The sequence below is a fragment of the Nesterenkonia sp. PF2B19 genome (genome assembly GCF_001758425.2).
In the GTDB taxonomy this organism is placed as follows: domain Bacteria; phylum Actinomycetota; class Actinomycetes; order Actinomycetales; family Micrococcaceae; genus Nesterenkonia; species Nesterenkonia aethiopica.
This window is the reverse complement of sequence record NZ_MDSS02000019.1, coordinates 1-53,901: the sequence shown is the minus strand read 5'-3', so window position 1 is coordinate 53,901 and position 53,901 is coordinate 1. Positions and strand designations below refer to the sequence as shown.

Sequence of the window (53,901 nt, the reverse complement as noted above, 5' to 3'; positions counted from 1 at the left end):
CAGGCGGCTCAGCACCGGGTCCAGGGCGTCCTCGGTCAGGCCCGTCAGCGGCCGCCGGCGGTGGCGGCGGCGAGGACGGCGAGGGCGCCGGCGTCGAGTCGCTGCAGGCAGTGCCGCAGGCTCATGTCCGACTGGGCGCGCACCGCCAGCCCGGTGAAGTCTCCGGGGGAGGGATGCACCAGGTCGGGGCGGGACCGCAGCAGGGCGGCGACGGCGTCGTCGTCGCGCGAGGAGAGGCGCCGGGCCAGGGCGGCGAGTCCGAGGAGCGTCGGCTGCATCCTCAGGACGTCGCGGCGCGGCGTCGACGCCGACGCATCGACTCGAGCAGGTGGACGACCATCAGGGTGAAGCCCAGGGGGAATCCCCAGAGGGCCGTGAAGTACAGGCCGGGGTGCGGCTCGACGTCGGCGAAGTACAGTCCCAGGATCAGCGCCAGCGCCACGGCGGACGCGGCGGTGATGATCACGCCCAGGAGCAGGACGGCCCGCGAGGCCGCAGGGGCGGAGGTGGTGGACATGGTGCCGATTCTATCCCGACCGCGCGCCCCAGGTACTCTGGAAGGCAGTCGAGATGACGCGTGAGCCGGTGTCGCGGGCGCCGGACGGTGCCGAAGCGGCTCGGCGGCACCGGGCAGGACGCCCGGACGCTGACGGGCTTCCGCGCCTCGACCCCAGTGACCCAGACCTATTCGAGGACGAGGTAGAGGAACGTGCCAACCGGGAAAGTGAAGTGGTTCGACGCCGAGAAGGGCTTCGGATTTCTGACCTCCGACGACGGGCAGGAGGTGTTCCTGCACTCCTCGGCGCTGCCCGCCGGCGTCTCGAACGTGAAGACCGGCACCCGCATGGAGTACGGCATCGCCGACGGTCGCCGCGGCAAGCAGGCGCTGTCGGTGCGCATCCTGGACGAAGGTCCTTCGGTGGTGCGCGCCACCCGCAAGCCTGCTGAGGAGATGGCCTCGGTGGTCCAGGATCTGGTCAACCTCCTGGACTCCACCACCGGAGGCCTCCGCAAGGGGCGCTACCCGCAGTCCGCCCAGTCGAAGAAGATCGCCGCGCTGCTCCGGCGCGTGGCCGACGACTTCGACGCCTGATCCGCCCGTCTACCCCATTCCGGAGGTCATCATGCCGAAGAAGGATGCCGTGCTCAGCGAGGCCGTCGACCTCGCCCGCGAGGCCCTGCGCGAGATCGCCCCGGATGAGCAGGTCGGTGAGCATCTCTCCGTCACCGCGGAGGAGGACCGGCTGCACACCCATCGCTTCGCCGCCGACCGCCCCGGCTACCACGGCTGGCAGTGGTACGTGACCGTGGCCCGCGCCCCGCGGGCGAAGAAGGTCACCGTCTGCGAGCTGGGGCTGCTCCCCGGTGATGATGCGCTGCTCGCGCCGGCGTGGGTCCCGTGGGCGGAGCGTATGGACGAGCAGGAGAAGAAGGAGCTCGCCGCCGCGGAGGCGGCGGCCGCCGAATCCGCCGGAGGCTGATGCCCGCAGGCCCGGACGCGTGAGGGGCCCGGACGCCGTGTCGACACGGTGTCCGGCCCCTCACGCGTGGGCAGACCGATCGTCCAGTGATCCCGGCGACCCGGGGGCCTGCAGGGGAAAGCCGGATCGGGCGGGCGAGCCCATCCGGTGGACTCAGCCGGTGAGATGCTCCAGCACGTGGTCGATCGAGCGCAGCAGCTGAGAGACGTCGTCGGGCTCGATGGCCACGAAGGTGGCGATGCGCAGCTGGTTCCGCCCCAGCTTGCGGTAGGGCTCGACGTCGACCACGCCGTTGGCGCGCAGCGTCGCCGCGACCTCGGCGGCGTCCACCGAGTCGTCGAAGTCCACGGTGACGATGACGTTCGAGCGGTCCTCAGGCCGCTGGACGAACGGGGTCGCCAGGCTGTGGGCTTCCGCCCAGGAGTAGACCCGCTGGGCCGAGTCGGCGGTGCGGGTCGCGGCGAATTCCAGGCCGCCGGCGCCGTTGAGCCAGTCGATCTGCTCGGCCAGCGTCACCAGGGTGGCCAGGGCGGGGGTGTTGTAGGTCTGGTCCTTGCGCGAGTTGTCGATCGCGGTGGTCAGGCTCAGGAAGTCCGGGATCCAGCGGTCGGCGGCGATACGCTCGGCCCGCTCCAGGGCTGCGGGGGACATGATCGCCAGCCAGAGCCCTCCGTCGGAGGCGAAGTTCTTCTGTGGGCCGAAATAGTAGGCGTCCGTCTGGGCGACGTCCACGGCCAGCCCTCCGGCCGCCGACGTGCCGTCGACGAGGACCAGCGCGCCCTCGTCGGCGCCGGCGACACGACGCACCGGGGCGGCCACGCCGGTGGAGGTCTCGTTGTGCGGCCAGGCGTAGACGTCGACGCCGGCCTCGGCGGAGGGCTCCGGGCGGGTGCCCGGCTCCGCGGTGAGGATCGAGGAGGCCCCCAGGTGCGGGGCCTTGTCGGTGGCCTTGGCGAACTTGGCGCCGAACTCGCCGAAGGACAGGTGCTGGGCGCGGGTCTCCACGAGGCCGAAGCTCGCCACGTCCCAGAAGGCCGTGGATCCGCCGACGCCGAGGATCACTTCGTACCCCTGAGGCACCTGGAAGAGCTGGGAGACGCCCTCCCGGAGCCGGCCCACCAGGTTCTTCACCGGGGCCTGGCGGTGGGAGGTGCCCAGCAGGTCGCGGCCAGCCGCGGTGAGCGCCGCGATCTGGTCGGGCCGGACCTTCGAGGGTCCGGCGCCGAAGCGGCCGTCGGCGGGGAGCAGCTCGGCGGGGATGGTCACGCGGTCAGCGGACATGGAGGATCTCCTCGACTTCTCGGACGCATGGCGGCTGCGACGCGGCGACTGCGACAGGGGCGGACAGGACCATGTCGTCGACACCTGTGACAGGGGCAGCCACTATGCTGGGGTGGTGTGGGGACGCCGAGCATCACGTTACCAAGTGCGGAGGCCTCCCCTGCGGCCGGGCAGAGGAAAGAGAGTCATCGTTGACGGATCTCATCGACACCACTGAGATGTACCTTCGCACCATCCTGGACCTGGAGGAGGAGGGCATCGTTCCGCTGCGGGCGCGCATCGCCGAGCGGCTCGAGCACTCAGGGCCCACGGTCTCGCAGACGGTGGCCCGGCTGGAGCGGGACGGGCTCCTGGTGCTCGCGGAGGACCGTCATCTGGAGCTGACAGAGGCCGGCCGGGAGCTGGCCGTGCAGGTCATGCGCAAGCACCGTCTGGCCGAGCGTCTCCTCTCCGACGTCATCGGCCTGGACTGGCCCTACATCCATGAGGAGGCCTGCCGCTGGGAGCACGTGATGAGTGAGCGTGTGGAGCGGCGCCTGGTGGAGATCCTCGACGACCCCGTCGAGTCCCCGTACGGGAACCCGATCCCCGGGCTGGAGAAGCTGGGGGTCGCGGGCCGGGCCGCGTCCGCCCAGGGCCTGGTGACGTTGAGGCGTGCCGCGGAGGACCGTGTGGCGGACGGGGAGGCCCCCTCGTCCTGGAGGGTCCAACGCCTGGCAGAGTCCATCCAGGTGGAGCCTGAGGTCCTCGAGCAGCTGCTCGAGGCCGGGCTGCGCCCCGGAGCTGCGGTCGATGTGGGGGAGGTGGACCAGGCCTATGTGACGCTGACGGTGTCTCACGACGACGTGGACGCCCTCGAGGTGGAGATACCCCTCGAGGTCGCTCAGCACATCTTCGTGGTCGCCCGCTGAAGCCTTCTGAGCCCCCGGACGACGACTCTCATCACGAGAGTGTCACGCGCCATGGGGCGAATATGTCACGGACTGTGACCATTCGTCGCCGCCGGCCCAGGAGCTCTTCGGCATCCATCTGACCTGCAGTGATCCTCGGGCCGTGGGGGCGGAGGAGGGGGTGGACGTGTGGTCGAGTCGTGATCTTCGCGGGGGTCGTCGTGACCTGAGCGTGACATTCGCGCCGAACTGTTATAGCGTCGGGGTGTGCCCGGGCGACTGTCCGAATGCCCGGTGCGCCTCAGGTCGGTCTTGCTTCTCTGCCGCCGACCGGAGCCGTTCGACAACTACCGCATGGCAGAGGGCGGGGTACGCGGTCATGCATGGACCTGGAGTTGGAAGCTTCCCGGGCTTCGTGCTCCACGCAGGCAGGCCCCGCCGACACAGGGAGAGGTTTTCATCAAAGTGACTGACAACATGACGATCGTCTCGCGCCGTGACCGGCGCCATCAGGCGTCTCTGGCGCGTGCTGTGGTCCACAACGCCGGCACCTTCGGCCGTGGCGCAGCAGTTGCCGTCGCAGCCACCGGCCTCGTGGTCTCCACGGGTGCCGCCGCCAACGCAGGTGTGGGCTCCGCCTCGGTGAACGACGGCCGTGAGGTCACCACGCTGCAGGTGTCCCAGTCGGACCTGACCGTGGAGCGCGCCAGCAACAACACGGCCGTCACGGTCACCGCGTCGCCGAGCGTCGACCTGACGTTCGACCGCCCGTCGGTGGGCTCGGAGAGCGCTCCGGAGCCGACGCCCGAGCCTGAGGTCGAGACCGAGACCCAGTCCGTCGCGCTGAGCCACACGCTCCACGACTACCTGCCGGGCACCCGCGGCCTGGTCGAGCAGCTCGCTGAGCTGGAGGGCGTCTCCGCCGAAGGTCTCTTCGAGCAGCTCTTCGCCGACGGCACCTTCGTCGACGAGAACGGCGTGCTGGACCACGGCGCCCTCGCGGCCCGCGTCGCCGAGCTGAGCCCGCAGCAGGCTGAGGAGCCCGCGCAGCAGGAGACTCAGGAGCAGGCCCCGCAGCAGGAGGCTCCCCAGCAGGAGACCCAGCAGCAGGAGGCTCCCCAGCAGGAGGAGAGCCAGGAGCAGGCTCAGACCGAGTCGCAGGAGTCCTCTCAGGAGGCGAGCGCCGAGGTCGAGCTGGCGTCCGCTCAGGAGGAGGCGCCGCAGGAGGAGTCCTCCGGTTCGCTCAGCGCCGTCGTCTCCGCCGCCTACTCCGGCATCGGCACCCCCTACGTGTGGGGTGGCAAGGGACCGGGCGGCTGGGACTGCTCGGGCTTCACCGCATGGGCCTACGCCCAGGCCGGCTACAGCATTCCGTCCAGCACGGCGGCTGTGCGCAGCTCCGGCCAGTTCCGCTGGACCGACAACCCGCAGCCGGGTGACATCGTCGTGCAGAACGGCGGCGGCCACATCGCCATCTACGTCGGCAACGGCCAGTTCATCGGTGCCCAGAACCCGAACTCCGGCACGCTGCTCTACAGCTACGAGACCCGCCCGGGCAACTCGCACGTGGGGTACCTGACCCTGCGCTGATCCCCGGACGATCCGCACACGAGCCGCGGCCGCGCCCCGAGTCCTCTCGGAGCGCGGCCGCGGCTCGTTCTGTCTCCTGAGGCCTCCGAGGTCGAACGGCAGGCTCTGCAGGCCCCTGGCGCGCTGACCGGGTGTGATCTGTGTCATGTGGTGCCATCTCGGCGCTTCAGCGTCTATATTGAGGGCTGTACAGGCGCGGAACGGCGCCGCGCGGCGCCGAACCGTACTGCCATGAGAGGTACGGAGGGTTCGCGATGCGCACACTGGTGCTCAACGCCGGCTACGAGCCGCTGAGCGTCGTGTCCTCCCGACGTGCCGCCGTGCTGGTGATGCACGGCAAGGCCAGCATCCTGGCGGAGGACGGCACACCGATCTCGTCGCCCTCCACCCTGATGCCCCGGCCGGCCGTGATCCTGCTGCACCGCTACGTCCGGGTGGTCCGACGTCGTCCCAGCTCGCCCTCGCGCCGTGGCGTGCTGCGCCGGGACCAACGCCGCTGCGCCTACTGCTCACGTCCTGCGGCGACGGTCGACCATGTGATCCCACGATCCCGCGGCGGCGACTCCACCTGGGAGAACCTCGTGGCCTGCTGCGGGCCCTGCAACGTCCGCAAGGGGGACAAGACGCTGGATGAGCTCGGCTGGACGCTCGACACGACCCCTCAGCCGCCGCCGCACCACGCCTGGATGCCTCATGAGCTGGATGCGCCTCATGAGCTGTGGGCCCCCTTCCTCGACCATGCGGCCTGAGTCCGTGTCAGAGCCAGTGCCTGAGCCGGAGCCTCCGGACTCCTCTGCGCCGGGGGACGAGGTGCCCGGCCCGTCCGTGGCGGCGGTGCTGCTGGCGGGCGGACGCGGAAGCCGCCTCGGCGGCGTCGAGAAAGGCCTGCTGACCCGCGACGGCGTCCCGCTGATCACCGGCTGGGCGGAGGCGCTAGGGCGGCGGGACATCCCCGCAGTGGTCGTCGGCACGCCGAGCTGCGCCCTCACCTGCCTCCCGGGGTGCGGCTCACCCGAGAGGACCCGCCGTACTCCGGTCCCGCCGCAGCGGTGTGCGCCGGGGTCCGCGCGCTCGAGGCTGACCCGTGGCCTCGGCATCTGCTGCTGCTCGCCGTCGACACGCTCGATCCCGATGCGTCCTGGACTGGCTGCTCGCCCGGCTTCCGGATGACGGGGCGCTCATCCCCCGCGATGCCGAGGGGAGGGCGCAGATGCTCACCGCCGCGGTGGAGGCGGGCGCCCTGCGGCGTCGTGTGCTCTCCCTGGTGCCCGGGGAGGAGGTGGGGCGCCCGGTGCGCTGGCTGCTCGACGGGATCTCCTCCGGGAACCTGACGCCCGACGGCGGCGCCTCGGCCCCCGGGGAGGAGGGGGCGCCGGGCCCGAGGCTGCCTGACGGGTTGGGGGTCGTCGTCGACACCGCGGCCGACGCCCTGCGTCACGGGGTCGAGGTTCCCCCGGAGCAGGATCCGCGCGACACGGGGCTGTGAGAAGCTGGGGCCATGGCAGAGCGATCCGAGCAGGAGATCACCCGGGAGTCGATCGACCAGTGGGTGCAGGAGCTGTCCCGCGAGCTGGAGATCGAAGGCGTCCCGATCGACGTCGACGCGGTCCTGCGCCTCGCGGGGGTCGCCGCCCACACCGTCGTGCGCCCCGCCGCCCCGGTGACCACCTTCCTCATCGGCTACGTCACCGGCCTCGCGGAGGCCTCCGGGCAGGCCGACTTCGAACGGGCCTCGCGCGCCGCCACCCGCGTGGCGGAGCGGCTGCTGGAGGGACGAGGCGGCGCCGGAGACTGATGAGCCTCACCACGTTGGCCGAGGCGCGTCGCTGCGCCGCGGACGCCGCCGCGCTGCTCCGCGGCCCCGCAGCCCAGGCGCCCATGCATGAATGTCTCGGGGCGATGCTCGCCGAGGACGTCCACGCACCACAGCCCATCCCGCACGCCACCACCTCCGCCATGGACGGCTGGGCCGTCCGCGGCGCCGGTCCGTGGCTCCTCATCCCGGAGGCTCCGGAGCCGCGCACGGGCCGCACCGCGCTCAGCTGCCGATCAGCGCCCGCGCTGCGGGTGGGAGAAGCGGTGGCGGTGGTGACCGGGTCGCCGATACCTCGGGGCACCACCTCCGTGCTGCGCAGCGAGCACGGGAGCCTCCGCCCCGACGCCGGTGCGCCGGGCCGGGAGCTGCTGCACGCCCGCTCGGACACCGTCGACCTGGAGCCGGGCCGTCATCTGCGCCCCGCGGGCTCCGAGGCCGCTGCCGGAGACCTCCTCCTGCGGGCCGGTGCGACCGTGACCCCCGCCGTGGCCGCGATGGCCGCCGTTGCGGGGCATGACACCCTCCGCATCCACCCGAGGCCCCGGGTGCGTCTGATCTGCACGGGGGAGGAGGTCATCACCTCCGGGCTGCCCGGGCCCGGCCAGGTGCGCGACGCCTTCGAGATCTCCGTGCCTGCCGCCGTGGAAGCCATGGGCGGCGCGACGGAGGGCGTGGAGCGGGTGGGGGACGCCGTCGAGGCGCTGATCTCCTCCCTGCAGGAAGGGCTCGCGTCCCGAGCCGACCTGCTGCTGACCACCGGTGGCACCGCACGATCCGAGGCCGATGCGCTGCTGCCTGCCCTGCGGAGCCTCGGGGCCGAGCTGCTGGTGGACGGAGTGGACATGCGCCCCGGTCACCCCACGGTCCTCGCCCGCGTCGGGGGCAGTCTGGTTCTGGGTCTGCCGGGCAACCCACTGGCCGGACACGCGGCCCTGGCCGGCATCGGGCAGGTCATCCTCGACGTGCTCGCCGGCGCCGACCCCCGGGACGCGGTGGGGATGACGAAGACCATCGCCGTCGAGCCGCTGCCCGGCGCTCGCCGCGGTCAGCGGCTGCTTCCGGTGGAGAGGCGCAGCGCCGGCGTCGCGCCTGTGGGGCACGACAGCCCGCACATGATGCGCGGATTCGCCGTCGCCGCCGCCTTCGCGCTCGTCCCTCCTGAGGGGGTCGCCGCAGGGGAGACGGTGGAGGTGCTGCCCCTGGCGTGGCACGCTGGAGGCACACGGTCGACAGGCGGCCCGCGCGGACGAAGGAGCTCATCATGGGACGGCTGACCCAGAGACACCGCATCATGCGGGTGGGTCGCGACGGCGCGGTCCGCAGCCGCGGCGACGTCGTGGCCGTCGAGGAGCCGCTGGAGCTGCGCCTTGGCGGGGAGTCGTTCACGGTGACCATGCGGACCCCCGGGCACGACTTCGAGCTGGCCGCCGGATTCCTCGTCTCCGAAGGTCTGGTGGCCGCTCCGGAGGAGGTGCGGGGCATGCGCTACTGCGCCGGCACCGACCCCGACGGGCTGCAGACCTACAACGTCGTCGACGTCACCCTCGACCCTCGCATCGCCCGGCTGTCCATCGGGCAGCACCGGCAGGTGCTCACCACCTCGGCCTGCGGCATCTGCGGGACCACCAGCATCGACGCCGTCGAGAAGGCGCTGCCCGCCGCCGCTGCGGAGGGCCCCCAGCTGAGCCTCACCGTGGAGGCGCTGCTCTCTCTTCCTGACTCCCTGCGGCAGCAGCAGAGGATCTTCGACCGCACCGGAGGCGTCCACGCCGCCGGGCTCTTCGACGGCGAGGGCGAGCTGCTGTGCCTCCGGGAGGACGTCGGGCGCCACAACGCGGTGGACAAAGTGGTCGGATGGGCGCTGACCGAGGGGCGTCTGCCGCTGACGGGCACCGCCCTGCAGGTCTCGGGCCGGGCGTCCTTCGAGCTCGTCCAGAAGGCCGCGCTGGCGGGCGTGGAGCTGCTCTCCGCCGTCGGGGCGCCGTCGTCGATGGCGGTGGACCTGGCCGAGCGTGCCGGCATCACGCTGGCCGGGTTCTCCCGGGGGGAGACCATCAACATCTACACCCATCCCGAACGTCTCAGCGACCTCATCGCCACGCCGGCCTGACCAGGCGATCCTGCCGCCGAAGACACCCCTGTGAGGGGTGTCACAGGCCGGCTCAGGTCTGTCAGAATGGAGCCATGGGACTCATCAACGGACGCCGCAGCGGCTCCGAGCAGCGCACCGGCGAGGACGCCGAGGCCAAGGTCCACGGTCGCACCGTGGAGATCGAGGACATCGACGAGGATGACCTCACCGTCGGCACACCGAAGAAGACCGCGGCCGGACTGAAGGCGGTCGGCGTCTCCTTCGAACGCGGCTTCGGGCAGGGTGGCGTGAGCCGGACCCTGCGCTCCTATCTCCGCGTCAACCAGCCCGGCGGCGTCGACTGCCCGGGCTGTGCCTGGCCGGAATCGACCACCGGGCACCGGAAGAAGCTCGAGTTCTGTGAGAACGGAGCGAAGGCGCTGGCGGAGGAGAACACCCAGCGCGTGGTCACCCCGCAGTGGTGGGAGGACCACCCGATCGCGGAGCTGGAGCAGCGCTCGGACTACTGGCTCGGCCAGGCCGGCCGCATCACCCACCCGATGATCATCCGACCGGGGGACACCCACTACACCCCGATCAGCTGGGACGAGGCCTTCGAGACCATCGGTGAGCACGTGCGGGCGACCACGCCGGACCGGTGCGCGTTCTACACCTCCGGGCGCACGGCCAACGAGACCGCCTTCATGTACCAGCTCATGGCCCGATCCCTGGGCACCAACAACCTGCCGGACTGCTCCAACATGTGTCACGAGTCCTCCGGCACGGCGCTGACCCCGACCATCGGCGTCGGCAAGGGCACCGTCACTCTCGAGGACGTCGAACATTCCGAGCTGGTCCTGGTGGTCGGGCAGAACCCGGGGTCCAACCACCCCCGCATGCTCGGCGCGCTGACCGAGGCGCGCAAGAACGGCGCGAAGGTCGTGGCGGTCAATCCGCTGCCCGAGGCCGGCCTGTTGAACTTCAAGGACCCGCAGACGCCGCGGGGCCTGGTGGGCCACGGAGACCGGGTCTCCGACGAGTACCTGCAGATCAAGGTCGGCGGTGACCAGGCGCTGTTCCAGGCGCTGGGCCACCTGCTGCTCGCCGCCGAGGAGGAGAACCCCGGCACCGTGCTGGACCAGGAGTTCCTGGACTCCCGCACCCGCGGCTTCGCGGAGTACCGGGCCGCCCGCGGCACCCTGGACTGGGACGAGATCGAGACGGCCACCGGTCTGCTCCGTGCGGAGATCGAGAAGGTCGCCGAGATGCTCATCGCCTCGAAGGCCACGGTGGTCTGCTGGGCCCTGGGACTGACCCAGCAGCCGCATTCGGTGGACACCATCCGCGAGATCATCAACGTGCTGCTCCTCCAGGGGAACTTCGGCAAGCCGGGGGCCGGCGCCTGCCCGGTCCGCGGGCACTCCAATGTGCAGGGGGACCGGACCTTCGGCATCTGGGAGAAGATGCCCGAGGACTTCCTGCAGAGGCTCGACGACGAGTTCGGCATCTCCTCGCCGCGGAAGCACGGGTACGACTCCACCGATGCGATGCAGGCGATGGCCGACGGCGACATCGACGTCTTCGTCTCGCTGGGCGGCAATCTGGCCCGCGCGAACTCCGACACCCGGATGATGGAGGCCGGCATGCGCCGGACGGGCCTGACGGTGCAGATCTCGACCAAGCCGAACCGCTCCCACGTGGTGCACGGCGAGACGGCGCTGATCCTGCCGACTCTGGGCCGCTCCGACCGCGACGACAAGCACCCGGGTGGCGCGCAGTTCCTCTCCGTGGAGAACTCGATGTCGATCATCAGCTCCACCCAGGGACGTCTGGAGCCCGTCTCCGACCAGCTGCTCGCAGAGCCGGTCATCATCTCTCGGATGGCGCGGGCGATGCTCGGCGACGACCACGTCGTCGACTGGAAGGCCATGGCCGAGGACTACGACGTCATCCGCGACCACGCCTCACGCGTGGTGACCGGCACAGAGGACTTCAACCGGCGCATCCGGGACAAGTACGGCTTCGTGCTCCCCAACGCCCCCCGCGACAGCAGGACCTTCGCGACGCCGGACGGCCGGGCGGCGTTCACCGTCTCGGATCTGGAGTACCTCCAGGCGCCCGAGGGGCACCTGGTGCTGCAGACGATGCGCTCCCACGACCAGTACAACACCACCATCTACGGCCTCGACGACCGTTACCGCGGCATCTCCGAAGGGCGCCGGGTGATCCTGATCCATCCCGACGACCTCGCCACGCTGGGCTTCGCCGACCGCGCGCTGGTGGACGTGGTCTCGGTGTTCCGCGGCCGGGAGCTGCGGAGTGCACGCTACCGGCTGGTCTCCTATCCCACGGCGCGCGGCTGCGCGGCGGCCTACTATCCGGAGGCCAACGAGCTGGTGCACCGCGAGCTGGTCGCCCGAGAGTCCAACACGCCCGGATTCAAGGCGATGATGGTGCGTTTCGAGCCCCACGAGGAGAAGGCGGATCAGGAGAAAATGGCCGCCGCCGTCGACTCAGACGTGGTGATGGCGTAGGCTGAGGACCATGCGGGTGCCACGAGGCTCCGGATTCGGACTTTCCGGCGCCCGCTGATGATGTGCAGCAAGACTTGAGACAGTCCGTGGCCTTCATTGAACTCCGCGCCTGCCCGGCCTGGGCGGGGGCGGGAAAAGCATCGTGACATCGGTGCATCGTAGGAAAGTAAAGGGAAACACAATGGCCACTGGCACCGTGAAATGGTTCAACGCTGAGAAGGGCTACGGGTTCATCGCACCCGACGACGGCTCGGACGACGTCTTCGCGCACTTCAGCGCGATCCAGAGCTCCGGGTTCCGCACCCTCGAGGAGAACCAGAAGGTGGAGTTCGAGACGGCTCGCGGCCCCAAGGGCCTGCAGGCTGAGAACATCCGCCCGCTCTGATCCCCAGCTCTCTCCCGCCCGTGACGCGCCTCGCGTGTCGGCGGTGAGCAGGACCTGAACAGCACCGGCCCCTCGGCGTCGCTTCTGGCGATACTGAGGGGCCGGTGTCGTGGTGGCGGGACCTGTCGGCGGGCTGGACCCGCGAGATTTTCCGAGAGAGTTCCAATCCGAATCGTGAAGTGCGACGAACGTCACGTGCAAGCCAAAATCCTGACGTGATGAGCCGAGCCTCGAGGCTTGCCGAGCGTTCGACGCCTGAATGAGGAGACGACCATGCGCACTTCCACCTTCTTCGCTGTTCCTGCACTGGCCCTCGGCGGACTGGCGCTGACTGCGTCACCGGCCATGGCAGACAGTCACGACGACTCGTGGTCCGTCCAGACATCATTGGAGGAGCTGAACTCCAGCGGCACCACCGGCGAGGTGATGATCGACATCCATGGCCAGGAGGCGACGGTCACGATGAACGTCACCGGAGCAGCCGAGGAGTTCATGGACGGGCCCTTCCCGCATGCCCAGCACATCCACATCGGAGCCCAGGGCCTCTGCCCCGGCCCGGATGCTGACACCGACGGCGATGGGGTGGTGAGCACTCCCGAAGGGCATCACTTCTATGGAGACATCGGGACATCCCTGACCACGGAGGGAGACACCAGCCCGGATTCGGGGCTGGCGATCGACCGGTTCCCCGGAGGCTCGGAGTACTCCTATGAGCGGACCTTCGAACTCTCTGACGACACTCTCACCGCCGTCGAGGAGGGCACCGCCGTCGTCGTGGTCCATGGGGTGGACCCGGACCTGATGCCGGAGGAGGCGGCCCAGAAGCAGAGCGAGCTTGACCCCGAGCTTCCGCTGGCGGCGACGCTTCCGGCCGCCTGCGGGACGCTGAGCGCTTCGCAGATGGAGGAGATGCCTGACGGTGGTGCCGACACAGGTGCTCCGGTGCAGGCGGACAACGGCATGAACCTCGCACTCGGCGGCGGAGCGCTCGCATTGGCAGCGCTCGGTGGCGCGTGGGCCGTGCGACGCCACACTGCCCGCGCCTGACCAGCAGGGCTGACGAGATCATGTGGACGGCATGCCGCCCCCGTCGTGCTGGCGCATTCGCCGTCGCGACGGGGGCTGTCCTGTTCCTCTGTGGCTGTGCGGGCGCTCCGGAGCCGGACTACGCCTCGCCGGTCAGCGCTGAGCGCCCGTCGTCTGAGGCTCCTGCTGACGAGGCACCGTCCTCCGACCGACCTGACTCGGGGCTGGACCCAGTGCGTACTGAGAGCGGACCGCCGGTGAGTGTCGCTGAGGAGATGGCACCGGCTGAGCCGACCTCGGTAGAGGTGCCTGCTATCGGCGTCGTCTCTGAGCTTGTGCACCTGGGGCTGCAGGACGACGGCGCCATCGAGGTCCCTCCGTACGGTGGTGGCTCTCCGGCCGGCTGGTACCGGCACGGACCCACGCCAGGTGAGATCGGCCCCGCCGTGATCCTCGGTCATCGCAACGCGTCGGAAGGAGGCCCCGGGATATTCGCTGAGCTTCCGACCATGGAGGTCGGCGACACCATCGCGGTGACCCGGGACGATGGGACTCTCGCGGAGTTCGTCGTGTATCGGACCGACCGTTTCCCCCAGGAGGAGTTCCCCACGCTCGACGTCTACGGAAACACCGTCGGACCTGAACTGCGCCTCATCACGTGTGACGGGCTCAACCGGGACACAGGAGTCCTGGAGGACAACTTCATCGTCTACGCAGAGCTCAAGGACTGAGCCTGCGCCCAGCGATGCAGGAGCATGCGCGGCCCCTCACGACGCGCTCTCACCTGTGCCGTCGATGTGCACCTGGACATCATGTCTGCCTCACCAGATCTGGTGCGGCAGACATGATGTCCCGGTGCAGCCCGGTCAGCGGCTGCGTGCGGCATCGCCGCGCAGCATCACGAACACCGTGACGGCGGCGAAGACGACGATGGCCACCGCGATCGCGCTGGTCAGGTGCACGCCCGAGACGAAGGCCTCCCGGGCGGCGTCCATCAGCGCAGTCCCGGCGGAACCGCTGAGCCGTTCCGAGGCGGCGTGGGCGGCTCCCAGCGTCTGGGAGGCCTGCTCCATCGCGGAGGCGGGCACACCCTCGACGGCGTCGATGCCGCTGCGGTAACCGGCGGCCAGGATGCTGCCCAGCACGGCGACGCCGAGCGCGCCGCCCAGTTCGTAGGCGGTCTCCGAGACCGCTGAGGCGGCGCCGGCCCGGTCCGCGGGCGCGGAGGTGAGCACGGCGTCATTGGTCATGGTCTCCGCCATGCCCACACCCAGGCCGATCAGGAAGAATGCGGCCATCACGAACGCCCAGCCGGCCTCCACCGGTGCCAGGATCAGCACCGCGTAGCCGGCGGCGGCGATCAGGATTCCGCCGACGATCACCGCCCGCAGCGAGGTGGCGCGGGCGATCGGGATCACCAGGAAGCTGGCCGCCACAGAGATGACCAGTCCGGGGACCAACATCAGCGAGGCATGGAGCGGGGACATCCCGTAGCCGAGCTGCAGCAGCTGGGGGAGGAAGAACATCGAGCCGACCATGGCGAACACCAGCATGAAGTTCGCACTCACCCCGGCCCGGAAGCGCGGCATCGCGAACAGACGCAGGTCCAGCAGCGGGTGCTCCAGGCTTCGCTGACGGCGGACGAAGAGCGCCAGCAGGGCGACGCCGACGAGCAGCGCAGCCACGGGCAGCACCTCGAGGTAGCCCTCGACGAGCTTCTTGATGCCGTAGACGGCGGTGATCATGCCTGTCAGGGAGAGCAGCACGCTGAACAGGTCGAGCCGGCCCGGATGGGGGTCTCGGGACTCGGTGACCAGGAACGGCATGGCGATCAGGATCACCACGACCACCGGCAGGTTGATCAGGAACACCGATCCCCAGAAGAAGTGCTCCAGCAGGGCACCGCCGATGATGGGGCCGAGGGCGGCCCCGGCGGAAAACGCGGAGGCCCAGATGGCGATCGCCAGGGTCCGCTGGCGGGGATTCGGGAACAGGTTCCGGATCAGGGACAGCGTCGAGGGCATCAGGGTGGCTCCCGCCAGCCCCAGCAGCGCCCGGGCGGCGATCAGCATCTCGGCGCTGACGCTGAACGCGGCGATGGCAGAAGCCACACCGAAGCCAGCCGTCCCGATCATCAGGAGCCGGCGTCGGCCGATCCGGTCACCCACGGATCCCATGGTGATGAGCAGTCCCGCCAGCATGAACGCGTAGATGTCGACGATCCACAGCAGCTGGCCGCTGGTGGGCGCCAGGTCCTCGCTGAGATGCGGGACGGCGAAGCCGAGCACGGTCATGTCGACGGCGATGAGCACCACGGGGAGCACCAGGGTGGCCAAGCCCAGCCACTGGCGGGCGCCGGCACGCGGTGTCGAGGGGGATGCATAGTGCGGAGTCTGGATGCTCGCGGTCTGAGGCGAGGACATCGTCCCACATACCTTTCGATCGCTGCGCGGGACGGCGGGGCGCAGCGGGATCTTCTTCTGGAAGACGGGCCGCCTGGGGCAGATCGGCGGCATCAGAACGTGGCCGTCCTTCCGGGTCGTGGTGACCCGACGTCGACCATCGTAGCACGAAACATTACAGATGTAATGTTTGCTTCGTCGCCTCACTGTTGACGTTGACGCGACGTCAACCTCTAGCGTGGGACCCATGGACAGCAGAACCCATGAATGGGACATCCAGGAGCTCTGCCGACGGGCCGGAGTGAGCAGCCGTACGCTGCGGCACTACGACGCCGTCGGGCTCCTGGAGCCCACCCGCACCGGACTCGACGGCCGACGGCACTATGACGCCGACGCCGTCGCGCGCCTCCAGCAGATCCTCGTCCTCCGGGACCTGGGGATGCCGCTCCTGGAGATCCGGGAGGCGCTGGCGCAGCCCGGAACGGAGGTCCACAGGCTCGAGCGGCTCGTCGAGCGGCTCCAAGCTGAACAGCACAGGCTCGGCGCGCAGATCCACGCCGTGCGACACACGCTTCAGGCCCGCAGGGACGGGCGCTCCCCGACGATGGAGGTGATGATGGACGGTTTCGACGCACAGCACAAGGAGGAGGTCATCGAGCGCTGGGGTGAGGAGTCCTACCAGCGCAGCATCGCCTGGTGGACCTCCAAGACTTACCAGGAGCAGCTGAAGCTCAGGCGCGAAGCCGAAGACCTCATCGCCCGCTGGCAGCAGGCTGCCGCCGAGGACGGCGACCCCCGCGGCGAGCTCGGTCAGGCGCTGGCCGCCGAGCAGATCCTCTGGCTGCGCCAGATGCCCGGCACCTCCATGGAGTCCGAGGAGCAGGCAGGCCGGCGTCGCTACGTGGAATGCCTGGCCCACATGTACGTGGACGACGAGCGCTTCGCCGCCACCTACGGAGGCCAGCGCGGAGCCAGGTTCGTCCGGGATACGTTGCTCGCCCACCTGGAGGAGCGGCCGCAGCTCTGATCGGAGTGCGGCAGGCGGTCCTCACGGGCAGCGGGTTCTTCGCAAGAGAGGGCACACTGATCCAATCCAGAGTCCGCATGGCGCCGAACCCCTTCGTGACGGCCCGTGCCGAACGGTCGGGTCGCGGCGTCGGGGATGTCCCTCGGCGAGACGCACGACGACGAGGAGATCAGTCATGAAGACTCAGACGAAGTCCACCGCCTCCGCCATCCTGGGGATCGGGGTGATCTCCCTGCTCGGGCTCACCGCCTGCGCCGATGACACGGCTGAGGACGAAGCCCCGGCGGAAGGGCAGGAGGAGATGACTCAGGACGACGGCGCCACGGAGACAGACGAGGACATGGACGACGACGCCGCGGCCCAGGATGACGCGGACATGGAGGAAGGTATGGACCCGGCGGCCGATCTGGTCGGTGCCGCCTGTGGGGACTACGCCGAACAGGTGCCCGATGGGGACGGTTCGGTCGAAGGCATGGCCCAGGACCCGGTGGCCACCGCGGCCTCCAACAACCCGATGCTCACCACGCTGACCGCGGCGGTCTCCGGCGAGCTGAACCCTGACGTAGACCTGGTCGACACCCTCAACGGTGACGAGTTCACGGTCCTGGCCCCTGTCGACGATGCCTTCGCCGACGTGCCGGAAGACGACCTGAACGCGCTGGCTGAGGATGCCGACGCGCTGACCTCGGTGCTCACGTACCACGTGATCCCCGGTCAGCTGAGCCCCGATGAGATCGCCGGTGAGCACGAGACCGTCAACGGCGACACGGTGGAGATCACCGGAGAGGGCGACGAGCTGATGTTCGACGAGGCCGGGTTGGTCTGCGGCGGAGTGCAGACTGCCAACGCCACGGTCTACATGATCGACGGGGTGCTAATGCCTGAGATGGCGGAGCAGTGAGGGCGAATCACCGAGAGATCCTCTGAGGTTTCTCAGCTCCGACGTCGTTGCGGCGCTCGGGCAGGTGGCTCCGCGGGGTGCCTGCCGAGCGCCGTCGTCGTCAGGGGCTCGTGGTGGCCGGATCCTGGTGGCGCTCGCTCCGGGTTCGGTGCGGCAGTTCCTGTCCCTTCTGTGACCTGGCATGATGGTGGCATGACCAATCCTGAACGGACCCGCGGGGGAGAAGGCGTGAACCCGCCTGCTTCCCTGGGCGGTCCTGACCCGTGCGGGGAGCTGCTGGTCCGCACGGCGAGCGGAGACGCTCAGGCGTTCGAAGAGCTCTTCCGGGGCCAAGGCTCCGTGCTCCTGGCCGTCATCCTGCGGATCGTGCGCAGCCGAGCTCTGGCCGAGGAGATCCTCCAGGATGTCTTCGCCGAAGTGTGGGAGGACTGCTCCCGCTTCGACCCCGGCCGGGGCAGCGGCCGCGCCTGGCTCATCACCGTCAGCCGCCGCCGGGCCATCGACAGAGTGCGCTCGGTCAGCGCACAGCGGGAGCGTGACACCGCGCATGGGGAGGGGCAGCTGCGGCAGGAGTCCCCGGACGTGCAGTACGAGGCGCTGGAGAACATCGAGTCGGCCCGTGCGGCCCGGGCTGTGCAGGGACTGCCGGAGGACCAGGCGCGTGCGATCGCCCTCGCCTACTATCACGGCATGACGCATGTCGAGATCGCCGATCATCTCGGTGTCCCTCTGGGAACGGTGAAGACGAGGATCAGAGACGGCATGCGACGGCTGAGGACTTCACTGGGGGTGACCGATGCACACTGATCGAGAGTATCTCGCCGCAGGATATGTGATCGGCGGCCTGAGTGCCGACGAGGCGGCTGAGGCTGAGCGGCTCCTCCACGAGGACGCGGAGTTCGCCCGTGAGGTGGCGGATTTCGAGGAGACTATGGCGTTGGTCGCCGCCGATGACGAGCCGATGGCGCCCTCCGAGGAGGCGGCCCAGGCCATCCTGTCCATCCCCCGGCAGAACATCCTCGCCGCCTCCGGCGAGCCCGTCCGCGGCTCTGCGCCGGAGAGGGGGCCCGTGACAGGCCCCGGCCGCCAAGTCCGGCGAAACCGTCCGGCGCTGTATTTCGCCCTGGCGGCCTCGTTCCTCCTGCTTCTCTGTGCGGTCCTGGGAGGGGTGGCGCTGCGCGCCCAGGCGGAGAACGAGCAGCTGCGCGAGACCGTCGCGGGCCTCGATGCGGAGCAGCAGGAGGTCCAGCGACTCCTGGGAGCTCCGGACCTGGCGGCCCAGCACGTCGAGGTGGGCGACGGCTCCAGCGTGACCGTGTCCTACTCCGTCACCGAGCAGCTGATACTGGTCACTCCGCATGACATGGAGGGCCCTGAAGAAGGCCAGGATCTGCAGATGTGGATCATCGACCAGGACGGAGCACACGACGCCGGACTGATGACCGCCGAAGGGCCTGCCGTCGTGACGGGGCCGTCCTTCTCCGCCGACGCTGCCGTCGGGATCACCGTCGAGCCCGAAGGAGGATCGGAGGAGCCGACATCAGAGCCGCTGGTCGTCGCGGAGCTCTGACAGCCTGACCGACTGAGTCATCGAAGGACGGCGCGTCCCATCCGGTCCGCGATCGGCTCCGAATGCAGGTCATGACATCGCACCAGTGGAGAAGGATCGCCGCGTACAGGCGGCATGCGGCCGCAGGCGTGCTCGCCGCCGCCGTCCTCCTCGGCGTCGCCGACGTGATCGCCCGAGCCTTTCGCCCGGCCGCCTCGCCCCTCGTCGCCCTCGGATCCACTGTCATCGAGTTCGCACCCCCAGCGCTCCAGGAGACGGCGATCGCGGTGCTGGGGCCGTGGAACAAGCCTGTGCTGTTCCTGGTCATGGGGCTGGGCGGCGTGGTGATGGCCGCAGGCATCGGTGCTCTCGGGCGGCGCCTCCCGAGAGTCGCCTCCACGATCTTCCTCGCGGTGGCGGCGCTCCTGTCTGCCGCGGTGGTACGTCGGCCCGAGACCGCCGCGGCGGATCTCATCCCCTCCGCCCTGGCGATCGTCGCGGGTCTGGCGGTCCTGTTCGGGCTCTGGCGGCTCGCGGGGGTGGGGGTCGCTGCAGGATCTGGGCAGGGGCCGGCGCGCCGGAGGGCTGAGAGCGACGCACAGTGGGAGGGGGAGGCGGAACCCGATCCCGTCCGGCGCAGTGCGTCGCGGCGCGCCTTTCTGGGGGCGGCTTCCGGGACTGCTGCTCTGGCGATCGCCTGCTTCGCCCTCGGGCGATCGATCGGTGCCTTCGGCCGGCAGGCGGGGGAGCGGCTTGTCGAACTGGTGCTGCCGCGACCGGCTCGTGGCGCGTCACCGGTGCCTGCGGCGGCCTCGGTCGACGTGGCGGGGGTCCCTCCGTTCATCACACCGAACGATGACTTCTACCGCATCGACACCGCCTTGGTGGTTCCGGAGCTGGAGCCGGGTGAATGGACTCTGCGGATCACCGGCATGGTGGAGGAAGAGGTCAGCATCGACATGAGCGAGCTGCTGGGACTCCCGCTCGAGGAGCATCATGTGACCTTGACCTGTGTCTCCAATCCTGTCGGCGGAGATCTGCTCGGCACTGCCACGTGGCTGGGATATCCGGTGCGGGAGCTGTTGGCTCGGGCGCGGCCCCTGCCCCATGCGGACATGGTGCTCTCCCGGTCTGTGGACGGCTTCACCGCCTCGACTCCGCTGGAGGTGCTCACAGACGAGCGCGCGGCGCTGCTGGCCGTGGGGATGAACGGTGAACCCCTGCCCCGGCAGCACGGCTACCCGGCCCGGCTGGTCGTCCCGGGCCTCTATGGGTATGTCTCGGCCACCAAATGGGTGGTGGAGCTCCATCTGACCCGCTTCGACCGGGACACGGCCTATTGGACCGACCGAGGCTGGGACGCGAGAGGGCCGGTCCTGGTCGCCTCGCGCATCGACGTGCCCGGTCCACTGGCCACGGTGCCCCGCGACGGAGTCGTCGTCGCGGGCACGGCCTGGGCCCAGCATGACGGGATCGCAGCCGTCGAGGTCAAGCTCGACGACGGCGACTGGCAGGCGGCCGAGCTGGCCGCCGAGGTCTCAGTGGACACCTGGCGGCAGTGGCGCCTGTCCTTCGACGGGGTGGAGCCGGGCCGGCATGCCGCGACCGTGCGGGCGGTGACCACCTCCGGGGAGGTGCAGACCGGAGTGCGACGGGACCCGATCCCGAACGCGGCCACGGGGCATCACCGCATCGAGTTCCGGGTCGCATGAGGCCTGGTGCGGCAGCTCCCCGCTCGCACGGCACGGCACGTCCTCGCCGCGATGTACGGTGGTCTCACAGCGGCCTGAGGAGGGAGCCCATGGCGGTCACACTGCGCGACGTCGCCCAGCGCGCCGGAGTCTCGATCAAGACGGTCTCCAATGTGGTGCACAAGCGCCAGTATGTGAAGGACTCCACCCGGGAGGTCGTCCAGGCGGCCATCGACGAGCTCGGATACCGGCCGAACCTGTCGGCGCGGAGCCTGCGCAGCGGCCGGTCCGGGGTCATCGGCCTGGCGCTGCCGGAGGTGCGGCTGCCCTATTTCGCCGAACTGGCGGACTCCGTGATCACCGAGGCCAAGCAGCGCGGTCACACCGTGCTGATCGAGCAGACCGGAGCCGAGCCGGCGGCGGAGCGGGAGCTGCTGCGCAGCCCGCGCCTGCAGCTGACAGACGGCCTGATCTTCTCGCCGCTGGCCCTCTCTCAGTCCGACGTGGGTCTGCTGGAGGTGGACTATCCGTTGGTCACGCTGGGGGAGCGGATCTTCGACGGCCCGTGCGACCACGTGGTGATGGACAATGTCGCGGCAGCCCGCGCCGCCACGGAGCATCTCCTCGAGGCCGGGTGCCGGAGGATCGCCGTCATCGGCGCCCATGAGGGAGAGGATCAGGGGTCGGCCGCCCTGCGGCTTCGGGGCCACCAGGAGGCGCTCGACGCCGCCGGGATGCCGCGCGACGACCGCCTGGTGGGCTATGTGGGCCTGTGGCATCGGCAGGACGGCGCCGACGCCATGCGCAGGCTGCTCGCCTCCGGGGTCGAGGTGGACGGCGTCTTCGGCATGAACGACACGCTCGCGCTGGGAGCTCTGCGCGCCCTGCAGGATGCGGGACTCGCGGTGCCTGAGGATGTGAAGGTCATCGGCTTCGACGACCTCGAGGAGACCCGATACACCTCGCCCACGCTGTCCTCCGTGGACCCGGGGCGCATGGAGATCGCCCGGACGGCGGTGCGGGTGCTGGTGGAGCGGATCGAGGAGCGGCTGGCCGGGGAGGCCCCGGCACCGAGGCGTCAGTACACCACCAGCTATCGGGTGGTCCCGCGAGAGTCCACCGCCGGCTGAGCGCTGTCGCGGGACTGAGGCCGGTCCCTGACCTGGCCGGTGACCTGGGGCTGCGGATCGCCTGTTGACACCCTGCGTGACGCACGCCACAATTGCAGCGTTGGAATAATGTTACAACGTTGGAATCTCGCGTGAGCTTCGAGGGAGAGGGGCGCAGATGAGGCACAGAGTCATCAGGACGGCGGGGGTGATCGCCTGTCTGGCCGCGGCCGCCGGGGGCTTGGCCGGCTGCGGACGGGGAGGTGACCCGGACACGCTGACCTTCATGTTCCGCGGCAGCCCCGCCGAGGAGGAGGCCTACACGGCAGCGATCGAGCAGTTCGAGGAGGACACCGGGGTCACCGTGGACATCATCATGACCACGGCCGACGAATATGCGACCAAGCTCCGTGCCGCGATCGTCGGCGGTCAGATCCCCGACGTCTTCTACTTCGACCCCGGCAGCGTGGAGTCCTATGTCAACTCCGGGGTCATCCAGGACATCTCCGGCTACATCGAGGACTCCGACGTCGTCGACCTCGACGAGATGTGGGCCTACGGCGTCGACTCCTACCGCTTCGACGGTGAGCAGCTCGGCCAGGGGCCGCTCTACGCCCTGCCCAAGGACGTGGGGCCGTTCTCCTTCGGGTACAACGCCACCATGCTGGACGAGGCCGGGATCGAACGGCCTGACCCGGATGATCCCTACACCTGGGACGAATGGCTCGAGGTCCTCGAGGAGGTCACCCAGGACCTCGACGGAGACGGGGGCCCGGATCAGTGGGGGACGGGGCTGAACGTCGTCTGGAACCTGCAGGCCTTCGTGTGGTCCAACGGCGGAGACTGGCTCGACGAGGACGCCGCCGAGGTCACCGTCGACACCCCGGAGTTCGCCGAGGCGCTGCAGTTCTTCGCCGACCTCGACACCGTCCACGGCGTCACCCCCTCCATCGCGGAGGCTCAGACGCTGGACACCTACCAGCGGTGGATGCAGGGGCAGATCGCCTTCTTTCCGATCGCTCCCTGGGACGTGCCCATCTATCAGGACCTCGACTTCGAGTGGGACCTGATGCCGTACCCGGTCGGGCGCACCGGGGAGTCCGCCAGCTGGATCGGCACCCTGGGCATCGGGGTCTCCGCAGCCACCGAGAACCCCGAGGCCGCCGCCGAGCTGGTCGCTTACCTCTCCGGCGACCCGGACACCCAGCGGCACCTGGTGGAGGCCGGCATCCAGATCCCCAACCTGGTGGACATGGCCTATGAGTATGCCGAGGACGACTCCACGCCGCCGCAGAACAAGGAGGAGTTCCTCCGAGTGGTGGAGGACTACGGCCGGGCCCTGCCGCCGACTTTCACCTACAACCCGCAGTGGTACGACGAGCTCTACACCAACATCCAGCCCGTCCTCGAAGGGCGCATGACCGCCGAGGAGTACCTGGCCCAGGCCGAACCGAGGATGCAGGACTTCCTCGACATGGCCAACGAGCAGGCCGAGATGAGCAGGGGGACCGAATGACCGCCACCATCGCACCGCCGCAGCCCCCTGGGCCGCCGCCCGCCCCGCCGCGGCCCTCCCGCCGCGACCGCTCCGCCAGAGCCTGCAGCAACAGGCTGCACCGCAGCGAGCATCGCACGGCCGCGCTGTTCATCGCCCTGCCCGTGCTGGGCTTCGCGCTGTTCGTGCTCTACCCGATCGGCTTCGCCGTCGTCACCTCTTTCACGGCCTGGAACGGCATCACCTCGCCGGTGTTCACCGGGCTCGACAATTACGTGCGGATGATCGGTGACCAGTACTTCTGGAAGTCCCTGGGCAACACCGTCTACATGATGATGGCCATCCCGGTGGGGCTGCTGCTCTCCCTGGTGCTGGCCCTGGCCATGAATCGGCGGATGCGCGGCACCACGTTCTTCCGCACCATCTACTACATCCCGGTGATCTCATCCATCGCCGCCATCGCCATCCTGTGGCAGTGGGCCTACAACGGTGACTTCGGTCTGATCAACCAGGCCCTGGGCATGGTGGGCATCGACGGCCCCAACTGGCTGCAGAACCCCGCGACCTCCAAGCTGGCGATCATGATCATGGCCGTCTGGAAGGGCCTGGGCTTCTCCATGCTGCTCTACCTCGCGGCCCTGCAGTCCGTGCCGCGGCAGCTCTATGAGGCCGCCGCGATCGACGGCGCCTCCACGCTCCAGCAGTTCTGGGCCATCACCGTGCCGATGCTGCGCCCGGTGACCTTCTTCCTGGTGGTCACCAACATCATCGGCGGGGCGCAGATCTTCGTGGAGGTCAACATCATGACCCCCGACGGCGGCCCTGAGTTCTCCACCGCCACGATCGTCTGGTACATCTGGCGCCAAGCCTTCGAGTACCTCAACATGGGCTACGCCACTGCGATCTCGCTCATGCTCGGGCTTCTGGTGTTCGTCGTGACGGCGCTCCAGTTCGCATGAACCGTCGGAACCACTTCTCCATCGATTGAGGCGACCACGATGAGCACACCTGCACCTCAGAGCCCTCCACGTGCCGCCGTCGCTGCGGCCGCCGCCCCCGCCACGGCGGCCGGGCCGAAGCCCGTGCCGGCGACCCGGCGCAGCACCGGCCGGCGTGCCCCGGCCGGCCCGCCGCTGACCCGACGGCAGAAGATCGGCAACTGGATCGTCGGGGCCATCGTCTCGCTGGGCGGGATCACCATGATCGCCCCGCTGGTCTGGATGTTCTCCACCTCGCTGAAGACCCGTGAGGCGGTGTTCGCCCTGCCCCCGGAGTGGATCCCCTCCCCGGCCCAATGGGAGAACTACCTGCGCGTCTGGGACGCCGGCCCCCTGCTGTCCGGCATCATGAACAGCGCGGTCGTCGCCGTCAGCGTGACCGTCGTCGGGGGAGCGGCCTCCGCGGTGGCGGCCTACGCCTTCGCGAAGATGCGCCTGCCCTTCAAGGGGGTCATCTTCCTCAGCCTGCTGGCCGCCATCATGATCCCGTTCCCCACGCTGATGATCCCGCAGTTCCAGATGTTCGCCTTCGCCGGACTCGTGGACACGCTGTGGCCGCTGATCCTGCCGGCGATCTTCGGCAACATCATCATGGTGTTCTTCCTGCGCCAGTACCTGGACTCGGTGCCGGACGCCATCATCGAGGCGGCGAAGATCGACGGTGCCGGGCACTTCCAGATCTTCTGGCGGCTGATCTTCCCGATCATCCGCCCGGCGATCGCCGCCCAGTTCATCCTGTGGTTCATGGCCGTCTGGAACGACTATCTGGCCCCCATCATCTACCTGAACTCGCCGGAGGTGCAGACCCTGCAGCTGGTGATCGCGCGGTTCAACGCCACCTATGCGAGCCAGACGGACTACCCGCTGATCATGGCGGCCTCCTGCATCGCGCTGGTGCCGGTGCTGACGGTGTTCGTCATCTTCCAGCGGCAGATCATCGAGTCCATCGCCCTGACCGGGAGCAAGGGATGAGCCCGGGGCAGGAGCAGCTCGGCTGGGCGCCCCGGGTGATGGAGGTCCTGGGTGTGCTCACCCGACTGCTCGCCGTCCAGGCCCTCTGGGTGCTGGGGGCGGCCGCCGGGGCGCTGGTGCTGGGGGTGCTGCCGGCCTCCGTGGCGGCGGCGCGTGTGCTCCGGGACGCTCCGCGGGGGCTGTGGCGCGGCTTCTGGGGCACCTGGTGGGCCGAGTTGCGCAGAGCCCATCTGGTGGCCGGTCTGCCGCTGCTGCTGGCGCTCGCCGCCGTGCTGAACCTGCTGCTGGTGGTTCCGCTGGTCACCGGTCCGGCGGGGCCGGTGCTGTTGGTGGCCACCACGGTGTTCGGGGTGGCCGGGCTGCTCTCTACGGTGTGCGCCGTCGTCGTGGCGGCCCGGATCCCCGACGCCGGGGCGGTCGCTGCGCTGCGGCTGGCGGTGCTGATGCCCTGGATCAGTCCTGGGAAGGCGCTGCTGCTGGGGGTGATCTGCACTGCGGCGGTCCTGCTCGCCGTCACCGCACCGCCGGTGGCGCTGCTGCTCGGCCTCAGCGCGACGCTGATGGTCTCGACGGCGGTGCTGGAGCCGGTGCTGGAACCGGTGCTGGAATCTGTGCTGGATCCGGCGTCGGGTCTGCCTCCGGGGACGGAATCGGCGTCGGCGCAGGATGACGAGCAGATCCCCCTCCGCAGCAGCCCGCGCCGGGTCTCTCTGAGGGCTCCGGCCCCTGTGTGAGGGGCCTGTCCGAAGCGCCCGTTCCCGGCACCCGGCCGCACCGGCGCGGACTTTTCATCGCCGCAGGCCTTGACACGATTCAGCAAACGTCAGAAGGTGGCATCAGTCACCATTTCATCGATGTAATACATGACGGGGGATCCACCCGTCCATCTGAGACCCCTGAAGAGAGGACCCCATGGCACACGCCAGCATCCGCATCGACCCCGACGCCGTCGTCGCACCCCTGGACCGCCGCATCTTCGGCGGATTCGTGGAGCACCTGGGGCGCCACGTCTACGACGGCATCTACGAGCCCGGCCACGCTGCGGCGGACGAGCTCGGCTTCCGCAAGGACGTCACCGCCCTGGTCAAGGAGCTGGGGGTCAGCACCATCCGGTACCCCGGCGGCAACTTCGTCTCCGGCTACCGCTGGGAGGACGGCGTCGGGCCCCGTGAGCAGCGCCCGGTCCGCCGTGACCTGGCCTGGCACGCGCTGGAGACCAACCAGGTGGGCCTCAACGAGTTCGCCACGTGGCTGCAGCAGCTGGACAGCGAGCTCATGCTCGCGGTCAACCTCGGCACCCGCGGCATCCAGGAGGCCCTGGACCTGCTGGAATACACCAACCACCCCTCGGGCACCGCGCTGAGCGACCTGCGCGCCGAGCACGGCTACCCGGACCCGTGGAACGTGACCATGTGGTGCCTGGGCAATGAGATGGACGGCCCCTGGCAGACCGGGTTCATGACCGCTGACGACTACGGCAAGCTCGCCGCACGGACGGGGCAGGCCATGAAGGCCGCCCAGCGCGACCTGCAGCTGGTGGCCTGCGGCTCCTCCGGCTCCTCCATGCCGACCTTCGGCGAGTGGGAGCGCACCGTGCTGGAGCACGCCTACGACCATGTGGACTTCGTCTCCGCCCACGCCTACTACCAGGAGCGTGGCGGGGACCTGGACTCCTACCTGGCCTCGGCGGCCGACATGCGGTACTTCATCGACACTGTGGTGGCCACCGCCGACCATGTGAAGCACCGCCGCAAGTCGGACAAGACCATCATGATCTCCTTCGACGAGTGGAACATCTGGTACCTGGACGAGCACCAGGCCTCCGACGAGGTCAACGACGAGTGGCGCATCGCCCCGCGTCAGCTGGAGGACGTCTACTCGGTGGCCGACGCCGTCGTCTTCGGCTCCCTGCTGATGACCCTGCTGGAGCGCCATGACCGCGTCCGCTCCGCCTCGCTGGCGCAGCTGGTCAACGTGATCGCCCCCATCATGACCGAGCCGGGCGGCCCCGCCTGGAAGCAGACCACGTTCTTCCCCTTCTCCGTGACCTCCCGCCTGGCGCAGGGCCAGGTGCTGCGCCCCGAGGTCCACGCCCAGTCGGTGGAGTCGACGGTCTACGGGGCCAACTCGGCGGTGGACTGCGTGGCCACCGACGGCGAGGACGGCTCAGCGATCTTCCTGCTCAACCGCAGCCGGGAGGCCGTGGAGGTCACCGTGGACGTCTCCGCCCTGGAGCGCGGCACCATCGCGGAGGCCGTCACCCTCTGGGACGAGGACGTCTATGCCAAGAACACGATGGAGCAGCCGGACCGGGTGGGTCTGCGCGACGCCCAGGCCTCGCTGGCCGACGGTGCACTGACCATCCGCCTGGAGCCGATCTCCTGGACGCAGTCGGCCTCGCATGACCCGAGCGTCCGGCATGAGGTCCCCGGCGAGCACGCTGCTCGCCGGGGACCTCGCCGTGCATGACCCCGCCCTGGTCGCCGGTGACGCCGTGCCCGGCGGCGGCGCCGGGGACGGCACCTGGACGGTCATCTGCACGGGAGCCCCTGAGATCGCCGACGGCTGCCTGCAGGTGCGGCGCAGCCTCGACGGCGTCCGCTGGGAGGCCGCCGGCACCGTATGGGAACGCAAGCCCGAGTGGCTCCGAGAGGCAGTGCCGGGGGTGCGGAATCTGTGGGCTCCGGAGCTGATCCGCCGTGCGGGGACGTGGTACCTCTACTATGCGGCCTCCACGTTCGGGGAGAACCGGTCGGTCATCGCCCTGGCCACCAATGCCACCCTGGACCCCCAGGACCCCGACTATGCGTGGGTGGACCGAGGACCGGTGATCGCCTCCGGCCCGGAGGACGACTTCAACGCCATCGACCCCGGCGTGGTGCTGGACGACGCCGGGACCCCCTGGATGAGCTTCGGCTCCTTCTGGTCCGGGATCCGCATGGTCCGGCTGCACTGGCCCGACGGCCTGCGGGACCCTGACGACGACGGCGCCCCGCGGCATCTGGCGGACCGGCGCCGAAGCCCCAACGCGATCGAGGCGCCGTACATCGTCGCCCGAGACGGCGCCTTCTGGCTCTTCGCCTCGCAGGACTTCTGCTGCCGCGGGGTGGACTCCACCTACAGCATCATCGTCGGCCGGGCGGAGCAGGTCACGGGACCTTATGTGGACCGCGACGGCGTGCCCATGATGGACGGCGGCGGCACGCCGCTGCGGGCCACCGACGGGGTGCGCATCGGCCCCGGCGGACAGGCGGTCTCCGGGGACTGGTTGGCCCTGCACCACTACCGCGGCGACGACGACGGCCGGTTCCGCCTGGAGATCCTGCCGCTGGACTGGTCCACCGGATGGCCGGAGACCGCCTGGAAGGACGAGCAATGAGATCGCATCCGTGCGCAGGAGACAGATGAGCAGCGAGACGAGGACAGCACAGATGACCGACATGACCGCCGCCTGGGGACGCTCCGTGCACGGTGTGCACCTGGCCCCGGAGAGCTGGCTGGGCCGGTGGGAACACACCAACCGGACGGCGACCCTGCCGCACTGCATCGAGCAGCTGGAGGTCCACGGGGCCCTGAACAACCTGCGCCGGGTCACCGGTGAGCACCAGGGTCCCCGGGTCGGGTTCCTGTTCTCCGACTCTGACGTGTACAAGGTGCTGGAGGCGGTCGGCTGGGAGACGCAGCGGGCGGCCGAGCGAGGTCGGCCGCTGGACGTGGAGCTGCGGACCTTCACCGTCGAGGCGGTCGCCCTGCTGTCCCGGGCGCAGCGGGAGGACGGCTATCTGAACTCCTTCTGCCAGACCGACGGGCGCGTCCCGTGGGAGAACATGCGCTGGCACCACGAGCTCTACTGTCTCGGCCATCTGGCGCAGGCGGCGGTGGCCTGGGCACACGTGGAACCGGCGGGCCCAGAGATCGCCGCCGATGCGGAGCTGCTCGCCGCCCGCACCGAGCTGATCGCGCTGACCGAGCGGTTCGTGGAGCTGGTGGTGCGGCGCTGGCGCGCGGGAGAGCACATCGTCTGTGGACACGCCGAGGCGGAGTCAGCCCTGGTGGATCTGTACCGCGTCCTCGGGGCCCCCGAGTATTTGGAGCTCGCCGCGGCCATGGTGGAGGCTCGCGGCCATGACACGCTCGGCCCCGACGGGTTCGGTGCCGCCTACTTCCAGGACCATGTTCCGGTCCGTCAGGCGCCGGAGGCCGCGGGGCATGCCGTGCGTCAGCTCTACCTGCTGGCAGGTGCGGCCGACGTCGCCGTCGAGACCCAGGACGACCAGCTGCTGGCCGCGGTGGTGCGGCTCTGGGAGTCCGCCCACCGGACCAAGGCGCATGTGACCGGCGGAATGGGGTCCCGCCACCGGGACGAGTCCTTCGGCGATCCCTATGAGGTCCCGCCCGACCGTGGCTATGCGGAGACCTGCGCGGCGATCGCCGACTGGATGCTCAGCTGGCGCCTGCTGCTGGCCACCGGCGAGGCCCGGTACGGTCGGGCGATGGACCGCGCCCTGTACAACGCGATCCGCGCGGCCGTGGACGAGGACGGCACGCGGTTCTTCTACTCCTGTCCGCTGCAGATGCGCACCCATCGGACCGGGGTGCACGAGCAGGCCCCCAGCGGGCGTGCCGCCTGGTACGACTGCGCGTGCTGCCCGCCCAACCTCGCTCGGCTGCTGGCCTCACTGCGTCATGCCGCCGCGGCCCATACCGACGACGGCGCCCTCGCGCTGCTCATGGCGGTCTCCGGTGAGATCCCCGTGGCGGCCGAGGGCTCCTCCGGGGTGCTGACCGTGGAGTCCGGGCTGCCCTGGACCGGGACGCTGCGACTGCGCTTCACTGCGGAGACTCGTGCGGGCTCGGGCGCTGACGCGGACTCGGGCGCGGAGGGGAGTGCGGGCGCGGAGGGGAGTGCGGGTGACGGATGCCCGGTGCCGGTGCGGGTCCGGATCCCCGACGGGGCCCAGCTGGGTGATGGAGCGGGGCCGACTGGTCCTGCTGCGCTTCCCCACGGCGCGGCGGTGCGGGACGGCTGGCTGCACCTCCCGGTGGGTCTGACGGCGCTGGAGGTGGAGTTCGAGCTGCCGGTGGTGGTCCGGCGTGCGCACCACCGGGCCGACGCGCTGCGCGGACAGCGGGTGATCACGCGCGGACCGGTGGTCTACGCGCTGGAGTCCGTCGATCTGCCGGAGCGCATCCTCGCCCTGGGAGCTGAGCTGGAGGACGTCGAGCTGGAGGACGTCGAGCTGGAGGACGTCGAGCTGGAGGACGTCGAGCTGGAAGGTGTGGAGCGTGATGGCGCGAGCGGACCAGAGGTGCGCGGCGAGGTCTTGGGTGCGCCCGCCGTCGTCGTCCCGCTGCGGGTCCGCCGCGACGCGGGGGACGATGACGCGCGGGACGATGACGCACAGGACGCGCTCTATCCCCCTCACGGCGACGCCGGTCAGCCGGGGGAGCGGTTCACCGCTCCGTTGGTGCCCTTCGGCCTGTGGGGCAACCGCGGCGGCGGCGCCATGCGGGTCTGGATCCCCGCGTCAGAGTCCCGCTGAGCCGCGGAGCATCCGCTGTGAACTCCGGCACGGCGAGGAATCAGCCCGCCGCCGTCGTGGTTGTCTGCCGGTGGAACGACCCGCCCCGGTGAAAGGACCGTGCAGATGACCACCGCCGTCCAGGAGAAGCTCTTGTCGCCCCTCACGCTCGGCGCCCTGGAGCTGCGCCACCGCCTCGTGATGGCTCCGCTCACCCGCCTGCGGGCCGATGAGGACGGCGTCCCCACCGACCTGCAGGTGGAGCACTACGCACAGCGCGCCTCCCTGGGCATGATCATCACCGAGGGCACCTGGCCCGTGCGGGAGGGGCGCACCTGGGTGGGGCAGCCCGGCATCGAGACCCAGGCGCACATCGACGGCTGGCGGAAGGTCACCGACGCCGTCCATGAGGCGGGTGGGACCATCGTGCTGCAGATCATGCACGGCGGGCGCATCTCCCACCCGCTGCTCAGCGGCACCGGACGGGTCGTCGCTCCCAGTGCGATCGCCGCGCCCGGGGAGATCCGCACCCCGGAGGGCAAGGCGGAGCACCCGGTGCCGCATGCGCTGGAGAACCAGGAGATCCCCGGCATCGTGGAGGCCTTCGTCCAGGGCGCTCAGCACGCGAGGGCGGCCGGCTTCGACGGGGTCCAGATCCACGGGGCCAACGGCTACCTCCTCCACCAGTTCACCTCCCCGACCTCCAACCAGCGGGAGGACGACTACGGCGGCAGCCCGCAGAACCGGGCCCGGCTCTCCGTGGAGGTCACCCGCGCCGTGGCGGAGGCGATCGGCGCCGACCGCACCAGCATCCGTCTGTCCCCGCAGCATGACATCCAGGGGGCGCTGGAGACCGACGACGCCGACGCGCTGACCACCTACACCGCGCTCGCCGAGGGACTGGCGCCCCTGGGTCTGGCCTTCGTCGACGTCCTCAGCGCCGACCGCGCCGGCGCCCTCGTGCAGACCCTCCGACGCGTCGCAGGTGCCCCGCTGGTCGGCAACAGCGGATTCGGGGTGGTCACCACCCGTGAGGAGGCGCTGCGGCTGGCCGCGGAGGGGACCGTCGACGCCGTCGCCGTCGGTCGCGCGGCCATCGCGAACCCCGACCTGTTCCGCCGCTGGGAGGAGGACCTCGGGGAGAACGAGACCCGCCCCGAGAGCTTCTACGTCGGCGGTGCCCGCGGCTACACCGACTACCCCGCCTGGCAGGGCTGACCCGCCTCGCGTCGGGCCCGCTGAGCCGGGGCCGATGCCGGAGACCGGGCCGTGTCGGCCGTATTCCGGCTAGCAACCACCAGCTCGTGCCTGGCGCCGAGGCGGCCAGCTGTTGACGGGGACACCCTGCTCAGCGGTGTGATGGAGTCATGCCGATCACCGAGTTCCTCCAGAAGCCGCTCCCGGCGCTGCGCCTGGCAGCCCGGACCGTCACCGTCCGCGACTGGTCGGAGGTGGGGGAGGCGGTCGGCGCCGCATTCGACCACATTGCGGGCATCATCGGCGACACACCAGGGACCCTGCATGCGCCCGTAGCCAGCTACTCCTGGACGGCGGACGGGCTGCGCATCGTGGTCGGCTACGTCTACGAGGGGGAGGCGTGCGGCGGTGTGGAGATCGCGGAGCTGCCCGAGGAGAGCCACGCGCTGTGCACCGCCCACTATGGCCCGGTCAGCGGCATCGCGGAGAGCTGGCAGGCCCTGCATGCCGAGCTGGAGGCCCGGGGGCTGCGCCCGGGCGGCCCCAGTCGTGAGCTCTACCTGCGCGCCGAGTCCGAGGACCAGCACGACTGGGTGACCGAGCTGCAGCAGCCCGTCATCCCGGCCGACTGATCCCCGGATGTTGACTCTGACACTGTGTCAGACGATGTGATGGACCCATGCTGTCCATCGGAGCCTTCGCCCAGGTCGGTCAGGTCACCCACCGCATGCTGCGGCATTGGGACCAGGCCGGACTGCTGGTGCCCGCCCACGTGGAGCCGACCACCGGCTACCGGTCCTACGATCCGGAGCAGCTGGACCGGCTCCACCGCATCGTGGCGCTGCGCCAGCTCGGCTTCGGCATCGACGAGATCTCCGCTCTGCTGGAGGACGGCGTCGACGTCGCCCAGCTGGCGCGGATGCTCGGCCGTCGTCGTCACGAGCTGGAGCGGGAGCACCGGATCGCGTCTGAACGGCTCACCGACGTCGAGCGACGGCTCCATCTGATCGAAGAGGAGAATGCCATGCCTGCTGTGGAGATCGTCACCAAGTCCCTGCCGGCCCTGAGGCTGGCCGCCCGCACCGCCGTCGTGCGGGACCAACCGGAGGTGGCCGGCGTCGTGGGCCCTGCCTTCGACGCCGTGGCCGCGGTCATCGGTCATATCCCGGGAGCCCTGGAGACCCCTGTGGCCAGCTACAGCCTGGACGAGCGCGGGCTGCACGTCATCGTCGGCTACGCCTATGACGGCGAGCCGCGGGACGGTGTGGAGATCGTCTCGCTGCCGGCGGTGGAGAAGGCGTTCTGCAGCACGCATCTGGGGGAGATCTCCGGGATCGCGTCCAGCTGGCAGGCGCTGCACACCGAGGTCGTCGCCCGCGGCGCCGAGCCGGCGGGTCCCTGTCGGGAGCTCTACCTGCGGGCCGACGAGTCGGGGCGGAGCGACGAGTTCGTCGTCGAGCTGCAGCAGCCTGTCACGCCTGCTGGCTGATGCTCAGCAGTCCCGATGACACACTGTGGGGCGCGTCACAGGATTCTGCAAGACTGGCGGTATGACCTTGTTGTTCGCTCCGCCCGCCCCTGGCCGCACGCCGGATCCCAGCCTCGCGCATCGTCGCGCCCTCGTCACCGCCACGCTCACCGACGGCGACGGCGCCCCGCTGGCAGACCGGGACGTCACGGTCCGTCAGCGCAGCCAGGCCTTCGGCTTCGGCTGCATCGGCTTCGAGCTGGTGGACCACATCATCGGAGAGTCCCAGGACCCCGGATATGACGCGGCGCTGGCCGATCAGTGGCTGGCCGTGTTCAACCGGGCCACCCTCCCGTTCTACCTGGGCATGTTCGAACCGGAGCGGGGCCGCCCGCGCACCGACCGCCTGCTCGCCGCGGCCCGCTGGTTCGCCGAGCAGAGGGTGAAGGTCAAGGGCCACCCGCTGGTGTGGCACACCGTCTGCGCCCCCTGGCTGCTGGACCTGGAGGTCGAGGAGATCGAGCGGGCCCTGCGGGGACGGATCCGCCGTGAGGTGGAGGCCTTCTCTGGCTCATCGACACCTGGGACGCCATCAACGAGGTGGTGATCATGCCGGTGTTCACCGCCGAGGACAACGGCGTCACCCGGCTGGCCCGCCAGCGGGGCCGCATCGAGATGATGCGGCTGGCCTTCGAGGAGGCGCGCGCCGCAGACCCCGCAGCTACCCTGCTGCTCAACGACTTCGACATGTCCACGGCCTATGAGTGCCTCATCGAAGGCGCGCTGGAGGCCGGGATCCGCATCGACGCGCTGGGCCTGCAGTCCCACATGCATCAGGGGGCCTGGGGCGAAGAGAAGACCCTGGAGGTGCTCGACCGGTTCTCCCGCTACGGGATCCCGCTGCACTTCACCGAGACCACGATCCTCTCCGGCGATCTCATGCCCGGACACATCCGGGACCTCAACGACTGGCAGGTGGATCACTGGCCCACCACGGAGGAGGGGGAGCACCGCCAGGCCGAGGACCTCGAACGGCACTACCGGACCCTGTACTCCCATCCCTCCGTGGAGTCCATCACCTACTGGGGCCTGCCCGACCGTGGCATGTGGCTCGGCGCCCCCGGCGGGCTGCTGCGCCCCGACGGCTCGCCCAAACCCGCCTATCACCGGCTCCGCCAGCTCGTCACCGAAGAGTGGCGCACCCCGGAGACCACGGTCCGCACCGACGACGACGGTCGCCTGCGCCTCGACGCGTTCCTGGGTGAGCATGAGCTCACCGTCGGGGGCGTGAGCGCGGTCCTCGACGTCGACGCGCCAGGAGAGGTGACCGCCGACGTCGTGGTGGGCTGAGGCCGCAGGGCGGTGGGCTCAGGGGCCGGCGGCAGGGCCTCGGCGTGCGTGCCGAGCTGCCTTGGCGCGGTTGCCGCAGCGTTCCATCGAGCACCACTGGCGCCGTCGCCCGCGTGAGCGGTCGAGATAGCGCAGGCCGCAGCGAGTGTGCGCGCAGATCTTGACCCAGGGGAGCTCGCCTGCGGCGATGACCTCGATGGCGGCCTGAGCCAGTGCGCCCAGCGCCGCCGCCGTCCCTGATCCCGCCGCGGTCCCTGATCCCGCCACCACCACGGTGGTCGGTTCATCGAGACGCAGTTCGCGCAGCGGAGCATGGTGCGCGTGCTCGTTGACCAGCAGCACGTGCTCACGAGTGGGTGTGCGGCCCGGGGCGAGCACAGCGTCGATTGCGTCCCGCAGCGTCAGGGCCGCCTGGTGCTCGGCCGGCGTCGGCGGCTGCGAGGTCGAGTTCGCCCACCCCTCGATCCCCGCCGTACTGAACCACCCGGCGAGGCTCTCCGCGTCAGGCAGGGTCTCGCGAGGGGTCGTGGCCCGATCGCGCAGGGTGTTGACGAAGTCCAGGGCGGATGAGCCGCCGTAGAACAGCCAGTCTCGAACCTCGGCGCCAGGTGTCATGGGGCCATCCTATTGACTAACCGTCTGAACGGGTTAGTGTGAGGTCATGACGCATCTCACGGACCTCCCGTCACTGCGCATGCACTGGCAGGAGCATGGTCAGCAGTCCGACGAGCCGGCAGCGCTCCTCCTCCACGGCTGGCCGCAGACCTCTGCCTGCTGGGACGAGTTGGCCCCACTGCTGGCCGACGGCAGGCGCCTCATCGCACCGGACCTACGTGGCTACGGCCTCACCGACAAGCCCACCGAGGGATACACCAAACGGCGTATGGCCGCCGACGTCGTCGAACTGCTCGACCACCTCGGCCTGGAGCGGGTGCATCTGGTGGGGCACGACCGTGGCGCGCGGGTGGGCCATCGGTTCGCGGTGGACCATCCCGAGAGGCTGCACACTCTGACCGTCCTGGACGTCGCGCCCACTCATGCCATGTTCAGCGGGACCACGCGCACAGCCGCCGGCTACTTCCACTGGCTGTTCCACATGCAGGACGACCTTCCCGAGCTGCTGACCTCCGGCCGGGAGGAGGAGTACCTGCGGTACTTCTTCCAGCGGTGGACGCTCCGGCGGGATCGGGTCGAGCCCCGGATCCCTGAGTACGTGCAGGCGTTCCGTCGGCCCGGTGCCATGCGTGCCGGGTTCGACGACTATCGGGCGACCTGGGAGGACATCGCTCTCGACGAGGAGGATCTTCGAGCGGGCCGCCGCGTCACCGTGCCGACCCTGGCGCTGTGGGGTGCCCAGGGGCTGGCCTCCCAGGTGGCTGTCGATGAGCTGTGGCGCCCCTACATCGGCACAGGCCCCCAGGGTGAAGGGCTGCTCGAGGCTCGGCGGATGGAGAACTGTGGGCACTTCATCCCGGAGGAGCAGCCGGAACAGCTGGCCGCCGAGCTCACGGGGTTCTGGGGCAGACACTCTCGGCGGGAGACGCCGGCGGGGCTCAGCTGAGGTCCTTGGCGAAGTACAGCTCGGCGGAGGCGCTGTCGTTGTAGGGGTCGACCCGCCGGTATCCGGCGTGCTCGTAGAAGGCGATCGCCTCGCTGAGCGCGCTGTGAGTGTCCAGCAGCACCCTGCGGTGCCCGGCGGTTCGGGCCAGCTCCTCGAGCCGCCGGACCAGCCGGGAGGCGAGGCCGGCGCCGCGCCGCTGTGGATCAACCCAGAGGCGCTTGATCTCCGCGGCGCCGTCGATGATCGCCCCGGCACGGCCGACGGCGGGACGGATGCCGCCGTAGGCCACCGGCCGGTCCTCGCACACCGCCACCAGATATCGCGAACCCGGCTCCGGGACGTCCAGAGGGCCGGGGGTGAAGCCGAACCGCTCGTGCAGCTCTGTCACATAGGCCTGCTGGGCCTGCCGAGCCAGCGGGTCGTCCACCGTGACCTCATGGAGCTCGACCGGGGAGAGGTGCTTCTTGAACCCCACGTGGGAGGGGGCGTATCCCAGGCGCTCATAGAAGCGGTGCGCGTCCTGCCGCACGACGTCGGAGGTCAGCTGGGCCAGTCCGCAGCCCCGGGCGAGGCCGCGATCCTCAGCGTGGCGCATCATCTTCTCCCCGATGCCCTGGCCGCGGAGGCGCCGATCCACTCGGACCGCCTCGACATGCAGCCGGGTCACACCCTGGCGGGCGATACCCGGGATGAACGTCAGCTGCATGACGCCGATGACCTCGCCGTCGAGCTCCGCGACGATCAGCTCATCGTTCTCACTGGCGACGACGGCGTCGAAGCCCCGCTCATGCGCCGGAGAGTACGTGCCCGTGCGCTCGGCGGCGACGGCGTCGTCCCGGATCAGCTCGACGATGCGGGGCAGGTCCTCCCGCGTGGCGTCACGGAAGCGCGGTGCGAGGCTGGGTGCAGGAGTCATCACGTGACGACGATAGGCCGTCGACGTCGAGCCGGCAACGGCTGGGCCGGCGAGCTGCGGCTGAGGCCAGTGCTACCGTGAGCCATCACCTGCTCAGAGACCGGAGGAGGATGTCCATGGCACTGATCGCTGTCACAGGAGCGACCGGATACATCGGTGGTCGAGTTGTGCCCCAGCTGCTCGCGGCCGGTCATACGGTGCGGGTGCTCACCCGTCGAGCGGAATCCTTGAGGGACGTGCCCTGGCGTGACGAGGTGGAGGTCGTCCAGGGCGATCTCTCCGAGGCGGAGGCGGCCCGGAGGCTGTGTGCCGATGCTGAGGTGGTCTACTTCTTGGTCCACTCCATGACCGGCGGAAAGGACTTCGCCGCCACGGACAAGCGGTGCGCCGAATCCGTGGGGGAGGCCGCAGCGCTGGCGCGCGTCCGGCTGGTGGTCTACCTCTCGGGCCTGCACCCGGACGGTGAGCTCAGTCCCCACCTGCGGTCTCGGGTCGAGGTCGGCGAGATCCTGGAAGCCAGCGGAGTCCCGACCCTCACGCTGCAGGCGGGGCTCGTCATCGGTTCCGGCTCGGCCAGCTTCGAGATGATCCGGCACCTGACCGACGTGCTGCCCGTGATGCCTTCGCCTCGCTGGGTGATGAACCGGATCCAGCCCATCGCGGTCCGTGACGCGCTGCACTATCTGACCTGTGCCGCAGACGTCGAGCTGTCGGCCAGCCGACGGTGTGACATCGGTGGTCCCGATGTGCACACCTACGCCGAGCTGATGAAGACCTACGCTCGCGCCGCCGGGCTGCGTGAGCCCACCGTGCTGCCGCTGCCGGTGCTGACCCCCTGGTTGGCGGCGCAGTGGGTCAACCTCGTCACACCCATCCCACGGTCCCTGGCGATCCCATTGGTGCAGTCGCTCCAGCACGACTGCGTGGTCCAGGAGCGGGGGATCGACGAGCTCATCCCACCCCCGGAGGCCGGGCTCACCCGGTATCGGGTCGCCGTGGACCTCGCGCTGGAGAAGATGACCGCCGACCGGGTGGAGACCACGTGGGCGGCCGCACATCCGTTGGAGGCGCCGTCCGAGCCGCTGCCGTCGGACCCGGAGTGGTCAGGTCGCACCGTGCTGCGTGATGAACGGGCGGTCCGCACCACAGCCTCACCACAGAAGGTCTTCGCCGTGGTGCAGGGGATAGGCGGCGAGAAGGGGTACTTCTCGTTGTCGAAGGCGTGGCGCCTGCGCGGCATTGCCGACAAGCTCATCGGGGGCGTGGGGCTGGGCCGAGGGCGTCGCAGCAGGGAGACTCTGCAGCTCGGCGACGTGGTCGACTGGTGGCGGGTGGAGCGGCTGGATCCGGGGAGTCTGCTGCGCCTGCGTGCGGAGATGAAGGTCCCCGGCCAGGCGTGGCTGGAGTTCGCCGTCGACGCAGACGGCGACGGCGGATCCCGGTACACGCAGCGCGCGATCTTCTTCCCCTCCGGACTGGCCGGACGCCTCTACTGGCTGGCGCTGACACCCTTCCATGCGGTGATCTTCCGGACCATGGCGGCGCGGCTCACTGCTGAGGCGGAGGCTCGGTCGCGCACAGAGCGTCGAGAAACCTGATCACGACCTCTCGCTCGTCAGGGGAGAGCGCCGCCGCAGCGTGGAACCGCCCGGCATGGCTGCGTCCGACAGATTCGCGGGCGACGCGCTGCGTCTGCTCGGTGACCGCGATGGCGGTGCTGCGCCGATCCTCCGGGTGGGGCAGGCGGCGGATGTGATCGTGAGCGGCCAGGCGGTCCAGCATCTTCGTCACCGACGCCGTGGAGACGCCCAGGTGGCGGGCGAGGTCGCTCGGCGTGGCGAGCCGGTCGTGCCGTTGGGCGGCGATGAGGTAGCGCAGGGCCCGCATGTCGGTCTCCCCGAGCTTCATGTACTTCCGCGAGGCTTCGCTCATCCTGCGTTCCACCGTGCGCCAGCGGCGCATCGCGTCCAGCACCGCGACGATCTGATCCATCTCCTCCTCGTCGACGTGCGCGTGGGGCACGATCTCCCCCGCGGGGTCCATCACGCGGGGGTCGATCATGGAGGGGTCCTTGGGGTGGTCGGCGGGGTCGGCGGTGTGCATCATGGAGATACCTCGGTTATTATTAGCCAAGTTAGATACTAACCAGGCTAGATGATTGGGGTGGCGTATGGATGACCGTCTATCGGAGCACGTCGTGCTCGTCGCGCCTGACGGGCGGCCCCTGGGCACGGCTCTGAAGAGCGCAGTGCATACGGCGCACACGCCGCTGCACAGGGGCTTCTCCTGCCATCTCACGAATCCTCTCGGTCAGGTGCTGGTCACACGACGGTCGCTGACCAAACGTACCTGGCCCGGAGTGTGGACCAACTCCTTCTGCGGCCACCCCGCCCCGGGGGAGAGCCTGGAGGAGGCCGTGGTGCGCCACGCCCGTCACGAGCTGACCATCGAGGTGACGGACGTGACGCCGGTGCTGCCCGACTTCTCCTATCGTGCCGTGGACGCCTCCGGTGTGGTGGAGCACGAGATCTGCCCCGTCGTCACAGCCGCCCTGGACGGAGACCCGGTGCCGAATCCGGACGAGGTCCTCGACTGGAGATGGACCTCCACCGATCGGCTGCGCGCCGCCGTCGACGCCGCGCCGTGGGCCTTCAGCCCGTGGTTGGTCCTGCAGGTGCCTGCGATGGCGCTCTATGGGGGAGCTGGCGAGTCCCCGCACACCCCAGAGGGCTCTCCATGAGCGCAGACTCCGGGCTGAGCGGACTGACCCTGTACACGCAGGCGGCGCAGAGCGCGGCCTCGCGTGTCATCGACGAGTACTCCACGTCCTTCGGCACTGCGACACGACTGTTGCCGCCCGGCACCCGTGCCGCCATCCGCAGCATCTACTCGCTGGTCCGCGTGGCCGATGAGATCGTCGACGGCACCGCCGAAGAAGCCGGGCTCGACGCCGACAGCAGACGCGAGGTGCTCGACACCCTGGAAACCGAGACGATCTCCGCCATGGGCACCGGCTTCAGCAGCAACCTCATCGTGCACGCCTTCGCCTCCGCGGCCCGTGCAGCCGACGTCGAGAAGGCCCTGGTGCAGGCCTTCTTCCGGTCCATGCGCCGCGACCTGGAGCCGGTCCACTCGCTCAGCGAGGAGCAGTACCGGCGCTATGTCCACGGCTCGGCGGAAGCGGTCGGCCTCATGTGCCTGCGGGTCTTCCTGCAGGACACCGCCCCGACCACGGATCAGATGGCCCAGCTTGAGACAGGTGCGGCCCGGCTGGGTGCCGCCTTCCAGAAGATCAACTTCCTCCGAGATCTGCACGAGGACGCCGAACAGCTCGGCAGGGCCTACTTCCCCGGCGCCGTGCCGGGTGAGCTCAGCGAGGCCCGCAAGATCGAGATCCTGGCAGACATCGAGGCCGACCTCGGGGCGGCCCGTCGCGCGATCCCCCTGCTGCCCCCAGGGGCGCGTCGTGCCACCGATCTTGCCACGCGGCTCTTCGAAGAGGTCTCCGCCCGGCTTCGGCACACATCCGTGGCTGAGCTGCAGCGGCGGCGGGTCTCCGTGCCGCGGCGAGTCAGGATGCAGCTGCTTCTGCAGGCCCTGCTCCCGGTGGTGCGGGGAGGACGCAGGTGAGCCCGGCCCGCGGCCAGCGGGGTTCGCGGACGCGCACCGCCGTCGTCATCGGCGGAGGATTCGCCGGTCTGGCCACCGCAGCCCTGGTGGCGCGCGACGGTCTGGACGTGACGCTGGTCGAGGCGCATGCCGAGCTCGGAGGACGAGCCGGGCAATGGCATCACGAGGGCTTCCGCTTCGAGACCGGCCCCTCGTGGTTTCTGATGCCCGAGATCTTCGACCGATTCTTCGCGCAGCTGGGGACCTCCACCGCGGAGCAGCTCGAACTGCTCCCGTTGGACCCCGCGTACAGGGTCTTCTTCGAGGACGACCCGAATCCCTTCGACCTGCCGGCCGATGACTCGCTGCAGGCGCTGCAGGCCTTGGAAACGACTCCTGGACGTCTGCCCGAGTACCTGAGCTCGGCCGCACGGACCAGTCACCTGGCCACGGAGCGCCTGCTCTACTCCAGCTACCAGCGTCCCTCAGACTTCCTGGACCCGGCGTTGCTCGGCCGGCTGCCGACTCTGCTGCGGATGCTCACCGAGCCGCTCGAGTCGTTCATCGCCCGTCATACCGACGACCTCCGGGTGCGACAGATCCTGGGCTACCCCGCGGTGTTCCTCGGAACCTCGCCGCGCTCCGCACCGAGCCTCTACCACCTGATGAGCCATCTCGACATCAACCAGCAGGTGCTGCACCCCCGTGGCGGGTTCAGCGCGGTGGTGCGAGCGGTGGCGAGTCTCGCCGAGGGCGAGGGGGCCCGGCTGCGGACCGGTTGCCGGGCGCGGCGCATCACGGCCTCCCGGGGGCGTGTCACGGGAGTCCACATCGGCCGATCCGACGGGCGGCATGAATTCCTCCCCGCGGACGTCGTGGTCTCCACGGCCGACATGCATCACACCGAGACCGCCCTGCTGCCTCCGGAGCACCGCACCCGGTCGGCCAGGTCCTGGCGACACCGGGATCCGGGGCCGGGAGCGGTGCTGGCCCTGCTCGGTGTGCGGGGCGCCCTGCCCGAGCTGGCCCATCACTCGTTGTTCTTCACCCGGGACTGGCAGAAGGGGTTCGACGAGATCTCCGGTGCACGACCGGCGGGAGGGCCGCCGCGTTCGCTCTACGTGTGCCGCCCCAGCGCCACCGACGACGTCGCTCCGCCCGGCCACGAGAACCTCTTCGTGCTGGTGCCCACGCGGGCAGACCCGGCCCTGGGCGCCGGAGGCGTCGACGGTGCCGGAGACCTTCCCGTGGAGCAGATGGTCGATGAGTCCATCCGGCAGATCGCGGACTGGGCCGGAATCGACGACCTCGCCTCCCGCATCGTGGTGCGACGCTCCATCGGACCGGCGGACTTCGTGCGCGACTTCGGAGCCTGGCGCGGCGGAGCGCTGGGTCCCGCCCACACGCTGCGGCAGAGCGCCTTCCTCCGGGGCCCGTCCGCTCTCGGAGGTTGAAGGGCCTCTTCTACGGAGGAGCGACGACCATGCCTGGCATCGGCGTGCCGATGTGCCTGATCAGCGCTGAGCTCGTGCGCAGCTCCCTGCGGGGTGGGCGCCCGGCTCGCCCGGAGGCGCTCACCGGGGGTGTCCATGCCTGAGACGCTGATGAGCATGGCCTACCTGATCGCTCTGCTGGTCTCCTGGGGCTGCATACTCCTGGTGGATGCCCGCTTCAGGCTCTTCCTCTTTCGGAGCCCCCTGCGGGCCGGAGCCGTGCTGGCTCTCGGAACGGTGTTCTTCCTGGCCTGGGACCTGGCCGGGATCGCCCTGGGCGTGTTCCTCCACGGGCCCGCCCCCTTCATGACCGGCGTCATGCTGGCTCCCGAGCTGCCACTGGAGGAGCTCATCTTTCTGCTGTTCCTGTGCCACCTGGCCATGGTGGTCACCCTGGGGTCTCAGCAGCTGCTGACCGGGAGGGGGCGCGCATGACCGAGTGGACGTATCTTCTGCTGTGCCTGGTGTTCCTGGGGGTCGCCGTCGCGGTTGCGTCAGCGGCCGCCGGAGTGCGGTCCCGGCGGGGGCGCCCTGCGGCCGACGGCACGGGTCGGCTCATGCCGGCGGCCGCGCTCGGCGGACTCGTGCTGGTGCTGCTGACGGCGGTCTTCGACAACCTCATGATCGCTGTCGGGCTGTTCAGCTATGCGGAGGAGAGCATCTCTGGACTGCGCCTCGGGCTGGCGCCGATCGAAGACTTCGCCTATCCGGTGGCCGCCGTGATCCTGCTGCCTGCGCTCTGGACCCTGCTGGGGCCGCGCCGTACCCAGAGGGAGGCCGCATGACAGCCGACCTGCTGCGCGCCTCCCGCCCGCTGAGCTGGATCAACACGGCATACCCCTTCGCCGCGGCGTGGCTGCTCGCCGGCGGAGGCCTCGATCCCGCGCTGATCATCGGCACGGTGTTCTTCCTGGTCCCGTACAACCTCGCGCTCTACGGCATCAACGACGTCTACGACCACGCCTCAGATCTGGCCAATCCGCGCAAGGGCGGAGCGGAGGGGGCCCTGCTGGACGTCCGCCGCCATCGGCCCCTGCTGGTGATCAGTGCGGCACTGGTGCTGCCGTTCGTCGTCGTGCTGGTGATCCTGGGCGGCCCCAGCTCCTGGATGGTGCTGGGCGTGAGTCTGGTGGCGCTGGTGGCGTACTCGGCTCCGCCGCTGCGCACCAAAGAGGTCCCGGTGCTCGACTCGCTGACCTCCAGCCTGCACTTCGTCACGCCAGCCGCCTACGGGCTTGCGCTGGCCGGTGCGGACATCGACGCCGTGGTGGTGTGCGCTCTGGGGGCCTTCCTGCTCTGGGGGATGGCCAGCCACGCCTTCGGTGCGGTCCAGGACATCGGGCCGGACCGGGCCGCGGGCATCAGTTCGATCGGTACGGTCTTCGGCGCCCGTCGGACGGTCAGGTTCGCCCTGGCGCTCTGGGCCGCCGCCGGAGTGATCGTCATCGGGACGGGATGGCCCGGGGCGCTCGCCGGGCTGCTGGTGCTGCCCTACATCGCCCTGGCCCTGCCCTACCGGTCGATCGGCGACGCCGAGGCTGCCCAGGCGCATCGGGGGTGGCGGCATTTCCTCCGGCTGAACTATGCCGTCGGAGCCGCACTGACCATCCTGCTCATCCAGGCCACATGACCGCCACATCTACTCCATCAGCATGACACGTCCTGAGACGTCTGAGACATCCGAGAGAAGGAGCATCATCATGTCTGACACGCCCGCGAAGTCCCCGCAGCCGGTGGAGACCTCGTCTGCCGCGATCCGTCCCGGGGAGGTCCCCTTCGCCACCGACGCCTCGGCGGACGGGGCACCGCATGTGACCGCCGCCCAGGACTACGACGCCGTCCTGCTCGCCGGATTCGGCGGCCCAGAAGGCCAGGAGGACGTCATCCCGTTCCTGCGCAACGTGACCCGCGGACGGGGCATCCCGGATGAGCGGCTGGAGGAGGTGGCCACGCACTACCGGCATTTCGGCGGGGTGAGCCCCATCAATGAGCACAACCGCCAGCTGCGCCAGGCCATCGAGGAGGAGATGCGTGCTCGCGGCCTGCCGCTGCCCGTCTACTGGGGAAACCGCAACTGGGCGCCGTACCTGGAGGACACGGTGACCCAGGCCGCCGAGGCCGGCCACACCCGTCTGTTGGCGGTGGCCACCAGTGCCTACAGCTCCTACTCCTCCTGCCGCCAGTACCGGGAGGACTTCGCCCGTGCCGTGCTGGAGACGGGCTTGGCCGGCGTCGTGCGCATCGACAAGGTGCGGCAGTTCTTCGACGTGCCCGGCTTCGTCCAGCCCTTCGCCGAGGGCGTGGCCGAGGCCGTCCGTGGCTTCGCCGCCGAAGGTCTCACCGGCGGGCAGGTCCGGGTGCTGTTCGCCACCCACTCCATCCCCACCGCCGACGCGGAGCGCTCCGGACCCCGCGAGCTGGGGCTGGGAGACGGCGGCGCCTACGCCGCCCAGCACCGTGCCGTGGGCCGGCAGATCATGGAGCAGCTGCGCGAGGAGGGAGCCGCGGAGGAGACCACCGCCTGGGAGCTGGTGTACCAGTCGCGCTCCGGCCCGCCCTCGCAGCCGTGGCTGGAGCCGGATGTCTGCGACCGGATCGCCGAGCTTCCGGGGGAGGGCGTGCAGGCCGTCATCGTGGTCCCGCTGGGCTTCCTCAGCGACCACATGGAGGTCCTATGGGACCTGGACGAGGAAGCTATGGAGCCGCCGAGCAGGCCGGTCTTCGTGCTGTGCGCACTCCTACCCCGGGGGTGCATGGAGCCTTCGTGGCCAGCCTGGTGGACCTGCTCGAGGAACGCATCCACGCTGTCCCGGCCGCGGACCGACCGCATGTCACCGATCTCGGGCCTGGTACGACGTCTGCCGCCCTGAATGCTGCGAGAACGTCCGCCGGGGGTTCAGCCCCGCCGCGGCCGGGGTGGCGCCGTAGTCATGCGGCTTTGGTCATTGCATCCCCGCCTGCTGGACCGGCAGGGTCTCATCGCCTGCTGGCGGGAGGCCCTGCTGGCCCAGGCCGTGCTGCTCGGGCGGACCCGCGGCTACACCCGCCATCCTCAGCTGGAACGCTTCCGTTCTCAGGAGGACCCGCAGGCGGCCATCGCCGCCTACCTCACCGGTCTCCACCAGGAGGCCGGGGTGCGCGGATACCGGTTCGATGTCGACCGCATCGACCTCCCAGCGGCGGGCTCCGCCGAGCGCGTGACGACGCCGATCCCCGTGACCTCCGGGCAGCTCGCCTTCGAAGCCGACCACCTCCGGGCCAAACTGGCTCGCCGCTCCCCGGAGCTGCTGGCCGAGTGGGCGGCGACGTGCCCAGACGGAGACGGGTCACCGTGGCCGGTGCATCCACTGTTCACCGAGGTGCCGGGCGGCGTGGAGGATTGGGAGCGCCCCTGACGGCGTGGTCGGCCCCACTCGACGGGGTGCGGACGGAGGGGCGTCAGAAGCGCCAGTATTGTGGTGTCATGCGGATCGATCACGGGCCGGAGCACGGCACACTCACCTTGCGCAGCAGCACCAAGGGATTCGGCGCCTGGCTGGGCCTGGCCATTGGAGTGTTCGGGGCGAGCATCGGCACCGCCGTCATCGGAATGGCGCTGGCCGGTGGGGCGTTGGCGGAGATCGGCCACCTGGCGTGGTTGTTCCTGCTCCACCCGATGATCTTCCTGACCGTGGGATTCGGCATCTTCGGTGCGAGCAAGAAGGTCTCGGCCACGCTGCGCCCGTATGGGGAGTCTGAGGCACATTTCCGCCGCTGGTACGGGATCCAGCGGCGCGACGACACGTTCACCGCCCACCAGGTGCGAGTGGTCCGGCTCCACACCGAGGTCCGCATCAGTCGCAGCAGGAACGGCAGTCGGCGCGACCTGGTCACCTTCATGAGCCTGGGCCTGCAGGACGGCGGGGAGATCCTGATCGGCGTCAATCGGCGCGGCAGCTTCTTCCAGCGTGAGCAGGCGCTCGTGGAGGAGGCCGGGCGGGTCGCCGAGTTCCTGGGTGTGCCTGTGGAGCGCAGCGGCCACGGCGCACCCCAGGGCTGGGGGCCCGACGTCGGATGGAACTCCGGCCAGTCGGGGCATCCCGGCCAGCGCGCTCGGTACGGCTACCACAGTGGGTCAGACCAGCCGGACCAGTCCGGCTGGTCCCAGGCGCAGCGGCAGGGCTGGTACAGGTCAGGCCAGGGACAGGACCAGCAGCAGACGCAGCAGCACGGTCAGCAGCACGGTCAGCAGCACGGTTGGCAGGGCCACCAGGACCCGCCGCAGACGCCCGAGGGGTATCACGACCCCTACGATCTCGGGCGCTGAACCGGCCTCGCCCAGAGGTTCAGCCGTTCAGCTGCGCCGTCGCAGATGCGCAGCTGATCAGCTCCGGAGACCAGCAGCACAGCGGCCCCGAGCCAGACGGCGGCCGCCGGGCCCACCGGCCCGGCCAGAGCTCCGGCGGCGGCCGGCATGGCGACCTGGCCCAGCCGGTTGCCGATCAGTCGCAGGGCGAGGGCCGGGGCGCTCCAACCTTCGGGGACGGCGGCGGTGACCATCGTCATCGTCAGCGGCTGACCGAGCCCCAGGAAGAATCCGCCCACCGCCATCAGGGCGCCGGCCATGGCGACGGTCCCGGTGGTGAAGGGCATGGCGGCGAAGCTGATGGCGGAGAGCAGCAGGGACAGCACCAGCAGCACCTCCCGAGAGATCCGGCGCACCAGTCCGCCCAGCAGGATCCGCGAGGCCAGGGAGCCCAGCCCGCGCAGGGCCAGGAGCAGCCCCACCTCCGACGGGCTCAGCCCGGCCTGCTGGCCCAGCAGGGGAAGGAACGCCACCAGCACGTCGGTCAGCGCGAGCAGTCCGGCGGAAGCGGCGATATGCGAGCCCACCCTCGGGGTGCGCAGGATCGCCCGCGTGGAGGCCTTCGGCTCGCCGTCGCGGGCTGAGGCGGCCACGCCCGTCGCCGGGGCGCCGTGTGCGTGGCGGCGCATCCGCCACAGCGCGAGGAACAGCAGCAGGGCTCCTGGCAGGGCCGCCGCACCTCCGGCGAGGATCGACAGGTCGATGCCGGTCCCCACGTCCTCGGGCGCACTGATGATCCATCCGGCCACGGGCGGCCCCAGCATCTGACCGGCGGAGACGGCGGCGGTGAACCAGCCGAAGGCTGCATCGCGCTTCGCCGGATCGGCCGCGCGGGTCACCCCGCTCTGCCCGCCGATGGCGAAGACCAGCTGCCCCAGGCCCAGCGCGGCGCTTCCGAGGACCACACCCCACACCGCCGAGGAGAAGGCGATCGCCGCCGCTCCGGCGGCCATCACGCACAGGCCCCCGCCGATCAGGCCGGCCACGGTGCCCATGCGTTGGATGAGGCGCCCGACAGGCATCGCGATCACCAGGGGGACGATGGCGTAGGAGGCCGCTACGAGTCCGACGACGGCGGCGTCACCGCCGAGGGCGTCCACCTTGTACGTGGTGGCCGGGCGGATCATGTTGACCGAGAACTGGCCCAGCATCGAGGTCAGGACCAGCAGCAGAAGCCACAGACGGGAGGAGGGACGCACGGGACCCATCATCGCCCATCGGCGGCGTCGTCGATGCGCCCGCGGACGTCATCTCACCATCTGGCCACCACCTGTCGCCCGCTCCGTTCCCGCCGGTCGGGCCGTCCGACTCAGCCGACCCCCAGCACCCCCTGAGCGATGAGCACCGAGGCCAGGAAGGTCGCGGTGAACACCGCCAGCCCCACAGGCACGATCTTCCAGCCCACGGAGCGTAGGATCCGTGCGTCGCGCCCCAGGCCCAGCCCGGCCAGCACCAGCACCGAGGTGGTCATCGGGAGGAAGGCCACCGGCTCCACCAGCGCCAGCACCGTGTCCGCCACGGGGGACCACGGCGTGGAGGCAGCCATGGCGAGGGTCATCGCCGTCACGATCGCGGAGATGCGCAGGAAGCGGCGGGCCAGCAGGCCCAGCACCACGAAGACCACGATCAGGCCCATCCCCGGCAGCGCCGAGAGGGTGACCGCGCCGTCGTGGGCCCAGAGGGCGGCGATCGTCAGCACGGTGGACAGGGCCAGCAGGGCGGCAGGGTGGACCCGCTGCACCGGCGCCTCCACCTTCTGCGCAGACACTTCGACGCCGCTGAGGAACTCCTCGGCCTGCTCGCCCTCGTCAGCACGACGGCGGCGAGTCAGGAGCCGGTAGAACCGGTCGGCCAGGGGAAGGGCCACATAGACGCCGATGTAGAGGCCGAGCGCGGAGCTGAGCAGGTTGCTCATCGCTGCGAGCGCGAGGATCTCGCCCTCCATGCCGGGGAACTGGGCGACCACGGCGTTGGAGGCGGCGGCCATCATGGACCCTGATCCCACGCCGGAGCCCATGGCCAGGGCGAGCGGATTGAACCACCCGGTGCCGGCCAGCATGGAGGCCAGCAGGCCGATCCAGAGGGCACCGAAGACGGTGCCGAAGATGTAGATGGCCAGCACGCCGCGGATCTCGCGGGACTCGGTCCCGTAGCGCTCGCCCACCATGGCGAAGGAGCCTTCACGGCCGATGGAGAACGTGGCACCCACCGAGGCGCGGCGCATGCCCAGGAGGACTGCCAGGGGCATGGCGATCAGGATCGTGGCCAGGTTGCCGATCTCCTGCAGGACCAGCGCGGGCCCCACCTGGACGAGCAGATCGAGGTTCTCTCCGACCATGAAGGCCAGGCGGGTGGTCAGCAGCAGCACGCCGATCTGCATGGCCACCGAGGCGATCCTCTGAGCGCCCTCCGGAAAGGGCCGCACCTTCTGCAGGCTGACCGTGGCACCCAGCAGCAGCCCCCAGATCAGTGGCAGCAGGGTGAGCGTGCCGATGCCCACGCCGACCTCCTGGGCGCCGATCAGCTCCGCCAGCACGGTCAGCAGCGCACCGACCAGCAGCAGGGGGATCCACAGGCGCGCACGGGAGCGCATCGAGGGCTTCTCAGAGGGCTTCTCGGAGGACTTCTTCGGGTGCTTCTCCGGGGGCGTCACGGAGCGGGGAGCGCGGGACCTCATGCCGGCACCCCCTCGGTGAACGGGGCCCGGGCCCTTTGCTCGGCGATCAGCTCGGCCCGCAGGTCCGCGTCGGAGGCCGCCTCGATGATGGTCTGGGCCATGGCGATGGCGCCGTCACGGCCGCGGCGTCGCCTCCGGGGGAGACGGCGTCGTCGGCGAAGCCACGAGTGTGGGGCGGTGCGCCGCTGCCGTCGACATCGATCATCGGGTGGATGGCGGGCACATGCTGGGAGACGTTGCCCATATCCGTGGAGCCACCGGTCAGTCCGCCGGTGTCCGCGAGGCGGCGCCCCAGTGCCCGCACCGCGTCACGGTAGGGTCCAGCCAGCCGGGGGTCCTGGCGCAGCGGGGCATAGAGGGGCTCGGTCTCCTCCACCTGCATCTGGCAGCCGGTGGCCAGAGCGCCGGCCGAGAAGCAGTCCTCCACACGTCGACGCAGGCTGTGCAGCGCCTCGAGGTCGAAGTCGCGGACCTCGACGTCCACCACGGTGCGCTCCGGAATGATGTTGGTGGCCTGGCCGCCGTCGCGGACGAACAGGCCGATCCGGGAGGAGGCGGGGACCTGCTGGCGCAGCAGCCCCACCGCCACCTGGGCGACGACGGCAGCGTCGGCGGCGTTGACGCCGTCGGTGGGGGCCGCCGCCGCGTGGGCGGCACGCCCGGTGAAGGTGACGGCGAAGCGCGCGACCCCCTGGGAGGCGTCTCCACCGGATCGGCGTCGACGGTGCCGGGATGGACCATCAGGGCCACGGTGTGGTGGTCAAAGCAGCCCCGCTCCAGCATGAGGACCTTGCCGCCGCCGTGCTCCTCCGCGGGGGTGCCGACGACCTCCACGGTGAGACCGAGCTCGTCCGCGACGGCGGCCAGTCCGATGGCGGCGCCGACGGCGGCGGTGGCGATGACGTTGTGCCCGCAGGCGTGGCCGATCTCGGGCAACGCGTCATACTCGGCGCAGATCCCGACGACAAAGTCGCCGGTGCCGTACCGGGCGGTGAAGGCGGTGGGCAGGTCCGCCACCGGTGCGGTGATGGCGAATCCGGCGTCGGCGAGCTCGTCGCGCAGCCGGGCGGCGCTGCGGTGCTCCTCGAAGGAGGTCTCGGCCAGGCCGTGGATGTCATGGCTGAGACGGGTCAGGCGCTCGCGGATCTGCAGCACGGACTGGGTGGCGCGGTGGTGGGGTGAGGGCATCGGAGGACCTCTCGATAGTGGTGATCCTGGTCACAGCCACGGTAGGATCGTGCGGCATCAGGAGGTTTCAGGTGCAGGATTCCGTCAGTGATGTCCCGGATGTTCAGGATCCGATCAGGCTGCAGGAGAATGATCTTCGTCTGATTCAGGCGCTGCAGATCAGTCCGCGGGCCGGATGGAGCGAGCTCGGCCGTGCCCTCGGCGCGGCCCCGACCACAGTGGCCCGGCGCTGGGAGCGGCTGGAGTCCTCCGGTGCCGCCTGGGTCTCCTGCCAGCCGCTGCATGGGCGGGACTCCGCCATCGCCGTGCTGGAGGTCGTCTGCCGCGCCGGCGACATCCTGCAGGCGGCCCGCACCTTGGCCGAGGATGCGGCGGCCATGACGATCGACGTCACCGCCGGCGGCCGGGACCTGCTCATCACCGTCACCTGCCCGGACCAGCTGGCGCTCGGCCGCTACCTGCTCGAACGGGTGGCGCAGATCCCCGAGGTCGAATCCGTGCGCAGCCATGTGGTCACCCGGGTGTACCTGGATGCCAGCCGGTGGAGGCTGCGCAGCCTCACGTCGCGGGAGGAGAGCCGGATCTCCAGCGCACCGCGTCCCCCCGGTTCGACCTCCGCTCCGACCATGGACGCTCTGGAGCGCAAGCTCGTGGAGAAGCTCTCCGTGGACGGCCGACGCTCCGTCCAGCGCCTGGCCGAGGACCTCGACGTCTCCGAGAGCACCGTGCGACGCCGCCTGCGCAGTCTGACCGACGCCGGGGCGCTGCGCCTGCGCTGCGAGGTCGCCCGGGGGCTCACCGAGTGGCATGTCCTCGAGTGGTTCTTCCTGCGGGTGCCGCCCGCCCACATCGACGAGGCCGGTCAGGTGCTCGCCGGCATCCCGGAGCTGCGCGCCGTGCTGTCCACCACCGGGCCCGCCAATGTCATCGTCGCCGCCTGGCTGCGCACCGTGGCCGACGGTCAGCGCCTCGAGAGGCGCCTGACCCAGCTGCTGCCCTGGATGGAGGTCATCGACCGCAGCGTGGTGCTGCGCCCGGTCAAGCTGGTGGGCCGGCTGCTGGACGCCCGAGGCCTCGCCGTCGGGACCGTGCCGCTGCGGGGCGACGGCGGCCGACACGGGTGGTGAGCGCCGTGCGGCCCCGCCCCGACGCCGTGTCCGGCCGGCGTGACGGTCCTGTCACCCGGAGACGACCAGCCCGATCCCGGCACAGACGACGGCGGCTCCCAGGGTTCGCCTCACGGGGTCCGGCTCCTTGAACAGCCACCAGGCCAGCAGCGCCCCGATCACGATGGAGGACTCCCGCACCGGGGCGACCAGCGCGACCGGCGTCGTCGTCATCGCATAGAGCACCAGGATGTAGGCCAGCGGGGAGAGTACGGCCACGACGATCACCGGACGGCGGTCTGTGCGCCAGGTGGGACGGATCAGGCTGCGCCGGCGCAGCACCCAGGGGAGCATCACGGCGGACTGCAGCACGCTGCTCAATGCGAAGTACAGGATGGGCTCCAGCCCCAGGGCGGTCACGGCGAAGCTGTCCCACAGGGTGTAGGCGGCGATGGCGGCACCGGTGGCACTGCCGTAGAGCAGGCCGGTCCGCAGGCGGTCGCCGCGGCGGAGCAGACGCCGGCCGGTGACGATCAGGATCCCGCCCACGACCACCGCGCCTCCGGTCAGGGCGGCGATGCCCGGGCGTTCGCCCAGCAGACCGACGGCGACCACCATGGTCAGCACCGGTCCCACTCCACGGGCCACCGGATAGACCACACCCAGATCGGCTCGGCGGTACCCGGTCTGCAGCAGTGTGGCGTAGCCGATGTGGATCACCGCGCTGACCAGGGCGGCGGCGACCAGCTCCCAGCCGTAGGCGGCACCGGTGCGCAGCATCTGGACCAGGCCCACCGGCAGGCAGAGCAGCCCGCCGAGCGTGAAGTAGCACCACACGAACACCGCGGTGTCCCCGCGGGCGGTCTTGGCCGCGAGGTTCCACACCGCGTGGAACACCGCCGCGGTGAGGATGAGCGCCAGGGCCCCGGTGCTCACTCTGGGGCCTCGAGCCCTGGGCCGTGGGGGTCCGTGCGCCTGGAATCGGTCGTCACAGTCGAGAGGCTACCTGAGGGTCCGGATCGATTCGGACGCAGCGCTCAGGCGCCGCCCGGGGGAGGGGACGGCGCGCTGCACACCGGACCACGCTCGTGACTTTCGGCACCTGCACGCGTCGAGGCCTCCGCCTAGCGTGAGCCTCATGAAAGAAGCAACGCAGGTCTCGACGATGCCGCCCCCTCGACTGTCTCTTCCCGCGAGGCTGAGCGTGACCGTGCTCGGCTGTCTGGCCATCTGGGTCTCCGTCACCCACCTGACGGCCCTGTGGTGGGGAGACGAGATGACGCTGGGCCGGCATGTGGCCAATGCGGTGGGCGTGCTGCTCCTGGCAGTGCCGATGGTCGTGGTCCTGCGTCGACTGATCGATAGGCGGCCGCTGGCCACCCTGGGCCTTCCGGGGTGGAGCACGGCTCTGACGGACCTGGTGCGCGGGATGCTCACTTGGGTGTTGCCGGCCGGGATCGGACTTGCCGCGGTGGTCCTGTTCGGCTGGGTGGAGATCCGTGTCGACGCGGCGCCGGGGGAGCTGCTGGGTGCTGTGCTGCTGCTGATCCTGCTGGTGTTCGTCTTCGAGGCGTTCCCTGAGGAGCTCATCTTCCGCGGGTACATCTACAGGAATCTGGCGGATGTGATGGCGCCCTGGGTGGCCGTCGTCGTGCAGGCTCTGCTGTTCTCCGCCTTCGGCACCGTCCTGTGGGTGATCACCGCCGGGTGGGGCGTGCTCCTCGAGCGGTCCGTCATGTTCTTCGCGATGGCCGTCGTGGTGGGGCTGCTGCGGGTGATGTCCGGTTCGATCTGGGGCCCGATCGGATTCCACCTGGCATTCCAGGTGACGATGCAGCTGGTCCTCTCCTCGCACTATGCGGCCATCGAGGTCGACGATGAGGCGATCTTCACGCTCGCCACGGCGGTCCTGGCGTTCTGTGCGGCGACGACGGTGGCGGCATTGCTCTGGCGCGGCCCCGTGAACTGGAGCACACCGGAGTGGGCGACATGAGCCCCGACGCTTCCTGAGCAGCCACACAGAGCGAAGGCGTCCACGGGGCTGGAAGGAGGGCCCTAGGGCGTGTTGCTAAAGGGTGGAGCGTCGGTCGTCGGCGAGTCTGTCCTTGTGGCACGCAGAGAGATATCTGACGAGACCTGGGCAGTGATCGGCCCGTTGTTCCCGGCGGCGAAGTCCACCGGAAGGCCGCCGGTGGATCCACGCACAGTCGTCGAGGCTGCCGCCTGGCGGTACAGGACCGGCTCACCTTGG

General features: G+C 70.2%; 54 protein-coding genes and 4 pseudogenes. 46 read left to right on the top strand and 12 right to left on the bottom strand.

Annotated features, from left to right (window positions below; all coding sequences use genetic code 11):
- Positions 1-44 precede the first annotated feature (44 nt).
- A complete protein-coding gene (locus BCY76_RS07675; protein ID WP_085437472.1) occupies positions 45-278 on the bottom strand; it encodes a hypothetical protein in 234 nt (77 codons plus the stop codon).
- Positions 279-280: 2 nt separating this feature from the next.
- The gene (locus BCY76_RS07670) at positions 281-517 is read right to left on the bottom strand and encodes a hypothetical protein (protein ID WP_070160844.1); all 237 of its coding nucleotides are present in this window, start codon (positions 515-517) and stop codon (positions 281-283) included.
- 192 nt (positions 518-709) lie between these two features.
- On the opposite strand from BCY76_RS07670, the gene BCY76_RS07665 reads away from it, so the two are divergent.
- On the top strand, positions 710-1,093 hold the full coding sequence (locus BCY76_RS07665; RefSeq protein WP_070160842.1) for a cold-shock protein: 384 nt from the start codon (positions 710-712) through the stop codon (positions 1,091-1,093).
- Positions 1,094-1,124: 31 nt separating this feature from the next.
- Positions 1,125-1,481, top strand: coding sequence for a DUF3027 domain-containing protein (locus BCY76_RS07660; protein WP_070160840.1), 357 nt, complete (start codon positions 1,125-1,127; stop codon positions 1,479-1,481).
- A 153-nt stretch (positions 1,482-1,634) separates the two neighbouring features.
- Here BCY76_RS07660 and serC read toward each other — a convergent pair whose 3' ends face one another.
- A complete protein-coding gene (gene serC, locus BCY76_RS07655) occupies positions 1,635-2,762 on the bottom strand; it encodes a phosphoserine transaminase (protein ID WP_085437470.1) in 1,128 nt (375 codons plus the stop codon).
- Between the two features lie 191 nt (positions 2,763-2,953).
- Between serC and BCY76_RS07650 the strand changes: the two genes are divergently transcribed.
- The 12 genes from BCY76_RS07650 to BCY76_RS07595 all read left to right on the top strand — a co-directional run bounded on the left by BCY76_RS07650 (position 2,954) and on the right by BCY76_RS07595 (position 13,805).
- Positions 2,954-3,673: a metal-dependent transcriptional regulator gene (locus tag BCY76_RS07650; protein ID WP_070160838.1), complete on the top strand. Its 720-nt coding sequence runs from the start codon at positions 2,954-2,956 to the stop codon at positions 3,671-3,673.
- Positions 3,674-4,117: 444 nt separating this feature from the next.
- Positions 4,118-5,242, top strand: coding sequence for a C40 family peptidase (locus BCY76_RS18545; RefSeq protein ID WP_070160836.1), 1,125 nt, complete (start codon positions 4,118-4,120; stop codon positions 5,240-5,242).
- 254 nt (positions 5,243-5,496) lie between these two features.
- Positions 5,497-5,991, top strand: a complete 495-nt coding sequence (locus BCY76_RS07640; protein ID WP_070160835.1) for an HNH endonuclease — start codon at positions 5,497-5,499, stop codon at positions 5,989-5,991.
- Positions 5,873-6,412 carry an NTP transferase domain-containing protein gene (locus BCY76_RS20690; RefSeq protein WP_442935353.1) on the top strand — a complete coding sequence of 180 codons (540 nt, stop codon included), beginning with the start codon at positions 5,873-5,875 and terminating at the stop codon, positions 6,410-6,412. The genes BCY76_RS07640 and BCY76_RS20690 overlap by 119 nt, the downstream gene beginning before the upstream one ends.
- Before the next feature lie 40 nt (positions 6,413-6,452).
- On the top strand, positions 6,453-6,728 hold the full coding sequence (locus BCY76_RS07630; protein ID WP_085437466.1) for a hypothetical protein: 276 nt from the start codon (positions 6,453-6,455) through the stop codon (positions 6,726-6,728).
- A gap of 12 nt (positions 6,729-6,740) precedes the next feature.
- Entirely contained in the window at positions 6,741-7,037 is a 297-nt protein-coding gene (locus tag BCY76_RS07625; protein ID WP_070160833.1) for a DUF6457 domain-containing protein, read from the top strand.
- Complete coding sequence (locus tag BCY76_RS07620) at positions 7,037-8,332, top strand: molybdopterin molybdotransferase MoeA (protein ID WP_085437464.1); 1,296 nt, start codon at positions 7,037-7,039, stop codon at positions 8,330-8,332. The genes BCY76_RS07625 and BCY76_RS07620 overlap by 1 nt, the downstream gene beginning before the upstream one ends.
- The gene (fdhD, locus tag BCY76_RS07615; protein WP_070160830.1) at positions 8,320-9,168 is read left to right on the top strand and encodes a formate dehydrogenase accessory sulfurtransferase FdhD; all 849 of its coding nucleotides are present in this window, start codon (positions 8,320-8,322) and stop codon (positions 9,166-9,168) included. Before BCY76_RS07620 ends, fdhD begins: the two co-directional genes overlap by 13 nt.
- Before the next feature lie 74 nt (positions 9,169-9,242).
- Positions 9,243-11,663: an FdhF/YdeP family oxidoreductase gene (locus BCY76_RS07610; RefSeq protein ID WP_083277583.1), complete on the top strand. Its 2,421-nt coding sequence runs from the start codon at positions 9,243-9,245 to the stop codon at positions 11,661-11,663.
- A gap of 181 nt (positions 11,664-11,844) precedes the next feature.
- A complete protein-coding gene (locus BCY76_RS07605) occupies positions 11,845-12,048 on the top strand; it encodes a cold-shock protein (RefSeq protein ID WP_070160828.1) in 204 nt (67 codons plus the stop codon).
- A 273-nt stretch (positions 12,049-12,321) separates the two neighbouring features.
- Positions 12,322-13,095: a hypothetical protein gene (locus tag BCY76_RS07600; RefSeq protein ID WP_070160827.1), complete on the top strand. Its 774-nt coding sequence runs from the start codon at positions 12,322-12,324 to the stop codon at positions 13,093-13,095.
- A gap of 254 nt (positions 13,096-13,349) precedes the next feature.
- Positions 13,350-13,805 (top strand): class F sortase, encoded by a 456-nt coding sequence (locus tag BCY76_RS07595; RefSeq protein ID WP_070160846.1) that lies wholly within the window; start codon positions 13,350-13,352, stop codon positions 13,803-13,805.
- Positions 13,806-13,940: 135 nt separating this feature from the next.
- Here BCY76_RS07595 and BCY76_RS07590 read toward each other — a convergent pair whose 3' ends face one another.
- Entirely contained in the window at positions 13,941-15,497 is a 1,557-nt protein-coding gene (locus BCY76_RS07590; protein WP_070160825.1) for an MFS transporter, read from the bottom strand.
- 226 nt (positions 15,498-15,723) lie between these two features.
- On the opposite strand from BCY76_RS07590, the gene BCY76_RS07585 reads away from it, so the two are divergent.
- The 18 genes from BCY76_RS07585 to BCY76_RS20350 all read left to right on the top strand — a co-directional run bounded on the left by BCY76_RS07585 (position 15,724) and on the right by BCY76_RS20350 (position 34,755).
- A complete protein-coding gene (locus BCY76_RS07585; RefSeq protein ID WP_085437462.1) occupies positions 15,724-16,503 on the top strand; it encodes a MerR family transcriptional regulator in 780 nt (259 codons plus the stop codon).
- Positions 16,504-16,678: 175 nt separating this feature from the next.
- Positions 16,679-17,404 carry a fasciclin domain-containing protein gene (locus BCY76_RS07580; protein WP_070160823.1) on the top strand — a complete coding sequence of 242 codons (726 nt, stop codon included), beginning with the start codon at positions 16,679-16,681 and terminating at the stop codon, positions 17,402-17,404.
- Between the two features lie 192 nt (positions 17,405-17,596).
- Positions 17,597-18,211: a sigma-70 family RNA polymerase sigma factor gene (locus tag BCY76_RS07575; RefSeq protein ID WP_070160821.1), complete on the top strand. Its 615-nt coding sequence runs from the start codon at positions 17,597-17,599 to the stop codon at positions 18,209-18,211.
- Positions 18,201-18,974: an anti-sigma factor gene (locus BCY76_RS07570; protein WP_070160820.1), complete on the top strand. Its 774-nt coding sequence runs from the start codon at positions 18,201-18,203 to the stop codon at positions 18,972-18,974. Before BCY76_RS07575 ends, BCY76_RS07570 begins: the two co-directional genes overlap by 11 nt.
- 71 nt (positions 18,975-19,045) lie before the next feature.
- Complete coding sequence (locus BCY76_RS07565) at positions 19,046-20,665, top strand: molybdopterin-dependent oxidoreductase (RefSeq protein ID WP_085437474.1); 1,620 nt, start codon at positions 19,046-19,048, stop codon at positions 20,663-20,665.
- Positions 20,666-20,754: 89 nt separating this feature from the next.
- The gene (locus BCY76_RS07560; RefSeq protein WP_070160818.1) at positions 20,755-21,774 is read left to right on the top strand and encodes a LacI family DNA-binding transcriptional regulator; all 1,020 of its coding nucleotides are present in this window, start codon (positions 20,755-20,757) and stop codon (positions 21,772-21,774) included.
- Between the two features lie 157 nt (positions 21,775-21,931).
- The gene (locus BCY76_RS07555) at positions 21,932-23,269 is read left to right on the top strand and encodes an ABC transporter substrate-binding protein (RefSeq protein WP_070160816.1); all 1,338 of its coding nucleotides are present in this window, start codon (positions 21,932-21,934) and stop codon (positions 23,267-23,269) included.
- Positions 23,266-24,207 carry a carbohydrate ABC transporter permease gene (locus BCY76_RS07550; protein WP_237090034.1) on the top strand — a complete coding sequence of 314 codons (942 nt, stop codon included), beginning with the start codon at positions 23,266-23,268 and terminating at the stop codon, positions 24,205-24,207. The genes BCY76_RS07555 and BCY76_RS07550 overlap by 4 nt, the downstream gene beginning before the upstream one ends.
- Before the next feature lie 39 nt (positions 24,208-24,246).
- Positions 24,247-25,218: a carbohydrate ABC transporter permease gene (locus BCY76_RS07545; protein ID WP_085437460.1), complete on the top strand. Its 972-nt coding sequence runs from the start codon at positions 24,247-24,249 to the stop codon at positions 25,216-25,218.
- Complete coding sequence (locus tag BCY76_RS19885; RefSeq protein WP_085437458.1) at positions 25,215-25,952, top strand: DUF624 domain-containing protein; 738 nt, start codon at positions 25,215-25,217, stop codon at positions 25,950-25,952. Before BCY76_RS07545 ends, BCY76_RS19885 begins: the two co-directional genes overlap by 4 nt.
- Positions 25,953-26,130: 178 nt before the next feature.
- Entirely contained in the window at positions 26,131-27,687 is a 1,557-nt protein-coding gene (gene arfA, locus BCY76_RS07535; protein ID WP_085437456.1) for an arabinosylfuranosidase ArfA, read from the top strand.
- Positions 27,638-28,597, top strand: coding sequence for an arabinan endo-1,5-alpha-L-arabinosidase (locus tag BCY76_RS07530; protein WP_237090033.1), 960 nt, complete (start codon positions 27,638-27,640; stop codon positions 28,595-28,597). Before arfA ends, BCY76_RS07530 begins: the two co-directional genes overlap by 50 nt.
- A gap of 25 nt (positions 28,598-28,622) precedes the next feature.
- Positions 28,623-30,761, top strand: a complete 2,139-nt coding sequence (locus BCY76_RS07525; protein ID WP_085437455.1) for a glycoside hydrolase family 127 protein — start codon at positions 28,623-28,625, stop codon at positions 30,759-30,761.
- Between the two features lie 105 nt (positions 30,762-30,866).
- Entirely contained in the window at positions 30,867-31,958 is a 1,092-nt protein-coding gene (locus tag BCY76_RS07520) for an alkene reductase (RefSeq protein ID WP_070160993.1), read from the top strand.
- A 149-nt stretch (positions 31,959-32,107) separates the two neighbouring features.
- On the top strand, positions 32,108-32,569 hold the full coding sequence (locus BCY76_RS07515) for a GyrI-like domain-containing protein (RefSeq protein ID WP_070160995.1): 462 nt from the start codon (positions 32,108-32,110) through the stop codon (positions 32,567-32,569).
- Between the two features lie 47 nt (positions 32,570-32,616).
- A complete protein-coding gene (locus tag BCY76_RS07510; RefSeq protein WP_070160997.1) occupies positions 32,617-33,426 on the top strand; it encodes a MerR family transcriptional regulator in 810 nt (269 codons plus the stop codon).
- 61 nt (positions 33,427-33,487) lie between these two features.
- Positions 33,488-34,012, top strand: coding sequence for a hypothetical protein (locus BCY76_RS20355; RefSeq protein ID WP_336582029.1), 525 nt, complete (start codon positions 33,488-33,490; stop codon positions 34,010-34,012).
- A 2-nt stretch (positions 34,013-34,014) separates the two neighbouring features.
- Positions 34,015-34,755, top strand: a complete 741-nt coding sequence (locus BCY76_RS20350; RefSeq protein ID WP_336582028.1) for an endo-1,4-beta-xylanase — start codon at positions 34,015-34,017, stop codon at positions 34,753-34,755.
- Positions 34,756-34,773: 18 nt separating this feature from the next.
- Here the strand turns inward: BCY76_RS20350 and BCY76_RS07500 are convergent, their stop codons facing one another.
- A complete protein-coding gene (locus BCY76_RS07500; protein WP_085437453.1) occupies positions 34,774-35,370 on the bottom strand; it encodes a CGNR zinc finger domain-containing protein in 597 nt (198 codons plus the stop codon).
- Positions 35,371-35,416: 46 nt separating this feature from the next.
- Here BCY76_RS07500 and BCY76_RS07495 point away from each other — a divergent pair, with 46 nt between their 5' ends.
- A complete protein-coding gene (locus BCY76_RS07495) occupies positions 35,417-36,316 on the top strand; it encodes an alpha/beta fold hydrolase (RefSeq protein ID WP_070160999.1) in 900 nt (299 codons plus the stop codon).
- Here the strand turns inward: BCY76_RS07495 and BCY76_RS18045 are convergent.
- Positions 36,309-37,232 carry a GNAT family N-acetyltransferase gene (locus BCY76_RS18045; protein ID WP_083277602.1) on the bottom strand — a complete coding sequence of 308 codons (924 nt, stop codon included), beginning with the start codon at positions 37,230-37,232 and terminating at the stop codon, positions 36,309-36,311. The two genes, BCY76_RS07495 and BCY76_RS18045, sit on opposite strands and share 8 nt — an antisense overlap.
- Before the next feature lie 116 nt (positions 37,233-37,348).
- Here BCY76_RS18045 and BCY76_RS07485 point away from each other — a divergent pair, with 116 nt between their 5' ends.
- Complete coding sequence (locus BCY76_RS07485) at positions 37,349-38,830, top strand: SDR family oxidoreductase (protein ID WP_083277603.1); 1,482 nt, start codon at positions 37,349-37,351, stop codon at positions 38,828-38,830.
- Here the strand turns inward: BCY76_RS07485 and BCY76_RS07480 are convergent.
- A complete protein-coding gene (locus BCY76_RS07480; RefSeq protein WP_070161003.1) occupies positions 38,781-39,338 on the bottom strand; it encodes a MarR family winged helix-turn-helix transcriptional regulator in 558 nt (185 codons plus the stop codon). The two genes, BCY76_RS07485 and BCY76_RS07480, sit on opposite strands and share 50 nt — an antisense overlap.
- Positions 39,339-39,402: 64 nt before the next feature.
- Between BCY76_RS07480 and idi the strand changes: the two genes are divergently transcribed.
- The 9 genes and pseudogenes from idi (at position 39,403) to BCY76_RS07435 (ending at position 46,640) form a co-directional block, all read left to right on the top strand.
- Positions 39,403-39,972: an isopentenyl-diphosphate Delta-isomerase gene (gene idi / locus BCY76_RS07475; RefSeq protein ID WP_070161005.1), complete on the top strand. Its 570-nt coding sequence runs from the start codon at positions 39,403-39,405 to the stop codon at positions 39,970-39,972.
- Complete coding sequence (locus tag BCY76_RS07470) at positions 39,969-40,862, top strand: phytoene/squalene synthase family protein (protein WP_070161007.1); 894 nt, start codon at positions 39,969-39,971, stop codon at positions 40,860-40,862. The genes idi and BCY76_RS07470 overlap by 4 nt, the downstream gene beginning before the upstream one ends.
- A pseudogene (gene crtI, locus BCY76_RS07465) lies at positions 40,859-42,438 on the top strand (phytoene desaturase family protein). The gene BCY76_RS07470 and the pseudogene crtI overlap by 4 nt, the downstream one beginning before the upstream one ends.
- On the top strand, positions 42,431-42,769 hold the full coding sequence (locus BCY76_RS07460; protein WP_237090032.1) for a lycopene cyclase domain-containing protein: 339 nt from the start codon (positions 42,431-42,433) through the stop codon (positions 42,767-42,769). Before crtI ends, BCY76_RS07460 begins: the two are co-directional and overlap by 8 nt.
- Positions 42,766-43,119 carry a lycopene cyclase domain-containing protein gene (locus tag BCY76_RS07455; protein WP_070161009.1) on the top strand — a complete coding sequence of 118 codons (354 nt, stop codon included), beginning with the start codon at positions 42,766-42,768 and terminating at the stop codon, positions 43,117-43,119. Before BCY76_RS07460 ends, BCY76_RS07455 begins: the two co-directional genes overlap by 4 nt.
- Positions 43,116-43,964 (top strand): prenyltransferase, encoded by an 849-nt coding sequence (locus BCY76_RS07450; RefSeq protein WP_070161011.1) that lies wholly within the window; start codon positions 43,116-43,118, stop codon positions 43,962-43,964. The genes BCY76_RS07455 and BCY76_RS07450 overlap by 4 nt, the downstream gene beginning before the upstream one ends.
- Before the next feature lie 70 nt (positions 43,965-44,034).
- Positions 44,035-45,262: pseudogene (locus tag BCY76_RS07445) on the top strand (ferrochelatase).
- Between the two features lie 2 nt (positions 45,263-45,264).
- Entirely contained in the window at positions 45,265-45,729 is a 465-nt protein-coding gene (locus tag BCY76_RS07440; protein WP_070161013.1) for a pyrimidine dimer DNA glycosylase/endonuclease V, read from the top strand.
- A 68-nt stretch (positions 45,730-45,797) separates the two neighbouring features.
- Complete coding sequence (locus BCY76_RS07435) at positions 45,798-46,640, top strand: hypothetical protein (protein WP_070161015.1); 843 nt, start codon at positions 45,798-45,800, stop codon at positions 46,638-46,640.
- Here BCY76_RS07435 and BCY76_RS07430 read toward each other — a convergent pair.
- The 4 genes and pseudogenes from BCY76_RS07430 to BCY76_RS20685 all read right to left on the bottom strand — a co-directional run.
- The gene (locus BCY76_RS07430; RefSeq protein ID WP_170922626.1) at positions 46,622-47,878 is read right to left on the bottom strand and encodes an MFS transporter; all 1,257 of its coding nucleotides are present in this window, start codon (positions 47,876-47,878) and stop codon (positions 46,622-46,624) included. The two genes, BCY76_RS07435 and BCY76_RS07430, sit on opposite strands and share 19 nt — an antisense overlap.
- Before the next feature lie 110 nt (positions 47,879-47,988).
- Positions 47,989-49,356 (bottom strand): DUF3100 domain-containing protein, encoded by a 1,368-nt coding sequence (locus BCY76_RS07425; RefSeq protein WP_085437449.1) that lies wholly within the window; start codon positions 49,354-49,356, stop codon positions 47,989-47,991.
- Between the two features lie 46 nt (positions 49,357-49,402).
- Positions 49,403-49,993: pseudogene (locus BCY76_RS18540) on the bottom strand (M20 family peptidase); the annotation flags it as partial.
- Between the two features lie 167 nt (positions 49,994-50,160).
- A pseudogene (locus BCY76_RS20685) lies at positions 50,161-50,544 on the bottom strand (amidohydrolase); the annotation flags it as partial.
- Positions 50,545-50,615: 71 nt separating this feature from the next.
- Between BCY76_RS20685 and BCY76_RS07410 the strand changes: the two are divergent.
- On the top strand, positions 50,616-51,671 hold the full coding sequence (locus BCY76_RS07410) for an Lrp/AsnC family transcriptional regulator (RefSeq protein ID WP_170922625.1): 1,056 nt from the start codon (positions 50,616-50,618) through the stop codon (positions 51,669-51,671).
- Between the two features lie 51 nt (positions 51,672-51,722).
- Here BCY76_RS07410 and BCY76_RS07405 read toward each other — a convergent pair whose 3' ends face one another.
- Positions 51,723-52,586 (bottom strand): DMT family transporter, encoded by an 864-nt coding sequence (locus BCY76_RS07405; RefSeq protein WP_070158835.1) that lies wholly within the window; start codon positions 52,584-52,586, stop codon positions 51,723-51,725.
- Between the two features lie 268 nt (positions 52,587-52,854).
- On the opposite strand from BCY76_RS07405, the gene BCY76_RS07400 reads away from it, so the two are divergent.
- Together BCY76_RS07400 and BCY76_RS20680 are read left to right on the top strand one after the other, a co-directional pair.
- A complete protein-coding gene (locus BCY76_RS07400; RefSeq protein WP_070158836.1) occupies positions 52,855-53,643 on the top strand; it encodes a CPBP family intramembrane glutamic endopeptidase in 789 nt (262 codons plus the stop codon).
- 69 nt (positions 53,644-53,712) lie between these two features.
- On the top strand, positions 53,713-53,901 hold a 189-nt coding region (locus BCY76_RS20680), incomplete at its 3' end, for a transposase (protein ID WP_139827673.1).

Excerpts from the sequence above, each read along its gene's own strand:
- BCY76_RS07425 (WP_085437449.1), bottom strand. The coding sequence starts at position 49,356 with ATGAGGTCCCGCGCTCCCCGCTCCGTGACGCCCCCGGAGAAGCACCCG.
- BCY76_RS07470 (WP_070161007.1), top strand. The coding sequence starts at position 39,969 with ATGAGCGCAGACTCCGGGCTGAGCGGACTGACCCTGTACACGCAGGCG.
- BCY76_RS20355 (WP_336582029.1), top strand. The coding sequence starts at position 33,488 with ATGACCTTGTTGTTCGCTCCGCCCGCCCCTGGCCGCACGCCGGATCCC.
- BCY76_RS07450 (WP_070161011.1), top strand. The coding sequence starts at position 43,116 with ATGACAGCCGACCTGCTGCGCGCCTCCCGCCCGCTGAGCTGGATCAAC.
- BCY76_RS07585 (WP_085437462.1), top strand. The coding sequence starts at position 15,724 with ATGGACAGCAGAACCCATGAATGGGACATCCAGGAGCTCTGCCGACGG.
- BCY76_RS07625 (WP_070160833.1), top strand. The coding sequence starts at position 6,741 with ATGGCAGAGCGATCCGAGCAGGAGATCACCCGGGAGTCGATCGACCAG.
- BCY76_RS07605 (WP_070160828.1), top strand. The coding sequence starts at position 11,845 with ATGGCCACTGGCACCGTGAAATGGTTCAACGCTGAGAAGGGCTACGGG.
- BCY76_RS07565 (WP_085437474.1), top strand. The coding sequence starts at position 19,046 with ATGACATCGCACCAGTGGAGAAGGATCGCCGCGTACAGGCGGCATGCG.
- BCY76_RS07500 (WP_085437453.1), bottom strand. The coding sequence starts at position 35,370 with ATGACACCTGGCGCCGAGGTTCGAGACTGGCTGTTCTACGGCGGCTCA.
- BCY76_RS07600 (WP_070160827.1), top strand. The coding sequence starts at position 12,322 with ATGCGCACTTCCACCTTCTTCGCTGTTCCTGCACTGGCCCTCGGCGGA.
- BCY76_RS07485 (WP_083277603.1), top strand. The coding sequence starts at position 37,349 with ATGGCACTGATCGCTGTCACAGGAGCGACCGGATACATCGGTGGTCGA.
- BCY76_RS07440 (WP_070161013.1), top strand. The coding sequence starts at position 45,265 with ATGCGGCTTTGGTCATTGCATCCCCGCCTGCTGGACCGGCAGGGTCTC.
- BCY76_RS07630 (WP_085437466.1), top strand. The coding sequence starts at position 6,453 with ATGCTCACCGCCGCGGTGGAGGCGGGCGCCCTGCGGCGTCGTGTGCTC.
- BCY76_RS07670 (WP_070160844.1), bottom strand. The coding sequence starts at position 517 with ATGTCCACCACCTCCGCCCCTGCGGCCTCGCGGGCCGTCCTGCTCCTG.
- BCY76_RS07460 (WP_237090032.1), top strand. The coding sequence starts at position 42,431 with ATGCCTGAGACGCTGATGAGCATGGCCTACCTGATCGCTCTGCTGGTC.
- BCY76_RS07555 (WP_070160816.1), top strand. The coding sequence starts at position 21,932 with ATGAGGCACAGAGTCATCAGGACGGCGGGGGTGATCGCCTGTCTGGCC.
- BCY76_RS07545 (WP_085437460.1), top strand. The coding sequence starts at position 24,247 with ATGAGCACACCTGCACCTCAGAGCCCTCCACGTGCCGCCGTCGCTGCG.
- BCY76_RS07610 (WP_083277583.1), top strand. The coding sequence starts at position 9,243 with ATGGGACTCATCAACGGACGCCGCAGCGGCTCCGAGCAGCGCACCGGC.
- BCY76_RS20350 (WP_336582028.1), top strand. The coding sequence starts at position 34,015 with ATGCCGGTGTTCACCGCCGAGGACAACGGCGTCACCCGGCTGGCCCGC.
- BCY76_RS07530 (WP_237090033.1), top strand. The coding sequence starts at position 27,638 with ATGAGGTCCCCGGCGAGCACGCTGCTCGCCGGGGACCTCGCCGTGCAT.
- BCY76_RS07560 (WP_070160818.1), top strand. The coding sequence starts at position 20,755 with ATGGCGGTCACACTGCGCGACGTCGCCCAGCGCGCCGGAGTCTCGATC.
- BCY76_RS20690 (WP_442935353.1), top strand. The coding sequence starts at position 5,873 with ATGAGCTCGGCTGGACGCTCGACACGACCCCTCAGCCGCCGCCGCACC.
- BCY76_RS07640 (WP_070160835.1), top strand. The coding sequence starts at position 5,497 with ATGCGCACACTGGTGCTCAACGCCGGCTACGAGCCGCTGAGCGTCGTG.
- fdhD (WP_070160830.1), top strand. The coding sequence starts at position 8,320 with ATGGGACGGCTGACCCAGAGACACCGCATCATGCGGGTGGGTCGCGAC.
- BCY76_RS07510 (WP_070160997.1), top strand. The coding sequence starts at position 32,617 with ATGCTGTCCATCGGAGCCTTCGCCCAGGTCGGTCAGGTCACCCACCGC.
- BCY76_RS07550 (WP_237090034.1), top strand. The coding sequence starts at position 23,266 with ATGACCGCCACCATCGCACCGCCGCAGCCCCCTGGGCCGCCGCCCGCC.
- idi (WP_070161005.1), top strand. The coding sequence starts at position 39,403 with ATGGATGACCGTCTATCGGAGCACGTCGTGCTCGTCGCGCCTGACGGG.
- BCY76_RS07595 (WP_070160846.1), top strand. The coding sequence starts at position 13,350 with ATGGCACCGGCTGAGCCGACCTCGGTAGAGGTGCCTGCTATCGGCGTC.
- BCY76_RS07520 (WP_070160993.1), top strand. The coding sequence starts at position 30,867 with ATGACCACCGCCGTCCAGGAGAAGCTCTTGTCGCCCCTCACGCTCGGC.
- BCY76_RS07575 (WP_070160821.1), top strand. The coding sequence starts at position 17,597 with ATGACCAATCCTGAACGGACCCGCGGGGGAGAAGGCGTGAACCCGCCT.
- serC (WP_085437470.1), bottom strand. The coding sequence starts at position 2,762 with ATGTCCGCTGACCGCGTGACCATCCCCGCCGAGCTGCTCCCCGCCGAC.
- BCY76_RS07590 (WP_070160825.1), bottom strand. The coding sequence starts at position 15,497 with ATGTCCTCGCCTCAGACCGCGAGCATCCAGACTCCGCACTATGCATCC.
- BCY76_RS07455 (WP_070161009.1), top strand. The coding sequence starts at position 42,766 with ATGACCGAGTGGACGTATCTTCTGCTGTGCCTGGTGTTCCTGGGGGTC.
- BCY76_RS18045 (WP_083277602.1), bottom strand. The coding sequence starts at position 37,232 with ATGACTCCTGCACCCAGCCTCGCACCGCGCTTCCGTGACGCCACGCGG.
- BCY76_RS07660 (WP_070160840.1), top strand. The coding sequence starts at position 1,125 with ATGCCGAAGAAGGATGCCGTGCTCAGCGAGGCCGTCGACCTCGCCCGC.
- BCY76_RS07580 (WP_070160823.1), top strand. The coding sequence starts at position 16,679 with ATGAAGACTCAGACGAAGTCCACCGCCTCCGCCATCCTGGGGATCGGG.
- BCY76_RS07480 (WP_070161003.1), bottom strand. The coding sequence starts at position 39,338 with ATGATGCACACCGCCGACCCCGCCGACCACCCCAAGGACCCCTCCATG.
- BCY76_RS07620 (WP_085437464.1), top strand. The coding sequence starts at position 7,037 with ATGAGCCTCACCACGTTGGCCGAGGCGCGTCGCTGCGCCGCGGACGCC.
- BCY76_RS07570 (WP_070160820.1), top strand. The coding sequence starts at position 18,201 with ATGCACACTGATCGAGAGTATCTCGCCGCAGGATATGTGATCGGCGGC.
- BCY76_RS07495 (WP_070160999.1), top strand. The coding sequence starts at position 35,417 with ATGACGCATCTCACGGACCTCCCGTCACTGCGCATGCACTGGCAGGAG.
- BCY76_RS19885 (WP_085437458.1), top strand. The coding sequence starts at position 25,215 with ATGAGCCCGGGGCAGGAGCAGCTCGGCTGGGCGCCCCGGGTGATGGAG.
- BCY76_RS07435 (WP_070161015.1), top strand. The coding sequence starts at position 45,798 with ATGCGGATCGATCACGGGCCGGAGCACGGCACACTCACCTTGCGCAGC.
- BCY76_RS07525 (WP_085437455.1), top strand. The coding sequence starts at position 28,623 with ATGAGCAGCGAGACGAGGACAGCACAGATGACCGACATGACCGCCGCC.
- arfA (WP_085437456.1), top strand. The coding sequence starts at position 26,131 with ATGGCACACGCCAGCATCCGCATCGACCCCGACGCCGTCGTCGCACCC.
- BCY76_RS07515 (WP_070160995.1), top strand. The coding sequence starts at position 32,108 with ATGCCGATCACCGAGTTCCTCCAGAAGCCGCTCCCGGCGCTGCGCCTG.
- BCY76_RS07675 (WP_085437472.1), bottom strand. The coding sequence starts at position 278 with ATGCAGCCGACGCTCCTCGGACTCGCCGCCCTGGCCCGGCGCCTCTCC.